The 57,671-nt window shown below is 44.4% G+C and carries 56 protein-coding genes and 3 pseudogenes; 16 read left to right on the forward strand and 43 right to left on the reverse strand.

Going from position 1 to position 57,671, the window contains the following annotated elements; all coding sequences use genetic code 11:
• The 18 genes and pseudogenes from MUB50_RS15660 to MUB50_RS15745 all read right to left on the reverse strand — a co-directional run.
• Nucleotides 1-90, reverse strand: a pseudogene (locus MUB50_RS15660) (transposase); the annotation flags it as partial.
• A gap of 164 nt (nucleotides 91-254) precedes the next feature.
• The gene (locus MUB50_RS15665) at nucleotides 255-545 is read right to left on the reverse strand and encodes a hypothetical protein (RefSeq protein ID WP_118626263.1); all 291 of its coding nucleotides are present in this window, start codon (nucleotides 543-545) and stop codon (nucleotides 255-257) included.
• 88 nt (nucleotides 546-633) lie between these two features.
• Entirely contained in the window at nucleotides 634-774 is a 141-nt protein-coding gene (locus MUB50_RS15670; RefSeq protein ID WP_182434027.1) for a hypothetical protein, read from the reverse strand.
• 700 nt (nucleotides 775-1,474) lie between these two features.
• Nucleotides 1,475-2,101 (reverse strand): helix-turn-helix domain-containing protein, encoded by a 627-nt coding sequence (locus tag MUB50_RS15675; RefSeq protein ID WP_244791526.1) that lies wholly within the window; start codon nucleotides 2,099-2,101, stop codon nucleotides 1,475-1,477.
• Nucleotides 2,102-2,221: 120 nt separating this feature from the next.
• A complete protein-coding gene (locus MUB50_RS15680) occupies nucleotides 2,222-2,584 on the reverse strand; it encodes a DUF3221 domain-containing protein (protein WP_118515186.1) in 363 nt (120 codons plus the stop codon).
• Nucleotides 2,585-2,935: 351 nt separating this feature from the next.
• Nucleotides 2,936-4,129: an elongation factor Tu gene (tuf, locus tag MUB50_RS15685; RefSeq protein ID WP_118515188.1), complete on the reverse strand. Its 1,194-nt coding sequence runs from the start codon at nucleotides 4,127-4,129 to the stop codon at nucleotides 2,936-2,938.
• A 125-nt stretch (nucleotides 4,130-4,254) separates the two neighbouring features.
• Entirely contained in the window at nucleotides 4,255-6,378 is a 2,124-nt protein-coding gene (gene fusA, locus MUB50_RS15690; protein WP_227752351.1) for an elongation factor G, read from the reverse strand.
• Nucleotides 6,379-6,396: 18 nt separating this feature from the next.
• A complete protein-coding gene (gene rpsG, locus MUB50_RS15695; RefSeq protein ID WP_207660371.1) occupies nucleotides 6,397-6,867 on the reverse strand; it encodes a 30S ribosomal protein S7 in 471 nt (156 codons plus the stop codon).
• Nucleotides 6,868-7,096: 229 nt separating this feature from the next.
• Nucleotides 7,097-7,516, reverse strand: a complete 420-nt coding sequence (gene rpsL / locus MUB50_RS15700) for a 30S ribosomal protein S12 (RefSeq protein WP_015526360.1) — start codon at nucleotides 7,514-7,516, stop codon at nucleotides 7,097-7,099.
• A 228-nt stretch (nucleotides 7,517-7,744) separates the two neighbouring features.
• Nucleotides 7,745-8,434 carry a flavodoxin family protein gene (locus tag MUB50_RS15705; protein WP_244791493.1) on the reverse strand — a complete coding sequence of 230 codons (690 nt, stop codon included), beginning with the start codon at nucleotides 8,432-8,434 and terminating at the stop codon, nucleotides 7,745-7,747.
• An 81-nt stretch (nucleotides 8,435-8,515) separates the two neighbouring features.
• Entirely contained in the window at nucleotides 8,516-9,115 is a 600-nt protein-coding gene (locus MUB50_RS15710; protein ID WP_118626273.1) for a hypothetical protein, read from the reverse strand.
• An 83-nt stretch (nucleotides 9,116-9,198) separates the two neighbouring features.
• Nucleotides 9,199-11,739, reverse strand: coding sequence for a YfhO family protein (locus MUB50_RS15715; protein WP_244791495.1), 2,541 nt, complete (start codon nucleotides 11,737-11,739; stop codon nucleotides 9,199-9,201).
• Nucleotides 11,740-12,263: 524 nt separating this feature from the next.
• Nucleotides 12,264-12,668, reverse strand: a complete 405-nt coding sequence (locus MUB50_RS15720; RefSeq protein WP_021653044.1) for an ACT domain protein — start codon at nucleotides 12,666-12,668, stop codon at nucleotides 12,264-12,266.
• Between the two features lie 152 nt (nucleotides 12,669-12,820).
• Nucleotides 12,821-13,078: a sporulation transcriptional regulator SpoIIID gene (gene spoIIID / locus MUB50_RS15725; RefSeq protein WP_118626277.1), complete on the reverse strand. Its 258-nt coding sequence runs from the start codon at nucleotides 13,076-13,078 to the stop codon at nucleotides 12,821-12,823.
• A gap of 89 nt (nucleotides 13,079-13,167) precedes the next feature.
• Nucleotides 13,168-13,842, reverse strand: coding sequence for a TMEM165/GDT1 family protein (locus MUB50_RS15730; RefSeq protein ID WP_244791497.1), 675 nt, complete (start codon nucleotides 13,840-13,842; stop codon nucleotides 13,168-13,170).
• A gap of 220 nt (nucleotides 13,843-14,062) precedes the next feature.
• On the reverse strand, nucleotides 14,063-15,010 hold the full coding sequence (locus MUB50_RS15735) for a TPM domain-containing protein (RefSeq protein WP_244791499.1): 948 nt from the start codon (nucleotides 15,008-15,010) through the stop codon (nucleotides 14,063-14,065).
• Between the two features lie 56 nt (nucleotides 15,011-15,066).
• On the reverse strand, nucleotides 15,067-15,633 hold the full coding sequence (locus tag MUB50_RS15740) for a LemA family protein (protein WP_173753022.1): 567 nt from the start codon (nucleotides 15,631-15,633) through the stop codon (nucleotides 15,067-15,069).
• Nucleotides 15,634-15,749: 116 nt separating this feature from the next.
• Nucleotides 15,750-16,694 (reverse strand): ketopantoate reductase family protein, encoded by a 945-nt coding sequence (locus MUB50_RS15745; protein ID WP_138276944.1) that lies wholly within the window; start codon nucleotides 16,692-16,694, stop codon nucleotides 15,750-15,752.
• 285 nt (nucleotides 16,695-16,979) lie between these two features.
• Between MUB50_RS15745 and MUB50_RS15750 the strand changes: the two genes are divergently transcribed.
• On the forward strand, nucleotides 16,980-18,068 hold the full coding sequence (locus tag MUB50_RS15750; protein WP_244791501.1) for a pyridoxal phosphate-dependent aminotransferase: 1,089 nt from the start codon (nucleotides 16,980-16,982) through the stop codon (nucleotides 18,066-18,068).
• 77 nt (nucleotides 18,069-18,145) lie between these two features.
• Nucleotides 18,146-19,174 (forward strand): acyltransferase family protein, encoded by a 1,029-nt coding sequence (locus MUB50_RS15755; RefSeq protein WP_173753024.1) that lies wholly within the window; start codon nucleotides 18,146-18,148, stop codon nucleotides 19,172-19,174.
• A 162-nt stretch (nucleotides 19,175-19,336) separates the two neighbouring features.
• Here the strand turns inward: MUB50_RS15755 and MUB50_RS16990 are convergent, their stop codons facing one another.
• Nucleotides 19,337-19,465: a hypothetical protein gene (locus MUB50_RS16990; RefSeq protein WP_255639164.1), complete on the reverse strand. Its 129-nt coding sequence runs from the start codon at nucleotides 19,463-19,465 to the stop codon at nucleotides 19,337-19,339.
• A 199-nt stretch (nucleotides 19,466-19,664) separates the two neighbouring features.
• Between MUB50_RS16990 and MUB50_RS15760 the strand changes: the two are divergent.
• Nucleotides 19,665-19,868: pseudogene (locus MUB50_RS15760) on the forward strand (3-deoxy-7-phosphoheptulonate synthase); the annotation flags it as partial.
• 107 nt (nucleotides 19,869-19,975) lie between these two features.
• Here the strand turns inward: MUB50_RS15760 and MUB50_RS15765 are convergent.
• From MUB50_RS15765 to MUB50_RS15800, 8 genes are all read right to left on the reverse strand, one after another.
• Entirely contained in the window at nucleotides 19,976-21,148 is a 1,173-nt protein-coding gene (locus MUB50_RS15765; protein ID WP_118515209.1) for a DVU_1553 family AMP-dependent CoA ligase, read from the reverse strand.
• Between the two features lie 20 nt (nucleotides 21,149-21,168).
• The gene (gene trsS / locus MUB50_RS15770; RefSeq protein WP_118515211.1) at nucleotides 21,169-22,494 is read right to left on the reverse strand and encodes a radical SAM (seleno)protein TrsS; all 1,326 of its coding nucleotides are present in this window, start codon (nucleotides 22,492-22,494) and stop codon (nucleotides 21,169-21,171) included.
• Entirely contained in the window at nucleotides 22,491-22,922 is a 432-nt protein-coding gene (locus MUB50_RS15775; RefSeq protein WP_118515213.1) for a DVU_1555 family C-GCAxxG-C-C protein, read from the reverse strand. The genes trsS and MUB50_RS15775 overlap by 4 nt, the downstream gene beginning before the upstream one ends.
• A 3-nt stretch (nucleotides 22,923-22,925) precedes the next feature.
• Nucleotides 22,926-23,459, reverse strand: coding sequence for a class I SAM-dependent methyltransferase (locus MUB50_RS15780; RefSeq protein WP_118515215.1), 534 nt, complete (start codon nucleotides 23,457-23,459; stop codon nucleotides 22,926-22,928).
• Complete coding sequence (locus MUB50_RS15785; protein WP_019160623.1) at nucleotides 23,460-23,681, reverse strand: DVU_1557 family redox protein; 222 nt, start codon at nucleotides 23,679-23,681, stop codon at nucleotides 23,460-23,462. It lies immediately after the preceding gene.
• Nucleotides 23,681-25,975 (reverse strand): pyridine nucleotide-disulfide oxidoreductase/dicluster-binding protein, encoded by a 2,295-nt coding sequence (locus MUB50_RS15790; protein ID WP_173753025.1) that lies wholly within the window; start codon nucleotides 25,973-25,975, stop codon nucleotides 23,681-23,683. The genes MUB50_RS15785 and MUB50_RS15790 overlap by 1 nt, the downstream gene beginning before the upstream one ends.
• Before the next feature lie 83 nt (nucleotides 25,976-26,058).
• Nucleotides 26,059-28,821 (reverse strand): molybdopterin-dependent aldehyde oxidoreductase, encoded by a 2,763-nt coding sequence (locus tag MUB50_RS15795; RefSeq protein ID WP_244791503.1) that lies wholly within the window; start codon nucleotides 28,819-28,821, stop codon nucleotides 26,059-26,061.
• Between the two features lie 36 nt (nucleotides 28,822-28,857).
• Nucleotides 28,858-29,118, reverse strand: a complete 261-nt coding sequence (locus MUB50_RS15800; protein WP_117676729.1) for a hypothetical protein — start codon at nucleotides 29,116-29,118, stop codon at nucleotides 28,858-28,860.
• Between the two features lie 210 nt (nucleotides 29,119-29,328).
• On the opposite strand from MUB50_RS15800, the gene MUB50_RS15805 reads away from it, so the two are divergent.
• The 4 genes from MUB50_RS15805 (at nucleotide 29,329) to MUB50_RS15820 (ending at nucleotide 33,272) form a co-directional block, all read left to right on the forward strand.
• The gene (locus MUB50_RS15805) at nucleotides 29,329-30,258 is read left to right on the forward strand and encodes an NTP transferase domain-containing protein (RefSeq protein ID WP_117676728.1); all 930 of its coding nucleotides are present in this window, start codon (nucleotides 29,329-29,331) and stop codon (nucleotides 30,256-30,258) included.
• Entirely contained in the window at nucleotides 30,251-31,324 is a 1,074-nt protein-coding gene (locus MUB50_RS15810; RefSeq protein WP_118515219.1) for a histidine phosphatase family protein, read from the forward strand. Before MUB50_RS15805 ends, MUB50_RS15810 begins: the two co-directional genes overlap by 8 nt.
• Before the next feature lie 65 nt (nucleotides 31,325-31,389).
• Nucleotides 31,390-32,415 (forward strand): XdhC family protein, encoded by a 1,026-nt coding sequence (locus tag MUB50_RS15815; protein ID WP_118515221.1) that lies wholly within the window; start codon nucleotides 31,390-31,392, stop codon nucleotides 32,413-32,415.
• Nucleotides 32,416-32,468: 53 nt separating this feature from the next.
• Nucleotides 32,469-33,272, forward strand: coding sequence for a TylF/MycF/NovP-related O-methyltransferase (locus tag MUB50_RS15820; RefSeq protein ID WP_227752354.1), 804 nt, complete (start codon nucleotides 32,469-32,471; stop codon nucleotides 33,270-33,272).
• A 90-nt stretch (nucleotides 33,273-33,362) separates the two neighbouring features.
• Here MUB50_RS15820 and MUB50_RS15825 read toward each other — a convergent pair whose 3' ends face one another.
• Entirely contained in the window at nucleotides 33,363-34,487 is a 1,125-nt protein-coding gene (locus MUB50_RS15825; protein ID WP_138276938.1) for an ABC transporter substrate-binding protein, read from the reverse strand.
• A gap of 169 nt (nucleotides 34,488-34,656) precedes the next feature.
• Between MUB50_RS15825 and MUB50_RS15830 the strand changes: the two genes are divergently transcribed.
• The 4 genes from MUB50_RS15830 to MUB50_RS15845 are packed head-to-tail and all read left to right on the forward strand — an operon-like array spanning nucleotide 34,657 to nucleotide 37,932.
• Nucleotides 34,657-35,700 carry a FecCD family ABC transporter permease gene (locus MUB50_RS15830; RefSeq protein WP_118515225.1) on the forward strand — a complete coding sequence of 348 codons (1,044 nt, stop codon included), beginning with the start codon at nucleotides 34,657-34,659 and terminating at the stop codon, nucleotides 35,698-35,700.
• 4 nt (nucleotides 35,701-35,704) lie between these two features.
• Nucleotides 35,705-36,502: an ABC transporter ATP-binding protein gene (locus MUB50_RS15835; RefSeq protein WP_118626301.1), complete on the forward strand. Its 798-nt coding sequence runs from the start codon at nucleotides 35,705-35,707 to the stop codon at nucleotides 36,500-36,502.
• Between the two features lie 12 nt (nucleotides 36,503-36,514).
• Entirely contained in the window at nucleotides 36,515-37,399 is an 885-nt protein-coding gene (locus tag MUB50_RS15840) for a class I SAM-dependent methyltransferase (protein ID WP_244791505.1), read from the forward strand.
• Nucleotides 37,396-37,932, forward strand: a complete 537-nt coding sequence (locus tag MUB50_RS15845) for a nucleoside-triphosphatase (protein WP_015542408.1) — start codon at nucleotides 37,396-37,398, stop codon at nucleotides 37,930-37,932. Before MUB50_RS15840 ends, MUB50_RS15845 begins: the two co-directional genes overlap by 4 nt.
• Before the next feature lie 90 nt (nucleotides 37,933-38,022).
• Here the strand turns inward: MUB50_RS15845 and MUB50_RS17290 are convergent, their stop codons facing one another.
• The 11 genes and pseudogenes from MUB50_RS17290 to MUB50_RS15900 all read right to left on the reverse strand — a co-directional run bounded on the left by MUB50_RS17290 (nucleotide 38,023) and on the right by MUB50_RS15900 (nucleotide 46,910).
• Nucleotides 38,023-38,799: a TatD family hydrolase gene (locus MUB50_RS17290; protein WP_244791528.1), complete on the reverse strand. Its 777-nt coding sequence runs from the start codon at nucleotides 38,797-38,799 to the stop codon at nucleotides 38,023-38,025.
• A 24-nt stretch (nucleotides 38,800-38,823) separates the two neighbouring features.
• Nucleotides 38,824-39,231 (reverse strand): annotated as a pseudogene (locus MUB50_RS17295) (MOSC domain-containing protein); the annotation flags it as partial.
• Between the two features lie 487 nt (nucleotides 39,232-39,718).
• Nucleotides 39,719-40,207, reverse strand: coding sequence for a MogA/MoaB family molybdenum cofactor biosynthesis protein (locus tag MUB50_RS15860; RefSeq protein ID WP_118626305.1), 489 nt, complete (start codon nucleotides 40,205-40,207; stop codon nucleotides 39,719-39,721).
• 3 nt (nucleotides 40,208-40,210) lie between these two features.
• Complete coding sequence (gene moaA, locus MUB50_RS15865; RefSeq protein ID WP_244791507.1) at nucleotides 40,211-41,200, reverse strand: GTP 3',8-cyclase MoaA; 990 nt, start codon at nucleotides 41,198-41,200, stop codon at nucleotides 40,211-40,213.
• Entirely contained in the window at nucleotides 41,200-41,679 is a 480-nt protein-coding gene (gene moaC, locus MUB50_RS15870) for a cyclic pyranopterin monophosphate synthase MoaC (RefSeq protein ID WP_059086610.1), read from the reverse strand. The genes moaA and moaC overlap by 1 nt, the downstream gene beginning before the upstream one ends.
• A gap of 12 nt (nucleotides 41,680-41,691) precedes the next feature.
• Nucleotides 41,692-43,659 (reverse strand): methionine--tRNA ligase, encoded by a 1,968-nt coding sequence (gene metG / locus MUB50_RS15875; protein WP_244791509.1) that lies wholly within the window; start codon nucleotides 43,657-43,659, stop codon nucleotides 41,692-41,694.
• Nucleotides 43,660-44,077: 418 nt separating this feature from the next.
• Nucleotides 44,078-44,287 carry a hypothetical protein gene (locus tag MUB50_RS15880; protein WP_138276935.1) on the reverse strand — a complete coding sequence of 70 codons (210 nt, stop codon included), beginning with the start codon at nucleotides 44,285-44,287 and terminating at the stop codon, nucleotides 44,078-44,080.
• Nucleotides 44,260-44,763, reverse strand: coding sequence for a threonine/serine exporter family protein (locus MUB50_RS15885; RefSeq protein WP_015526384.1), 504 nt, complete (start codon nucleotides 44,761-44,763; stop codon nucleotides 44,260-44,262). Before MUB50_RS15885 ends, MUB50_RS15880 begins: the two co-directional genes overlap by 28 nt.
• An 89-nt stretch (nucleotides 44,764-44,852) precedes the next feature.
• The gene (locus MUB50_RS15890) at nucleotides 44,853-45,608 is read right to left on the reverse strand and encodes a threonine/serine exporter family protein (protein WP_021653091.1); all 756 of its coding nucleotides are present in this window, start codon (nucleotides 45,606-45,608) and stop codon (nucleotides 44,853-44,855) included.
• A gap of 252 nt (nucleotides 45,609-45,860) precedes the next feature.
• Nucleotides 45,861-46,286, reverse strand: coding sequence for a flavodoxin (locus tag MUB50_RS15895; protein ID WP_244791511.1), 426 nt, complete (start codon nucleotides 46,284-46,286; stop codon nucleotides 45,861-45,863).
• Between the two features lie 30 nt (nucleotides 46,287-46,316).
• Nucleotides 46,317-46,910: a DUF3793 family protein gene (locus MUB50_RS15900; RefSeq protein ID WP_244791513.1), complete on the reverse strand. Its 594-nt coding sequence runs from the start codon at nucleotides 46,908-46,910 to the stop codon at nucleotides 46,317-46,319.
• A gap of 382 nt (nucleotides 46,911-47,292) precedes the next feature.
• Here MUB50_RS15900 and MUB50_RS15905 point away from each other — a divergent pair, with 382 nt between their 5' ends.
• The 4 genes from MUB50_RS15905 to MUB50_RS15920 all read left to right on the forward strand — a co-directional run bounded on the left by MUB50_RS15905 (nucleotide 47,293) and on the right by MUB50_RS15920 (nucleotide 49,353).
• Nucleotides 47,293-47,697: a Fur family transcriptional regulator gene (locus tag MUB50_RS15905; RefSeq protein WP_244791515.1), complete on the forward strand. Its 405-nt coding sequence runs from the start codon at nucleotides 47,293-47,295 to the stop codon at nucleotides 47,695-47,697.
• 107 nt (nucleotides 47,698-47,804) lie between these two features.
• Nucleotides 47,805-48,350 (forward strand): NADH peroxidase, encoded by a 546-nt coding sequence (locus tag MUB50_RS15910; protein WP_015526390.1) that lies wholly within the window; start codon nucleotides 47,805-47,807, stop codon nucleotides 48,348-48,350.
• A gap of 273 nt (nucleotides 48,351-48,623) precedes the next feature.
• Complete coding sequence (locus MUB50_RS15915) at nucleotides 48,624-49,184, forward strand: hypothetical protein (protein ID WP_118515247.1); 561 nt, start codon at nucleotides 48,624-48,626, stop codon at nucleotides 49,182-49,184.
• The gene (locus tag MUB50_RS15920) at nucleotides 49,165-49,353 is read left to right on the forward strand and encodes a hypothetical protein (RefSeq protein ID WP_118062206.1); all 189 of its coding nucleotides are present in this window, start codon (nucleotides 49,165-49,167) and stop codon (nucleotides 49,351-49,353) included. The genes MUB50_RS15915 and MUB50_RS15920 overlap by 20 nt, the downstream gene beginning before the upstream one ends.
• Before the next feature lie 52 nt (nucleotides 49,354-49,405).
• Here the strand turns inward: MUB50_RS15920 and MUB50_RS15925 are convergent, their stop codons facing one another.
• Both MUB50_RS15925 and MUB50_RS15930 read right to left on the reverse strand, forming a co-directional pair.
• On the reverse strand, nucleotides 49,406-50,065 hold the full coding sequence (locus MUB50_RS15925; RefSeq protein WP_118515249.1) for a hypothetical protein: 660 nt from the start codon (nucleotides 50,063-50,065) through the stop codon (nucleotides 49,406-49,408).
• 73 nt (nucleotides 50,066-50,138) lie between these two features.
• Nucleotides 50,139-50,702 (reverse strand): HD domain-containing protein, encoded by a 564-nt coding sequence (locus MUB50_RS15930; protein ID WP_244791517.1) that lies wholly within the window; start codon nucleotides 50,700-50,702, stop codon nucleotides 50,139-50,141.
• Nucleotides 50,703-50,989: 287 nt separating this feature from the next.
• On the opposite strand from MUB50_RS15930, the gene MUB50_RS15935 reads away from it, so the two are divergent.
• Nucleotides 50,990-51,484 carry an HD domain-containing protein gene (locus MUB50_RS15935; RefSeq protein ID WP_227574236.1) on the forward strand — a complete coding sequence of 165 codons (495 nt, stop codon included), beginning with the start codon at nucleotides 50,990-50,992 and terminating at the stop codon, nucleotides 51,482-51,484.
• A gap of 99 nt (nucleotides 51,485-51,583) precedes the next feature.
• Here the strand turns inward: MUB50_RS15935 and MUB50_RS15940 are convergent, their stop codons facing one another.
• A complete protein-coding gene (locus MUB50_RS15940; protein ID WP_021650270.1) occupies nucleotides 51,584-54,046 on the reverse strand; it encodes a glycogen/starch/alpha-glucan phosphorylase in 2,463 nt (820 codons plus the stop codon).
• Nucleotides 54,046-57,210 carry an isoleucine--tRNA ligase gene (gene ileS / locus MUB50_RS15945; protein ID WP_227574260.1) on the reverse strand — a complete coding sequence of 1,055 codons (3,165 nt, stop codon included), beginning with the start codon at nucleotides 57,208-57,210 and terminating at the stop codon, nucleotides 54,046-54,048. Before ileS ends, MUB50_RS15940 begins: the two co-directional genes overlap by 1 nt.
• Between the last annotated feature and the right edge of the window lie 461 nt (nucleotides 57,211-57,671).

Genomic DNA, 57,671 nt, shown 5'->3' on the forward strand with positions numbered 1-57,671 from the left:
ACCCTGGCTTTCTATATACTGCCGTATCGTTTCAATCGTTGCTCCGCCTGCACTGAGCAGACAGAAGATCTGACTCCAGAATGCATCTTTCATGGTCTAACTCCATTATATTTATCATCCTTTTTCTTATACCGACAGATATGTATTTATGAACTAATTGTTCTTTTTTCAGTATACTACATCAGGGAAGGGAGAACAAGTGTTTCTTTTATACTATAGAGATTTTTTTGAGCAGATATGATCAGATGTGCAATTCATCTCACCACCTGAAGAGGTGGGAGAATTCTTGCTACATTTGTTAAAACGAATACGAGAAAACTCGAAATCCGAACCATCACACTGCCCGGAACTCCGGGATATCCGCTGAAAATATGCGCCATAGCATCCATCAGCAATAACAGAGAAGCAAAACTCTCCATCAGGATAAGATACCGACGCTTTTCCCTGTCATAATTACTGCTCAGAAATATACATAATGTAGCTATGGCACAAAATGCACATCCCCATATAAGTATCGCTACCTGCAGTACTTTATCATCCGGCATAAAAAACACTCCTCACATTCGTCACTTACAATAAGTATTGCACTTTACCGTGTAAAAGTCAACCTTTCAAAAAAATCCCAAAGTATTTCTACTCCGGGATTTTTTTCAGTTCTGATAAAATTTTAATTTCCACATCCTTTTCATTTCGCACTCCACGGCCTGCTACTACCAGAACATTCTCTTCCTCAAGGCTCTTTACCTTATCAATGACCCTGGATGATAGAATCATGATCCTGGAATCTGCCATTTTTTCGTTTACTGGAATAAGGTTGTCCTAAATTCTTTATTGCCAACGCCTACTACTTCCTCTGCCATTTTCTTATTGCGCCCGTAATTTTTTATTATTATAATCTGAACATGGGTGCTACCATAACGGTAGGCGGTTAGTTCTTCTCCAGAGGGACTATGGTCTACACTCCGTTACGGTCGGTGCTAAACGAGTGCCACCGGCACTCAGCACCCCTCTGATTACATAGAAACCCGAAAGGGAATCCACTGGAAAGGAGGGCTAAGCCATGAGTATTATTGACTTCATAGCTGTGGTTAGCTTCGGCTTAACCTGCTTTGGTCTTGGATATACCTTTGGCAAAGATAATAATAAATCACAAAAATAACCGCCCCAGCCTGCAAACTAAGCGGTTATCTTTGATATCTTAATAGTAAAACGGACTAACCGTCTATCGGTAGCACTCTACTTCTATAATCATATTATCACGCATCTGTGAAAATATCAAAAAGTTCTTTTTCCATAGTATGTAATACGAATTTAAAAAGTTACTGTTCACTCCGTTCTCAGTAACACGCTTCGCGATGCACAGAATTTATGCTGATCGCATAAATTCGCGCAGTATGTCTCTGGTTTTCTGTGACCTTCGCTCACAAAAAACACCTCGCGGAACATTACCAGTGAACAGTAACTTTGAAAATACTTATAAGCCGAAAAAATGCACCAGTACCAGCTTGAGCACAGAAGCTCCACCAAAAGCAACAACTGCAGTTACAACTAATTGCATAGGTTTTGAGAAATTTTCGAACATAAAAACTTTCCTACTCTTGCTCCGCACCTTGCTTAAAGATCCTGTCGTAAATGCTGCCATCATTATGACTGACACAGATACCAAGGTCTCACAATAGCCGGCAAGCTTTCCTAATACATCATTATACATATATGCACCTGTTTCATGCAGAATCCAGTATAGAACCAATGCACAAACTCCCATGACACTTTGGAGCTTCATTTCCTTAAAAATCTTCTCTTTCTCTGTAGTTGCATAATCTGACATTGTTTTAGCAATTTTTCTTTCTTCTTCGTTCATCATCTCGCTTTTCCTTTCCCCACTGATAATCTCAGGAATGCTGATATCATAATAATCTGCAATATCCACAAGAATACTGATATCCGGCATATTGTTTCCGTTTTCCCATCTGGATACGGTCCTTCCAGAGACATTTAATATTTCTGCCAACTGCTCCTGTGTAATGCCTTTTTCTTTGCGAAGTTTTTTTAAAAAATTCCCGATTTTTACTTGGTCCACCTCAACTCCTCCTTTCATCATCAAATATAGAATCTGTTATCTGCAAATAACACGACACAAAGCGAGAAATGTCGTATTTTCACTAATAGACACAGTTGTCTATGCGTTTTTTATTTTTTCAATTATACAAACTGAAATTAGTCAGCCTTTGTTGTTCTCTGTTCTGTCAGCAGGAGTTTTCAATGTAATGGCATAAACTGTCCCCACTTTTAATGGGTCTGTCTCCATAACCTTTCCGTCGTGATATACAACAATTTCGTCACCAACAGAAAGGTTGGTATAACTGTCCTTGTTTTCTACACTCAAAGATATTGACCACCTTGACCCATTCGGATACCCATCTGCTGTATCAGAGTACATTATGATATAATCGTTATGCACCTCTTCTACAATACCCGTTACACTTGGTTTGTTCTCAATAATATAATTCATACTCTTGGTGTTGCAACCGCCCAGACCAAACACACAAACCAATGCTAGAACCAATGCTATCAACTTTTTCATAAAATCACACTCCTTTAGACTTCACAGTTGAAGAAGTCTTACATTTTTTGTGCGGAGACCTTCTTCCTGCGGTATGTATCCGCATATCCTATTCCTTTATTCTCGCCTGGATATATTCCAGATCTCCACAGTACGGTGTTCCTGCCAGATACCATTCCCTTGCCAATATGCGAAGAAAAAAATTCTTCACATACCTGCCTGTTTTAATTAGTTCGCTATTCCTTATAGCCGTATTCAAATCTTTCACATAACAGAAAAACCCCGGAAACCTTGCGGTTCCGGGGTATCTTACGTTTGGACACAATGTACCTTGCGGTACTCTATTTATAAAATTAAGATGTTATGCTAAAATTACTCGATGATTGTAGCAACACGTCCTGATCCTACAGTACGTCCACCCTCGCGGATAGCGAATGTAAGACCCTGGCTCATAGCGATCGGATGAATCAGCTCGATTGTCATCTCGATGTTATCTCCAGGCATGCACATCTCTGTTCCCTCTGGAAGGTTGCAAACACCTGTTACGTCTGTTGTTCTGAAGTAGAACTGCGGACGATAGTTGTTGAAGAATGGTGTATGACGGCCACCCTCGTCTTTAGTCAGAACGTAAACCTGAGCTGTGAATTTTGTATGGCATGTAAGTGTTCCTGGTTTAGCAAGAACCTGTCCACGCTCGATCTCGTTTCTCTGAACACCACGAAGAAGTGCTCCGATGTTATCACCAGCCTGAGCCTCATCAAGAAGTTTACGGAACATCTCGATACCAGTTACAACAACTTTACGAGTCTCCTCTTTGATACCAACGATCTCAACCTCATCAGATACGTGAAGAACACCAGCCTCAACTCTACCAGTTGCAACTGTACCACGTCCTGTGATAGAGAATACATCCTCTACAGGCATAACGAATGGCTTATCTGTGTCACGCTGTGGGTCTGGAATGTAGCTGTCAACAGCATCCATAAGCTCCATGATCTTGTCGCCCCACTCGCTGCTCGGATCCTCAAGTGCTTTAAGAGCAGAACCCTGGATAACCGGGATGTCATCTCCTGGGAAGTCATACTCGGAAAGAAGCTCACGGATCTCCATCTCTACGAGCTCAAGAAGCTCCTCATCGTCTACCATATCACATTTGTTCATGAATACAACGATGTAAGGAACACCTACCTGACGGGAAAGAAGGATATGCTCTTTAGTCTGAGCCATAACACCATCTGTAGCAGCAACAACAAGGATAGCACCATCCATCTGAGCTGCACCTGTGATCATGTTCTTAACGTAGTCAGCATGTCCTGGGCAGTCAACGTGTGCATAGTGTCTATGCTCTGTCTCATACTCAACGTGTGCTGTAGAAATTGTGATACCACGCTCTCTTTCCTCTGGAGCTTTATCGATATTAGCGAAATCTGTAGCTGTGTTACCTGCTACTCTCTCAGACAGAACTTTTGTGATAGCTGCTGTTAAAGTTGTTTTACCATGGTCAACGTGTCCGATGGTACCAATGTTACAATGCGGTTTTGTTCTCTCAAACTTAGCCTTTGCCATTTTAAAATGTCCTCCTTAAAAAACTTGACTCTGTAATCAGAGCATTTTTTCAGATTTAAACTTGCTAACCTTGATTATATTGCAAACCAAGGTTATTTGCAAGCATTTTATTATTTTATAGCGGATCAGTCCTTCTTAGAAAGAATCTTCTCCTGTACAGACTTCGGAACCTGCTCATATTTCTCGAAGAACATAGAGTAGTTACCACGTCCCTGTGTTCTGGAACGAAGGTCTGTAGCATATCCGAACATCTCGGAAAGCGGAACATATCCACGGATCATCTTACCGCCACCGATATCTTCCATACCCTCGATACGTCCACGACGGGAGTTGATATCACCGATAACGTCACCCATGTAATCCTCTGGTGTAGTAACTTCGACCTTCATGATTGGCTCAAGAAGTACCGGAGCTGCTTTCTGCATAGCATCCTTAAATGCAAGAGAACCTGCAATGTGGAATGCCATCTCAGAAGAATCGACTTCATGGTAAGAACCATCGTATACATTAGCATGTACACCAACTACCGGGAATCCTCCGAGGATACCAGCTTTCATAGCTTCCTCGATACCTTCGCCAACTGCCGGGATGTATTCCTTCGGAATAGCACCACCAACAACTGTGGACTCGAACTTGTACAGCTCTTCTCCGTTGGCATCCATAGGCTCGAATTTAACTTTACAGTGACCATACTGTCCACGACCACCAGACTGTTTTGCATACTTGCTGTCTACATCAACAGGTTTGGTGATTGTCTCTTTGTAAGCAACCTGAGGTGCACCTACGTTAGCCTCAACCTTGAACTCACGAAGAAGACGGTCAACGATGATATCCAGGTGAAGCTCACCCATACCAGCGATGATGGTCTGTCCTGTTTCCTGATCTGTATGAGCACGGAATGTTGGGTCCTCCTCAGCAAGCTTAGCAAGTGCCTCACCAAGTTTGCCCTGTCCAGCTTTTGTCTTAGGCTCGATAGCGAGCTCGATAACCGGCTCCGGGAACTCCATGGACTCAAGGATTACCGGATGCTGCTCGTCGCAGATTGTATCACCTGTTGTAGTGAATTTGAATCCGATCGCTGCAGCGATATCTCCGGAGTAAACTTTGTCCAGCTCCATACGTTTGTTAGCGTGCATCTGAAGGATACGTCCAACACGCTCTTTTTTATCTTTTGTGGCATTCAGTACATAAGAACCGGAGTTCATTGTTCCTGAATAAACACGGAAATAAGCAAGTTTTCCTACGAATGGGTCAGTCATGATCTTGAATGCAAGAGCGGAGAACGGCTCATCATCAGATGAATGTCTCTCAACTTCGTTGCCGTCAAGGTCAACGCCCTTGATAGCCGGGATATCTGTAGGAGCCGGCATGTACTCAAGGATTGCATCCAGAAGTTTCTGAACACCCTTGTTTCTGTAAGCGGAACCGCAGCAAACCGGTACTGCTGTACACTCACATGTAGCTTTTCTGAGGACAGCTTTCAGTCTGTCTACAGAAGGCTCATCTCCCTCAAGATACTCCATCATGAGGTCATCATCCAGCTCGCAGATCTTCTCGACCAGCTCTGTATGATAAAGTTCTGCGTCTTCCTGCATATCCTCCGGGATATCAACGATAGAGATATCGTCGCCCTTGTCATCATTGTAGATGTATGCTTTCATCTCGAAAAGGTCGATGATTCCTTTGAAGTCATCCTCTTTTCCGATTGGAAGCTGAAGGCAGATAGCATTTTTACCAAGACGAGTCTTGATCTGCTCTACTGCACCGTAGAAGTTTGCACCAAGGATATCCATCTTGTTGATGAATGCCATACGAGGTACATTGTAGGTATCAGCCTGACGCCATACGTTCTCTGACTGCGGCTCAACACCACCCTTAGCACAGAAAACGCCGACAGCACCATCAAGTACACGAAGGGAACGCTCAACCTCAACAGTGAAGTCTACGTGTCCTGGTGTATCAATGATGTTGATACGATGCTCAAGAGCACCTGGCTTTGGTTTGCAGTTCTCCTCAAGAGTCCAGTGACATGTTGTAGCAGCGGATGTGATTGTGATACCACGCTCCTGCTCCTGCTCCATCCAGTCCATTGTTGCTGTACCTTCATGAGTATCACCGATCTTGTAGTTAACACCTGTATAATAAAGAATACGCTCTGTAAGAGTTGTTTTACCAGCATCGATATGCGCCATGATACCGATATTTCTGGTTCTCTCTAACGGATATTCTCTTCCTTCTTTTCCAGCCAATGAATTTTCCTCCTCGAATTAGAAGCGATAGTGAGCAAATGCTTTATTTGCCTCAGCCATCTTATGCATGTCTTCTTTTCTCTTAACGGATGCACCTGTGTTGTTCATTGCGTCCAGAAGCTCATTAGCCAGTCTTTCTTCCATTGTCTTCTCGCCTCTCTTACGTGAGAACATTGTAAGCCAACGAAGAGCAAGTGCCTGACGTCTGTCTGCTCTTACCTCGATCGGAACCTGATAAGTAGCACCACCGATACGTCTTGCTTTTACCTCGAGAACTGGCATGATGTTGTTCATAGCCTCTTCAAATACTTCAATTGCTGGTTTACCAGCTTTTTCCTCTACTCTGGCGAATGCACCGTATACAATTTTCTGAGCAACACCTTTCTTACCGTCTAACATGATGTTATTGATAAGTTTGGTAACCACTTTGTTATTGTACATCGGGTCAGCCAGAACGTCTCTTTTCTGAGTATGTCCTTTACGTGGCACGTTACTTCCCTCCTTAATCATATTGATTATATCATCGGTACTCACGCAGTAAAACTATTGCATGTTCGCACTGGTAAGGTCCTATATTTAACCCGCAACCGACAGGGTATATGGAATACCGTACAAATCCTTATAGTCTTCCGCTGTAATACATTAGATGAATAATATCTTTGTAATCCTCCTGATTATCTGCAATCAGGAAGCGGTGTAGATTTCTGATCTACTTAAATTATTTTTTAACTTTAGGTCTCTTAGCTCCGTATTTGGAACGAGCCTGTTTTCTGTTAGCGACACCTGCTGTATCAAGAGTACCTCTGATGATGTGGTATCTTGTACCAGGTAAGTCCTTAACTCTTCCTCCACGGATAAGAACAACGCTATGCTCCTGAAGGTTGTGACCCTCTCCTGGAATATAACTTGTTACCTCGATACCGTTGGAAAGACGAACTCTGGCGATCTTTCTAAGAGCTGAGTTAGGCTTTTTAGGAGTAGCTGTTTTAACAGCAGTACAAACACCACGTTTCTGTGGAGCAGCCTGATCAACTGCTTTCTTTCTTAAAGAGTTGTATGTTTTCTGCAGAGCCGGTGCTGTAGATTTCTTAACAGCTGTCTGACGGCCCTTTCTTACTAACTGGTTGAATGTTGGCATTCCATTTCACCTCCCGATTTATTTCTCCATGGGCTTTCCCATGGGGCCTTGCGGTTGCTATTTACAAATTACGGCATGCGGAAATATAACGTTTCATTCGCACGCTTGCTCATTATAGACCGTAAATACAGAGCTTGTCAAGGTGTTTTATAAAGAATTTTTGCTGATTTTACAGGGGTTTTACACGGTTTTCTCCATAGATGTCACAACCCTGCGAAAATGACGGTTTTACCTCCAGGGTCTGGCCTTTTCTGTCCACCCGTGTTCCTTCCAGTAAGCCACATCCACTTCATTCCATCCACTTTTTACAAGCTTACGCATCACCTCGAAATATGTTTTGGTCTTCAACACCGGTTTTACATGGCCATAGTTCTTACGGATTTTTTCTGCCAGCTTATCGGTCGCTTTCTCAATCTCCGCCATCTTTTCCGGAGAAATTGATTTATAATTTATGGCATGAACGGCAGTACCGTACCTGTATATCTTTCCCATTCCCCAGAAAAACATACTGTCTGCCATATCTTTGTTGGTCCATTTCGTTCCGTCACCTGCTGCGGTAGAAATACAGACTCCCTGTTTGGAAAACATATCCGGGGTTGGCCTGTGCAGCATCCATCGGTAGCCATAGTGATCCAGCCATGCTTTCATGGAACCGGTACAGTGATAAACATATACCGGACTTGTAAGAATGATCACATCTGCGCTGTCAATGGCATCTGTCAGCGGTTTCAGTTCTTTATAATATGGGCAAAGCTTCTCATCCTTCACAATACACTGGTTACATCCAATGCAGAAATGCCCGAAATCTTTTGGCAGAAAAAACTCTGTCACTTCTCCACCCAGCTTGTCTGCCAGCATTTTTCCTATATGATAAGTAGAACCTTTATGGTTCTGCCCATGCACCATTGTGATCTTCATAAATCCCATCCCCCATTTTTACAGCTCCGTCATCTCTATCCTGCCTGATCACGATCTCTTTACAACGATCCTCTGTAACTTTCAGTTTCTCTCCACGGATATATTCCCGGAAACTGTCCTTAAAAGAGACGCCGCTCCGAAAATCTCCGCATTCTCTTCCGTATATCCTTCTTCTTTTTCCATCCAGCGGTCCACGATCTTCTGGGCTTCCTTCAGCCTTCCTCCTGCGATCCAGGTATAGATCAGCGCCGTTGCAGCTGTAGGATCATCTTCATCCTGCAGGTACCATTCCCGGCAGAAATCACCGGCCTCTTCTTTTTTGTCCAGGGACAGCATCGATGACGCCAGACGAAATCTCAGATCCGCCGGAGCTTCCTCTTTCCACGCAAAAAGATCCAGAAGCTTTCTGCAGACTTTTTCCATCTGAGCCTGGTCCTCTTCCTGTTCCAGTGTTTCCAGATAATCATTGATCCATATTTTCAGATCAAAAGAAAACCCTTCCATGCCGCTGAGGCAAAAAAGCTCCGGTGCAAAATTGTGCTTTTCCCTGCGTCCGCTCTCAACGATTTTCATCAAAGTATCAAACGCCTGATTCCACGCCGTCACATCTCCATCATCCCGCACCATACTTTCGTAAGACTGTATCATCTGCGCTTCCAGTTTTTTCCACAGTTTTTCCATGGCCTTTCCTTTCTGTACTGCAGCATCTCCTGCAGGTTCAAAGCCGCCGGCTCCCGCAAGCCGGAAACGGCCTTTTTATCCGGTTATGGCCTCCGCTCCTTCCTGGAAGTATAGCACGTCTTTTTCCGCCTTTCCACTACAATCTGGGAAATTCCCAGGATCATAACCATTAATATAGAAAGAACTGCTCCCTGTTTTAATCCCGGGGTGCTATATCTCATAACGATCTCATGACTGCCTTTGGAAAGCTTTATGCCTGTAAGTCCCTGAATACTTACTGCCTGTACTTTTTTTCCATCCACAAATATCTGCATATCCGGATCATAAAAGCTTCGTATCAGCAATATCCCATCCTGTTTCACAGATATACTGCCTTTCCCGTCGGAAAGATCTGTCTGCTGGGACGAAAGCTTCCGGTAGATCTCATCCAGATCCGATTCCTGATAGGTTCCCAGAACTGCCTCTTCCATGCCACAGTCTGCCGTTACCCGCACTGTGGTATCCGACTGACAGGTTCCAAGATCCAGAAAATTATTGTTCCAGTAATCCGATGTCTGGCTCTGCCCGTTAATGGTCACATTCTCCGGCTCCGTCCCCGGAATATAGAGATATCCATGCTCTCCTTTTTTCAACCGCACTGTAAAAACCGCTCTTCCGGCCAGCAGGGAATCTGAATTTATCGTCTGCATTTTGTACAGTCTTTTTCCCACGATCCCGCTGAGAAGCCGGTTTTGCACTTCCAGCGGATCCGTTCCTTCCATGGCATAATCCGCTACAGAATTGTTTATCATATATGCCCCTTTCAATGCCCGGGGATTCTCATACAGATCAAAGGATGCACTTTCGCCGATCTTTTCATATGCCGTATGCAGCGTTCTTGTATTTCTACAAAGAAGATACCGGATTCCCAGCAACATGTCCATCACCTCGGTAGCTCCCGCATACTGATAACGATTTTCCAGATTTTCAAATCCCATGTTTCGGACAAAATCCCACATTTCTTCTGTATTCGTGGAAGAATACATGGAGATTCCGTTCAGCTGGTACAGCATTTCCTCATTTCGAACAAGGGGATTTACAATGGCCGACCGGTAGTTTACCTGATCCGCCCCTGTCTTTTTCATAAGACTGGTCACTTCCCTGTCACTTTCCGCATAAACATCACGGTTGGCAGTTCCGTTGTCTGTGATACTGAAAACACCATGGATTCCGGTTTCCGCAAGTATCATTACGGCCAGGACCAGAGATACGATCTTCCTGATTTCCACACGTCCCAACGGATGTGACGGAAGTTTTCCACAAAGAAAACTGCCCGTCCACACCGGAAGAAAAAATGCCGCGATCACTCCGTCTGTAAGAAGGGTTCCCAGCCCTTTTCCGCTTTTCAGCTCTACAACAGTACAAAATATCTCTGCCAGGATAAATCCTGCCAAAATCCTCTTCCCGCTTTCCTTCTCCAGTTTTCCCCAGGCATCACAGCTTATTTTCAAAAGCAGAAAGATGAGAATAAACGCAAAACGATTGGGAATCCCCACCGGTTTGTGCATTCCGTGAAACAACAGATTCAGCGCTGTGATATGAAAGCCTGCAAAATACAGAAGAGCCATTGCCCCTAACATGATCTTTGCTGTCCTGCGGATCTCTTTGTTCAGGAAATAGATTCCTGCAAAAAGAAGCACCGCACATCCGCAGTAAAGGTTTACATCTCCCTGCTCCCCGGATTTTACAAAAGACATGGAATCTTCCATCAATGCGCCAAGCTGTTTCCAGATATCTCCGTAGACACCCTGAAGGCCGGTTCCCGCTTCTGCCGCAGCCGGTGTCCGGGATACTGCAACGATTCCCGGGATCAGCGTGATTCCTGCAAGGCCGGCTCCGCCAATGGAGGCTCCGGCAAATTTCAGCAGAGAATGTGGGATCTTCTCCGGGCGTTTCTCCTTTTCCAGAATAATCATTTGTACCACATAATACAGAGCCGCAAAGGTGCACAGCATAAATCCCATGTAATAGCTTGTCAGGATACCATACCCCAGAACAAGGCAGTACCCTTTCCACTTTCCGGTATTTACCAGCCGTTCAATAAGATATGCCAGAACCGGCAGGAGCATGATACAGTCCAGCCACATCACATTGCTGTAATATCCCATCAGAAAATTGGACAGTGCATACATACACCCCACAGAAACTGCCATGCAGTCTTTACCCGGATATTTTTTCCCGGAATACCATGCCATGGATACGCTGCAAATCCCTACCTTGATCAGGATCACCGCAGTGACAGCCTCGTTTACATACATGAATTTCATAAACAGCAGTACCAGGAAGCTGAACGGACTGCAGAGATAATAGCAAAACAATCCATAAAAATTATATCCCATGGCATGTGCGGACCAGGTCCAGCCCGCTCCCTTTCCAAGCTGCTCTGAAAGTTCCCTGTAAAAGACTGTATACTGATGGACTCCATCTACTACCAGCGCCGAATTTTCTCCAAAAGGATAAACACCCTTCAGTGCAAAGCCCAGCGTAAAGATCAGCACCGGAAATAGAAATGCCAGGAGATAGATTCCCCCTCTGTTTCCCCTTTTTTTATTTTTTTCCGCTTTCTGTATTCTTATTGGTCTCATTTCATTTCCTCGTCTGTCTGCAGCAGCTTCAGGCATTTCTTTTCCGTCGTTTTTTCTGATCCTCTGTATTCTGTAAATCGAACATCTGCGTCTTACTTTATCACATGCTCATAAACCTGAGCATTTTTACAAAACAGATCATAACATGTTTCCTACTGTATCATGTTTTTGTGAAATTACTGCGAATTTTTTCAGAGTAAAAGAAAAAAGCTGCCACATCCTTGGAGACACAGAAACTCCGCCGATGTAACAGCTTCTTTCTGAAGGAATCTGTGTACGCTGATCCACAGATTTCTTCATGGGTGTAATTATTAACTTTATGTGATGAGTTTTTTAGTTCCCGGCCTGTATGATACGGATATTCACATATCCTGAGGTGGCTGTTTACAGGTTAAGAACTATTATGGGTATATGATAGCATGGTCATATACATTTGTAAAATTAATATTTCGTGTTTATAATATAGGACTTTTTAATATTTACCAGATGGATAAAAGTATCTGCCACACAGTGAAATCCTGTTTTTATAAAACGGTATAGCCTCTGGATTTCAGGCAGGCTCTCACTTCCATAATATCCTCGGTATGGAATACCATGATCGGCTTGCCGGAATCACGGTTAAAGGAGAGGTACAGATAATCCACGCTCACATTACTGTCCTTCAGTGTAAGAAGCAGATCGTTCAGATTTCCGGTCTTATCCTCAACCTCCACTCCGATCACCTCGATCACGTGGCAGAGATATCCGGCAGCGATCAGAGCCTCCATTGCCTTATCCGGCTCCGAAACTACCATTCGTACGATTCCGTACTCTGCGCTGTCATTGGTTACAGAGCCCAGAATGTTGATATCCTCGTCCTTCAGGATACCGGTAATGTTCTGCATAACACCCTTTTTATTTTCTGCATAGATGGATAACTGTTTCAGCATGATAAAATCCTCTCTTTCCTATGTGCTGTATTTTGCTATTTCTATCGTATGATAAATCTTCGCACATCTTATCAGGTATGTCAACCAAAGCAAGCCGGATAATAACACAGACATTCATATTTTATGATCAGCATTTAATCCGGACCGCCTGTTCATCGGATATGAGCATGGAGATATTTTTCCCGGGTAGCGATACCTCCCCGGATATGTCGCTCCTGCTTGTTTACATCCAGTACCTTGCGAACTTCTATGGCCAGAGCCGGATTGATCACTTTCAGGCGTTCTGCGCAATCCTTATGTACCGTACTCTTACTGATCCCGAATTTCTTCGCCGCCTGCCGCACCGTAGCCTTTGTTTCAACAATATATCCTGCGATCTCAACTGCACGTTCTTCAATATAATCCTTCACTGCCAAGCCCCCGAAGACGCTTTTTTACAGTGTATGCGAAGGCTTTTTCCGGTATGAGCCTTATTCTGTGCAAAGCTCCTTATAATAATTTAATTCTTTTTCGCCTGCTTATAAAGCATAAGACAGACGATCACAAACACAACCGTAACCGCTAAGGTAAGCGGAAGGATCATAGAAGATCCCGCTCCGAGCAGAAGGCCAAATCCCTGTCTCAGCGTCAGGATTCCAAAGATGGAAAAAATAACAAATGCAACTGTATTGAGGATTCCCTCCGGTGCCTTGCTTTTCAGAAGATACCCGATCAGAAGTCCGATCACATCCGCCGCAAAAAGCCCCAGTGAACAGGCAAACCATACCACAACTGCTGAACTCAGCCCCTCATTGGCACCAAATGTAATTGCAGTAAGCTGTGTCTTATCCCCCAGCTCCGCAACAAAAAATGTGCAGAATACAGACAGCGGTGCAAATTTGATCTTACGATCCTTAACATTCTCTTCCTCATCATCGTCACCCTTCAGCGTTGTCGCCGCAAAAAACAGGAACGCTGCACCTGCGATCAGACGGATCAGCCAGGTAGGGACCACGGTACTGATAATACCTCCTGCAAGCACTGCCAGTCCGTTGAGCACTAGGATCGCAACACCGGTTCCAAGCAGAATATCCTTCAGCTTGAATCTGGAAGTCATTGCCACCAGCATCAACTGTGTTTTGTCACCCATTTCCGCAATAAACTGGGTAAAAAGCACTTTCATAAATAACAGCATTTTTCTTCTCCTTTGCATATTCATCCGCTCCGGAGCCATAAAAAAAGACCCACGTATATTCTATCTCTGTAACAGAAATAAAATATACATGAGTCTCATTCTTTAAGATTTGCCAGGTGCATGCACCAGTATGTTGACAAACCACGTCTACACGCGAATTACTCCCTCACGGAATTGATTTTCGTCATTGTAGCAAAGTTGAGAAATTTTGTCAAGAGCATCAGAAATCCCTGCCGGCGCCGCCACCGCCGAAGCTTCCTCCGTCTCCGGAGCTTCCGCTGTCGTAGCTGTCATAATCATCGTCTCTGTCATCGTCATTGCCGGAACTTCCACCGCTGCTTTTTCCTCCTCTTCCCAGAATCCAGCTCAGCGGAAACAGGGAATTAAAGAGCCGGTGCAGTACACTCATACGGTTAAAATTCTTTTTCCAGTAGTCTGCGGTATCCTTTCCCGACAATTTCATTATCAGGCCCTTCAGAACCAGAACCATAGTTACGATAAGAAATACAGGAAGCATCACGCACAGTAGATATGCGCCCACCATGATCAAAACGATCATCACAAGCCCCAGCGCGATCTCCCAGACAGTTCCATCATCCTCATCCTCATCATCGTCCACATCCGGCTGCACCTTCTCATATCTGGGAGCTGTTATCTTCTCCAGACCGTATTCCTCACGGATCTCATTTAACATTGCATAATAAAGCTCCACGGTACCTTTTTCAAACTGATTGTCTTTATAGGAAGGAACTGCATATTCATCCAGAAGTCGTCCGGTCTTCGAATCAGGCAGCTTTCCCTCAAGACCGTAGCCGACAGATACCCAGACTTTACGGTCCGAAACCGAAAGGACGATCAGGACACCATTATTTTTCTTCTTTGAACCAATTCCCCATTTGCGACCGGTTTCCACTGCATAATCACTGATGTCTTCCCCATCGGTGGTATCCACGGTAAGGACAACCAGCTGCGCTGTGGTATCATCATACAGCTGCTCACCAGCCTTGCAAAGCTCTTCCTTCCAGGCATCGCTGAAAACCCCTGCATAATCATTAACATAGAATTCTTTTGTGGCAGACGGGATCTCCCCTAAAACTGCCAGCGTACTTCCGGACAGCGTCAATACAAAAGCCAGCAACACAGCCATCCGTCCGATCCATTTTTTCATAGGATATTCTCCCTCTATCCGTTCTTTCATTTCATCAGAACAATGGTCTGATCTTATCACTCTGCCAGCATATCCCCTACATCCGGCGTATCTGCTGCTGAATCATCGGCCTCAAAATATGACGCCTTCTCAAAGCCAAGCATGGAACCAAATACATTCCCGGGGAATTTCACAAGCCTTGTGTTATAAGCTTTCACAGCCTCATTATAATCTTTTCTCGCTACAGAGATCCGGTTTTCGCTTCCGGACAGTTCATCCATCAGGCCCACATAAGTAGTATCACTTTTCAGTTCCGGATAATTTTCCACTACAACCTTCAGACCGGAAAGTGCACTGTCCATCTGTTGATCTGCCTCAGATTTCTCTTCTACAGTATCCGCATTCATCAGCTGGTCCCTCGCCGCCAGAACCTTGTCAATAATCTCCGTCTCATGCTTCGTGTAACTTTTTACCGTGCTGACGAGATTCGGGATCAGATCTGCCCGTCTCTGCAGCATGGTATCCACATCAGCCTCTGCAGTTTCCACAGCTTCTTTACCTCCGGCAAGCCCGTTGTAACTGAGTATAAGTCCTCCGGCAAGGATCACGATCACTGCAATAACAGCAAAAAATACTTTCTTCATCTCTTTTCCTCCCTTCCGGTATCACAGATAATCTTTCAATATGCGATACAGGATTTTTTATATCCCCATTGTACCAGAGCATACGGGATTCCACCAGAAAAACTCACCTTTTTCAGTCAGAATTTTTCTGCCATTTCCATAAGTCCCTGATATATTTTTTCGGAAAGCGGAATGGAAACACCCAGTTTCTTCGCTTCTTTCACAATATAGCCGCTGAAGGTTTCCAGCTCCGTCTGTTTTCTCCGGATGCGAAAATCCCTCTGCAGGGAACTGGTTGCATTATCCGCATGTACATGGCGGAATTTATGGATCACCGCATTGATATGCTCATCCGTCAGCGCAACACCCTTTGCCCGACCTACACTGGCAGCTTCCCATACAAGCTTCTCATATTGCTGCGCTTTCACCGGATCTCTGCGGAGCTCCCCGATCGTGTTATCATAAAAAGCAGTCATCACATTAAAGGCACAGTTGAGGATGTACTTTCTCCATATCTCCACCTCGATATCCCCCTGATCCTTATAGTCAATATCCGCACCTTTCAGGATCTCTGCCACTTCTGTAACTTTCTTCTGCTGCCGTTCATCCGCATCTTTGATTCCAATACAAAGCCACGTAAACGTATCCTGCTGGGCAATGGAAAAATCCTCATTGGCAAAAGCCACCGTATAGATCAGCGAATCCACAACAGTTCCCTTACCAACCAGACGGCGGATGTTTTCTCCCGGGTCCACACCATTCATCACCGGAATGATCACTGTGTCATCCGTGACCATGTCCCGGATACTTTCGCACACCTCAGCCAGTGAATAGTTTTTTACACAGATAAAAATATAATCCTGCTGTCCCATATCTTGAATTGGTACTACCCGCTCTGGCTCTGCCACGATCTCACCCTTATAATCACTGTGGAGCACCAGGCCTTTTTTCCGGATGCTCTCTGCTCTGGCGCCACGTGCAACCATCGTCACATGCGGATACGCCTTCGCCAGCAACCCTGCTATGTAACCACCAACACCACCAATTCCGATCACTGCGATTTTTTTCTCTTCTATATTCATATTTTCTGTTTCCTTTCCTGCTGTTTTCCCCTGAGAACTTACCCTCCCCGGAAAAAATGTGGATATTCACGATCCACATTGGCAAACAGCATGGATATTCGCAATCCATATTCGCTATCTGCTCATTGTATCAAATATTCCCATACATTTCCAGAAAGCAATTTTCAGTAATATCCTGTTCAAAAAAATACAGAAACTTTTTATCCCGTCTTTTTTTGTCCCGTATTCTGGTGTATACTGGATATAAATTTTTTACGAAAAAAATAAAAATGTGAGGTGACAAAAATGGATACCAAACCCGTTTTTCACGGAAGTGATATAGAAAAGATCTGCAGCTACTACAATCTGAAAAAAGAAAACATCGTCAAATTCGGTGCAAATGTCAATCCTCTGGGCCTTTCCCCAAAAGCCGGCAGAGCCATTGCAGAACACGTAGATATTCTTTCCTCCTACCCGGACAGAGAATACACATCCCTTCGGAATACGATTTCCAGCTACTGCAATATTCCCGCTGATTTCATTCTTCCGGGAAACGGCTCCAGCGAATTGATCTCCCTTCTGATCCAGGAGCGTGCCCCGAAGCACACTCTGATCCTTGGGCCTACCTATTCTGAATACTCCAGAGAGCTCTCTTTCTCCGGAAGTACCCAGGAATATTACCACCTTCAGGAAAGCAATGATTTCGAGCCAGACATTCCGGATCTCTGCCGGAAGCTGGAGCAGGGCTATGATTTTCTCATTCTCTGCAACCCCAACAATCCAACCTCCTCCGCCATCACCCAGGAAGAGCTTCGCAGACTCATCGGTTTCTGTGCTGAAAAAAATATCTTCGTGATGATCGACGAAACCTATGCAGAATTTGCCCCGGATATCAACGCCATCACCGCAGTTCCGCTGACACGGGAATTCACCAATCTCATGGTACTCCGCGGCGTATCCAAATTCTTCGCCGCTCCCGGAATGCGCCTGGGCTACGGCATCACCGGAAATATGGAATTTCTTGCAAAAATGCGCGAAAAACAGACACCATGGTCACTTAACAGCCTTGGTGCCTTTGCAGGAGAGATCATGCTGCAGGATGAAGATTATATTAAAGAAACCAGAAATCTGATCCTTTCCGAACGCGACCGGATGATCCGGGAACTGAAGGATACAGACACCTACAAAATCTATCCCGCCTATGCAAACTTTATCCTGCTCAGGATCCTAAAAAACGGACTGACCTCCTATGACGTATTTGAAGCCTGCATCAGACAAGGCATGATGATCCGTGACTGTTCTTCCTTCCAGTGCCTGGACGGGGAATTTGTGCGATTCTGTATTATGATGCCGGAGGATAATTCACGGCTTGTTAAAGTGCTGAAATCGCTGTAGTCCTCAAAGTTTTTCTGTATAACCTGCGTATACAAACGGGGCAGCACTCCAAAAACACCTCAAGGAGAATTTATTTTATGGACTTTTTCATTCTGGCAGCGATCCTTCTGCTGCTCATTCCATCCAGGCCTGTGGAATTCAATCCGAAATATATCTCGATGAAACAGACCAACATCATCCGCGGATTTTTTCTGCTGCTGGTATTCATGATCCACTTCTGCCAGTACATCCAGATGAACGGCCCCACAGACCGAATCTTCCAGTTCTGGCGCACCCACTCCGGCCAGCTGGTAGTCACCCTGTTCCTGCTTTATTCCGGATACGGTGTCTTCGTCTCCATCATGAAAAAAGGCACGCCCTACGTCCGCCGCATCCCAGTTCACCGAGTTCTGCGGACACTGGTGCATTTTGATCTGGCCGTACTGCTTTATCTGGCAGCCTATTCTTTCATGGGAAGAACCTTTTCCATGCAAAAAATTTTCCTGGCACTGCTGGGCTGGGAAAGCCTCGGCAACAGCAACTGGTACATTTTTGTCATGTTGATCCTGTACCTCATCACCTGGTTCGCATTCCGGATCTTAAAAAACAGCCCTGTACCCTCTCTGCTTTTCATCACAGTTCTGACCGTGATAAGCATGTACATCCTGTTCCTCCACAAAACCGACTACTGGTACAACACCATGCTCTGCTACCCCGCCGGCATGTGGTACGGATTCTTTAAGGAAAAAATTGATGTAAAATTAAAGGCCACAAAGAATTACATCCTTGCAGCCCTTATACTCCTGGCCCTGCTCCTCGTAGTTTACAAAACCCGCCAGCAGATCTGTATGTATGCCATCGGCGCTGTTGTATTCGCACTGGTGGTTGTGATGTTTACCATGAAAATGCAGCTTGGAAATTCACTCCTGGAATTCACCGGAAAGCATCTGTTCGGATTGTATATTATGCAGAGACTGCCTATGGCCCTGCTGCAGCATACCACCATTGGAGCAAATGCTTATGTTTATGCAGTGGTCTGTTTTCTGCTTATGTATTTGGTGGGGATTGGGTTTAGCTGGGTTTGCGAGATGGTGGATGAGAAAGTACTGGGGAAGATTTTTTCATAGACTTTGTAGGTTGCAGAGCCAGAAAGCTCTGTAACTGTCAGGATATTTTTGTTTGGTGCTGTCAGCTCTAAAGAGAAAACGCATACCGCTAAATCAGAATGAATGTACCGCCGATTTCAGAATAGGCGTACCGTTCAAGCAGAATTTGCAGCTGATCAATCCTTATAATTTGCCTTTTATTTCAACCACAACTTTTCCATGTGCTCCCAATGCTCCATATGGACCAAAACATACAACGACTTTTTTTCCGGGTTTAATATAAAACTGAAAGTCTGAATACTTCATTTTCATAACATAAGAATACCCCTGGCCGGAAAGTTTTTTCGAATATGCTGTTGCTATATTTTTCTTTACATTACTTTTTTTCCAGACGCAACATCTTGAACCGCCAACTTCTTTCCGTCTTTAAGACGATATGTTAAGCCATATTCTCTGCTTTCTCCAACTCCCCCTGCATACCACTCAGAGGCAAATCTAAAGCTTATGTAGCCGAATTGTCTCAGAAGTACTTCACAGTCGTAATTATAATCCGGAACTTAAAAAGCTGGTGAAGGGTGTTATGATTGAAAGCTATCTTCTGGAGGGCCGTCAGGATATCAGTGATCATATGACTCCTGGCTGTTCCATCACAGATCCTTGCCTCGGATGGGAAGATACAGAACGGCTGATTTATGATATTGCTGAGAAATGCTGATTTTTATGGATAATACAAATGTGAACAAATAACTATTCATAAAACAATAAACAGAACGAAATCCGGCTGACAGTCTGTGGATTTCGTTCTGTTTTCTAATAGTTTCTCTATAAAATAATACGTTTCGCAGGATACAATGCCCTATCGCTCCATTCTGCTTTTCTGCAGTCCAAAGAAATAATATTTTTCTCTGCACAGACATTTCTGATCAGTTCTTCTCCGTTGTCTGATGTAAAAAGTGCTGTGATTTCTTTCGTCTCTCCAACACTCCTTACACAGCAATCTACCAGTTCCGGAATCTGAAACAGTAATTCATCCATTTCTCTCATACTTTTTGACTGGTCGATGCGCCTTACAAAATCCAGACGCTTTATCTCACTTCCACAGATACATTTTCCGGGGATAATACGTGTATGGTCGCCGGTCCTGTATCTGATCAAAGGCTGTGCCTCCATCCCAATGGTTGTGATCACCAGTTCTCCCCATTGACCGTCAGGCAGAACATTTCCCTCTTTATCTATGATCTCTATGATACAGTGATTCTCTCGCATGTGCATGCCCTCATGAGCCTGACAGCAGATCGCGCCCCCAAGTCCCATCTCTCTGGAACCATAATGAGGCCAGAGAGGTGTTCCCAGAATTTTTTCTATTTCTTTCATTACTGTTTCCGAATAGGCATCCCCTGATATCAGTGCTCTCTTTATACTTCCTTTTCCACACATTCTAAGCATGGAAAGCAGTGCTGTCGGCATACCTACATAAGTGTCCGACTGTTCCTCTTCCAGAATTGTTTTTAACTCACCATAGGTTTTATTGTTCCCGGTTAAAAGGGGGTGTGCACCTATACGTCTGATTGCCTCTGCGATCAGCTCTCCCAGTCCAAAAGGACCGGAAAACGGCATAGCAACCATAGTCCGGCTTCCCGGATAAATAAACTCACCAAGTCCGGCCATAAAAAGTTCTATGGTATGTTCACAATCTCCTTCTGTATAAAATACACGTTTACCTGCACCGGTTGTTCCACTTGTCTGTTCTGAAATGATCCTCTGTATTTCTCCCTGGGAGCACAGTAACATCCTGCCCCCTTTCTGAGCAAGGTCGGATTCCGTTGTAAAGGGAAGGTTTTTCAGATCAGCAAGGCTTTCCAGCCTTTCTGGCAGATCTCTGTAAAACCCCTGCCTTTCTTTTTCTTTTTTCAAAACAGCATTCAGTTTATCCAGCTGTATTTTGTTTATTGCTTCCCTTGTAATATCTGTAATTTCTTCCTGCTTACAGATCATTGCATCTATATTGGATCGTTTCACTTTCTGTATAAATAGGTTCCTTTCAGATTAGTCAGATTATATGCACAGAACGGCACCATTCCATAATCAGGATCCACTTCACAGATATAACAGCGTTTCAGACGGTCAAGATCCAGATTCCAGGCATCCTGAAAGATCATGCCTGATACTGCAAAGGTTTCATTATGTATCCGGATCAGAAACTCATCCAACGCATCTGTCTGTGTCATTTCTCCTTCATCATAGTTTTTTGTACTGTAGCTCCACTGATTTTCCACATACTGTCTGGAATCATCACTGGTAGTACAGCAGCATCCTTTTCCTGATTTTTTTTCAAGAAGCTTCAGTTCCCGCTCCCCTTTTCTCAGATAACTTGCATGGAAGGAGCAGTAGGGATTCTCTGCTCCGCCGCCTGCAAAATCCTCAATTTTCATCAGTCCCTCTGTCTGTTCTTCCATAAGTCTCAGCATCTTTGGTATGGTGATGGGATTTGTGGGGCGCTTCTGGGAACATCTGCCAAAATAACTGATAGGCTGAAAATGTACGCCACGGACAAAGGGCATATGATTCAGACCAAATTTCAGGATATCCCCTATCTGCATATCATTTACTCCCGGCGCTATGACCGGCACAAGAGCAATACCAAGCTCTGCTTCTGAACAGTTTAAGATCGCCTTTTTCTTCAGTTCCATCATAGCCTGCCCACGCAAAGTCTCATAAACCTGATCTGTCACACCGTCAAACTGAAGAAATACTGTATTCAGTCCTGCTTTTTTCAGCTTTCTGGCATATCCATCCTCCCTGGCAAGCCGGATCCCATTGGTATTTAACTGAAAAAATGTAAATCCTTTTTTTCTTCCCATATGTATGATCTCAGGCAGATCATCTCTCATGGTTGGCTCTCCTCCTGAGAGCTGTATATTAAAAGGACCTCCGTGAGCCATCAGAAAATCATACTGTTTTTCTATTTCACTGATAGGAATATCTCCGTTTTCCCCGCCTTCTCCTGCTGAAGCAAAGCAGACAGGGCAATGCATATTACAGCGTTTTGTGACTTCCAGGATCATACAGCACCCTTTTCTTTCATGTTCCTCACAGAGTCCGCAATTATCCGGACAGGATTTTTCTTTAACCTTCGGATTTACAGGAGTTTCCGCTGAGAGATTTTCTCTTCCCCAGGAAAGATAATCTGTTACATTTCCCTCCCAGATCAGAGTCTGAAATTTCCCATGCGCATTACATTCTTTTACCAGATAAATCCCGTCTTCACCAATACACTTTTTGGCAGGAACTACCTTCATACATTCCGGACAGACACTTTTTGTTTTGCCAATGGTGATCAAAGCTCCAGCACCTCCCGTTCTGTCAGTATTTCCATAACTTTTGTATAAGTATCTGCAATAAGTCCGGGACATTTCTCCATAATTATGCCCCAGTCCAGATGAGTGATATCCTTACAGTAAAAAGCTCCAAATTCTTCTTCTGTCTTTTGGCGGAACCACTGATATAATTCCTGTACAGCCGGCTTCATCTGTGTATCTTCCTTCTCTTCAGGAGCCAGATTGCCGAGAAAATATCCGATGGCACAGGCACTTCCTGTCAAACACCCACAGGTATCTCCACAGTAACCAATTCCTCCTCCAAGGCCTCCCATTGCCTTTACAAGCTGTGGATTTTCCTCTCCTATGGTTTCCAGAGTCATGATCATAATGATCTGTGAACAATGATATCCCATGCTGCCTAATTCCATTATTCTTTCGTAAAGATCCATACATTACTCCTTTCTGCCAACCACCATGGTATAGCCTATTTTTCTGCCTTTATATTCATTCTGCAAAAGCTTATGATCCTCGCAGCAGAATGAATCATTCCAGATTGCTTCCAGATAATATTCTCTCCAGAGAGCAGTCTGATCCTCCTGACAGAGAATCGTAAACCCTGTTTCTTTCACAATTTCCAAAAGATTGCCCGGATCCAGATCTGACAGTAAAAGAAATCCTCCCTTTTTCAGTACACGCCAGCATTCAGAAACTGCCTTTTTCTGATCTCTGCTGACAAAAAATGCACACTGGCTGATACAGAGATCCATACTGTCAGCTGCATACTGAAGGTTCAGAAAATCTCCCCTCTGCACCTCACTGCTTCGCGGAGCAAGATCCACCCCCTGCACATTCAGACCAAATGCTTTCATGATCCGCACTGTCTCTCCCTCTCCTGCTCCCAGATCCAGAGCTTTCATTCCTTTTTTCAGTTCTATGCTTTTCAGAAGATGAAGTGTCTGCTCTTCCCCTCCGGGATGTCTGTTCATCTATTTATCCTCCAGTGCACGTTCCACTGCCAGAACCTTTCCAAGAGCCAGTTCTTCCGGAACATAGACAAAACCACATTTGGGACAAACCGGCATCTCAACAGGAAAACCGTTCTCCAGATACATAAATTTTGCTTTTCCTTTTACAAGAGGAACCTTGCATTTCATGCAGGTCAGCTTTCCCTCAGGATCAATGGTATAATATGTTCTCTCTGCTGCCATTACTGTCCCACCCTTTTCATAATATTCATTCTGTGACTGTATGCTCTGCGTACCAGATACCCATCTTCTGTTTCCACAAATCGCACCCAGAATGTCACATTTCCAAGTCTGCTCCTTGTCACCAGTTCTTTTGTCTCTTCATCAAAAATCGCTTCCTGGTTTTCTCTGTAATCTGATAATACACGCTCCACATCACTTTTCAGTATCATGCGTTCATCCATCATACTGATAGCATCTTCTGTATATGCAACGGTATAATCTTTTTTCTCCATCATCAGTTCCTCATTCCATATATTTTTTAAAAGCTTCTCTTTTAGCCCAAGCCGGTTGTAGCGTTTTTCACTGATATCCGGCATATTGACGGCATTTGTGCCATACAGAAGTTCAAGGATATGTCTGGATTCCCTGCCTTCCCTGACAAATCGGTCCCTGCATGCCATGCAGTACGTTATATATGGGGCATCGGATCGTTCCAGACACTTTTCTGTCATTTTATCTGCCATCTCTTTATTAGCGTAGGAAGTCAGTCCGCCGTATCCGCAACAGGGAGACAGATCTCTGGAATATTCTGTGTTTACAACAGTGCACCCCATATCTGCAAGAAGCTCTCTTATTATGTCCTGTGTCTGCGCATCACCCCTGGCTCCGCAGGCATCATGTATTGCAACAGGTATCTCCAGCCCTTTTGCCTGTGCGGGAAGTCCGATTTCCTTTAAGATCTCCCAGATTCCTGTGACTCTGACGCCAAGACTCTCTTTTAACTGTTTCATACAGCTTGGACAGCCTGCTATGATCATGGGATCTCCCAGCTTTGCAAGCTCCTGCTTCAGCTGTTCATTTACCTTTTCTGTCATTTCATAGCGTCCTGCCCATTCACTGATAGCACCACAGCATCCCAGCATCAGGGCAACACCGCCCTCTGTCCTCCTGCAAAGATCCTCATATGCCTCTGTGACAACATCCGGCGCTATGGCTCCTGCCTGACATCCCGGAAAAAATACATATCTGCAGGTTTCATATCCCGGCTGAGGTCTGCATAAGAAAGCCTCCGAATTGGAGAACAGCATATCCATCAGTGCAAATTCATGAGGTGCCAGAGGCATCTTGTCTGTAGATACCATATTTTCTCTTGCAGATTTGCAGACCTGGCTCATATCAAACCCATTTGGACAGGTTACAGTGCACTGTCCGCAGAGCGAACAGGAATTCATCGGTTTATTCATCTGGTGATCTCCCATAATGATCTGGGTATTATTATAAATCTCACGTGCAAGAAGACCAGGGTGCTTTTTATATTCACTTAAATAGACACAGCTTTTCATACACTCATCACAGTGGCACTGAATGCATCGCTTTGCTTCCTCCATAGCTTCTTCTTTTGAATATCCATCTATGCTGCAGGGAATCTTTTTGGAACCTTTCATCCCTTCCATATTTGTATAGAGCCTGGTAGTAACTGCTCCTTCACTGCCTCTGTTGCTGTGGGGCGAAAGATTCTGTACAAGGAGATCTACAGTCAGGGCAGCTCTCTTTGCAGCAAAAGCCGCATCCATCACAGACTGGGCCAGACCGCTGACAATTCCCGCCTGTTCTCTCAGCATGATCTCTGCATCTGCTGTTTCTTCAGGAGCCAGCTTTTTGGCCACCTCCTCTGAAGCACAGACCACATCTGCCTCCTTCATTTTCTCTCTGATAAACGGAAGGTCAAGACTGCATCCGAATTCAAAGGAAAGATCCATGGAACTGAGACGTTTTGCTTCATTCCTACAATCTGATTCCGAAAGCTTTGGTGCTGCTGCTGCAATATAGGCTTCATAATCTTTCTCCTGACAGTAAATGGTTGCAGGATACATCTTCTTTTCCAGCTCCCCTGCAAGAAACAGCGGGAATAATCCTGAGCCAAAAATCACAGCCTTTTTTTTCTTTCTGATACGAAATACACTGCTCCGTTTTCCAGGTTCCCCATATCGGACAATGGCACGCTCTACTTCACGTATGGATATGCCATCACCCAGCTCACAAAGCCTGCATTTCTCCTCACAGGGTGCAGTACAGCCGCTACAGAGGATCATGGGAAATGGTGTGATCTTCTCATAGATCCCCAGAGCTTTCTTAAAATTTCCTTTTGCAGCATAAAACAGCATTTCTTTTGTATCTGCTTTGAAAGGACAGGCTGCAACACAGTACGCCGGCTGTTCATGAACACAGAGGCTGATCATATGATCCATCTCTTCCTTTGACATTCGATTTACGTGATAAACATGAGTGGAACCTCTCTCCTGTATATATGTCATAACCCGATACTCCTTTCATTTCCAAAGGGGAGACAGTCTCCCGTCTCCCCTTATTATATCATATGATAAAATTATACTGAGAATTATTTCTCAAGTTCCTTTAATGCTGCAAGAACCTTTTCCGGACGGGCAGGAACACGTGTGATACGTGCGCCTGTAGCATTGTAGATTGCATTCAGGATCGCAGGATGAGGAGCATCCAGCGGAGCCTCACCACAGCCGGCAGCACCGTAAGGACCGCTTGGGCGATATGTTTCATTGAAATGAAGTTCAATATCATCCGGCGCATCATTTGGATACGGAATACCACAGTTCTTCAGAGAAGTATCATGGTTCAGATCCTCGAAATCTTCTGTAAGAGCAAGACCGATACCCTGTACAAGACCACCGTAGAAGTTGCCTTCTACAAGAAGTCTGTTCATGATCGTACCTACGTCAGCCACACAGGTGAATTTTTCAACTTTAACTTTACCTGTTTCTGTATTAACAGCAACTTCCGGAAGGAAGATCGTGTACATGTAGGTTGCAAACGGATCACCCTGTGCTGTATCCTGATCGATCGGATGATCTGCACAGAAGGTTGTCACCCAGTTACCTTCATATTTTGTTGCAAGACCTTCAGCCACCATCTCATCATAAGTACGGAAGGTTCCGTCTTCTTTCTTCATAGCTGCCACAAGGTTTTCTGCTGCCAGACGACATGCATTACCTGACATAACCTGTGAACGTGATCCACCTGCAGGACCTGCATTAGGACATGTCTTGGTGTCATTCATAACAAGTTTGATCTGTTCCGGTCTGATTCCTGCCTGACGAAGTGTTTCATGAGATGATACAAGAACACCCATATCAGCGCCCTGTCCGTGATCTTCCCATGCAGCATACATTGTAACTGTTCCATCCGGATTCAGCTCTGCGAATGCGTTTGATGTATCAACACCGTCAAGGCCACAGCCATATACACCGAGAGATACACCGATGCCATATTTGATCTTGCCATCAGAAGCTGCATTCTTTTCAGCCACACGTTTCTTAGCTGCTTCATACAGTGGACGTGCTGTCTTGAACAAATCTTCTTCACAGTATACTTCAGGCGGATAACCTGTAGGGATTGTACTGCCTTCGGATTCTTTGTAACAGTTCATTTCACGGATATCGAACGGGTCGATTCCCATCTTTGCTGCCAGAACATCTATCGCGATCTCAGATCCCATGTAAGACTGCGGAGAACCGTAAGCACGGAATGCGGAACCCCATGCGTGGTTTGTAAATACTGTTGTAGATTTATTGCGGATAGAATTGATTCCATAACCTGCACCTGTAAACTGGGAAAGTCTCATTGTAAGCAGGTCACCGAATTCTGAGTATGGACCATGATCCACATAGTTATTGCCCCAGAGTGCAAGAAGCTTACCGTTTTCATCTGCTGCAAGCTTGATATTCATAAATGCAGGAGATCTCTTTCCCGTATATGTAATATTCTGGAACTGATTAAATACCAGAGATACCGGACGTTCAAGAATCTTAACAGCAGCACCGATCAAAGCCTCATTTGTAGGAGAGAACTTATAACCAAAGGTTCCTCCTGCATGGTTCTGAACAATTCGTAAGTTCTCCATTGGCACACCGATACCATCAGCGATCATAGGCATATGCAGATGGATACCAATGGATTTGGAATGAACAGTTATCATACCGTCTTCGTCAATATAACCATAACCGCAGTCCGGCTCAAGATGAAGATGAGGCTGACGTGAACAGTAAGATTCTATCTCAACCTGCTGTGAATCCGAAATGCTGTCCCAGTCAAAATCAGGACCCTTGATACAGTTTGTCTCAAAGAATGCGTTCGGAGTACCGGGATGAATCTCCGCTGCATCCGGTGCGATGGCATCCATTGCATTCATGTATGCAGGAAGCTCTTCAATCTCAACTTTAACTGCTTCTGCTGCTGCCCGTGCATGCTCTTCTGTATCAGCAGCTACAATGGCAATCGCATCACCAAACTGGAAGATTTTTTCATCGCAGAGTACAGGACGTTCGAATCCGTCTGTTTTGTTGTGTTTTGGAAGCATTACAAGACCATTGATCTTATTGGTTCCGCCTGCTGCCTTAATATCTTTTGCTGTGATAACACGGACAACACCAGGCATGCTCTCTGCTTCTGTTGTGTCAATGCTGAGGATATTTGCATGAGAAACCTTTGCCTGTGTAAGAGCAAGACGAAGTGTTCCTGATGGCATCTTTAACGCATCATCTGCACCAAAGTCCCAGGTACCTGTTACCTTCTGTGCTGCTGACGGACGGATATAATTTGTTCCAACAATAGAATCCCCTGTCTGTTTGAACACAAGGTCTTCCTTTGTCATCTCACCGCGCATAACTGCTGCTGCTGCCATAGTAGCATCAATCAGCGGCTTATAACCTGTACAACGGCAGAGATTACGCTGTTTATTAAACCAGTCTCTTACCTCCTCACGGGTAGGACTTGGATTATTATCCAGAAGTACTTTTGCGGAAATAATAAATCCCGGTGAACAGAAACCGCACTGTGCACATCCATATGCCATCCACGCAACTTGGATCGGGTGCATATCAGAAATTGTTCCCACACCTTCAATGGTTGTGATCTCTGCATGATCGGGAACACGACTCATCTTATAGATACAGGATCTTGTAACTTTTCCGTTCATAATAACATTACAGGCTCCACAGTGACCTTCACCGCAGCCGATCTTACATCCTGTAAGAAGAAGGTGATTACGGAGTACCTGCGCCAGTGTCTCATCCTTATCAAGAATAAGTATTCTCTCAACACCATTAATCTTCAATGTCTTTTTAATCATGTCCCATTCCTCCTTTTAAAAATATTCGTTTCCATCTTACTGATCTTCAGGCTTATGCGTTCCGCACGGATCATGGTCAGCTCCTCTGCCTGTCAGATCTTTCAGTCTCTCTATTCCTCTGGCGGAATAGAAAACAATGGAAGAACTGCTTCCGTCCAGATTCTCACCGCTGAGCTTTAAAACATTTGCATTCTCATAATAATCGATGGGAAGCGTCCGGCTGTATACAACCCCTGTACGCTCATCTTTTACCTGTACAGTAACTTCTTTTGCGGTAATCTCAAAAATCTTATCCATAAAAAAGTTCTCCTGTCCACGTTATTTTATATATCCATACTACCATGATTTTGCACAATTATACAAATTACAAATAATTAATAGTTGGCTATTTTATATATTCCAGACAATTTTATTTTGTTGTATTTAAAATTTTAACTATTTTTATTCTTTTATATGTTATAATAATATCAAATTTGTATAATGTCATTGAAAGAAGGAGGTATCTGAATGCAGACAGGCGCCCTCATCGTGGCTGCGGGGAAATCATCACGAATGGGAGACTTTAAACCCATGCTTCAGCTTGGCTCCATTTCCATCGCACAGCGCGTGATCAATAATTTCCGGCAGGCCGGAATCTCCAAAGTAGTAGTGGTAACCGGATATCATGCAGATGTTCTGGAATGCCACCTGGCTTCCAATAATGTAGTCTTTCTTCGAAATGAGAACTATGCAAACACTCATATGTTTGATTCTGTTAGGATTGGACTTGAGTATCTGAAAGACAAAGTGGATACGGTACTCTTTACACCTGTTGATGTTCCGCTGTTCACAGCCCAGACAGTCACGCAAATGCTCTCTCTGGGGCGTCCCCTTGTAACTCCGGTCTGTAATGGCAATCCCGGTCATCCCATTCTGATTCGTTCCACACTGATTGATTCCATTCTAAGTGATGACGGAAAATCAGGACTTAAAGGTGCTGTGGATAATTGCGGGGAACCCATGTATTATCTTAATGTAGAGGATCCCGGTATTATTCATGATGCTGATACACCAGAGGATTACGATGAACTCCTCCGTATACACAACCAGAGCCTGATCCGTTCTGAAATCCATATTCAGCTAGCCCGGGAAAAAGTTTTTTTTGATGAAAAGCTCTATTCGCTGCTTACACTGATCCATGAAACAGGATCTGTCCGTGATGCCTGTGAGCGCATGCACATTTCCTATTCTACCAGCTGGAACCTGATCCATACCCTGGAATCACAGCTTCATGAACCTCTGATCATCAGAAGCCAGGGCGGTACAAGGGGAAGCCATAGCGAACTGACACCATACGGCGAAGAATTTCTGAAACGATATGCCCGTTTTTCAGAAGAAACACGTTCCTGTTCAAAAAAAATATTTGAAGAATGTTTCGGAGGATTTTTAAATGCGTAGCCTTTATCTGGTCCGGCATGGAAAACCACAGTATCCGGATGAACATTCTTACTGTGTGGGACAGACAGATTTCTCTCTATCCATGCTTGGACACTTGCAGGCAGTCCTTCTTAATGAAGAATTGTCCGATAAAATATCAAGGATATACTGCAGTCCTTTGTTAAGAGCTGTTGAGACAGCAGGCCATATGGCACCTGAGCTTCCACATATAATTGTTTCTGATCTGTCAGAACGAAATCTGGGAGAATGGGATGGCCTTTCTTTTGATAAAATACGCCAGAGATGGCCGGACATTTATAAAGCCCGTGAAAATAACCCTGATCATCCGATCCCGGGAGCAGAAACTCCTGCTGCATCTGGTTTTCGCTTTTCGCAGGCAGTTCATAAGATTCTTTGCGCTTCTGAAGGTGATATTGCAGTGGTAGCTCATACAGATGTAATCTCTTCTTATATATATGCATTACATTCCGGTATGTACAGCAGGCAGCGGTTTCGTCTTCCCTGTGGCTCTTACTATCATCTGGAAGTGAATGAAAGAAATAATATTTCTTTCTCTGATCCCAGTTATATACTGCCTCATCCTGAATTAAATGACGGGCTATGCTTCAGGCTTCGCAATGCGGTTTCTCTGCCCCGTCATGTACAGGCTCACAGTGATGCTGTTACTGAACTTGCCTGTTGTTTATGCAATATGTTGGAATCCAATGGTTATATCTTTGATCAGAAGCTTGTTCGCTCCGGTGCACTTCTGCATGATATTGCCAGACTTCAGAGGCATCACACCAAAACAGGCGGTGAACTTTTCTTACAGTTAGGTTATCCTGAGATCAGCCAGATTATTTCACAGCACCATGGTCTGCTGGAAACCAAGCTGGATGAAGCAGCTATTGTATTTCTGGCTGATAAACTGATTCAGGAAACACAACGTGTAACCATAGAAAAAAGATTTGCCGACAGCATGAGTAAATGCAAAAGTCCGGAAGCTTGCAAAGCTCATGAGCAGCAGTTAGAACAAGCCCGCAAACTGCAGGACATGATACAGTCGCTCTGCCATATCACGCTTTAGTCCAGGCAGACATACACAACTGGAGCAAAAAAATCACTTAATTTAGTTAGGAGGTATTTTATTATATGAGAACATTATTTCAGACAATAAAACAACAATTCCTAGAGGAAAACGATCTTGTACTTGTTTCCGTTACAGCATCCTCAGGGTCTACACCAAGAGGTGCCGGTTCCCGCATGCTGGTCGGAAAAAGCGGCAGAATTTCCGGAACCATCGGAGGTGGAGCTGTAGAATATCGTGCTGAATGTATGGCATTGGATATTCTTGAAAAAAAGGAATCCTGCCAGCATGAATTCCGGCTGAATCATAAAGATGTTGAAAATATTGGTATGATCTGTGGTGGTGATGTTACGGCCTTTTTCCAGTATCTTGATCATAACGATCCGATTATTATGGAAATCACGGAAACTGCGGAAAAATTCTATGAAGAGCGAAAAGATTTCTGGCTGATCTGCGATCTTCTCACCACCTCCGGTGTGAGCCTCTACAGTCCTGCATGCGGTCTCATCGGAACTGCCAATGTTCCTTCTTCTGTATTATCTTCTTTATCTGCAAAGCCACACCGATATCATAGTGAAGATTATGATCTGTTTTCTGAACAGATTGGAACCTCAGGAACTGTCTATGTATTCGGCGGCGGACATGTCTCACAAAAGCTTGTCCCAATCCTTGCAAGCGTTGATTTTCGCTGTGTTGTCCTGGATGACCGGCCGGAATTTACAGATCCTGCTCTTTTCCCGGGAGCAGTTGAAACAATACTTTGTGATTTCAACCATCTAAAGCAGTATGTTTCTATCACAGCTGCTGATTATTGCTGCGTCATGACACGCGGACATTCCTATGATACCATTGTACAGGCACAGCTTCTTGCTACACCTGCATGCTATATAGGCGTCATTGGAAGCCGCGCAAAAAAAGCTGCTGTATTTCGCCGTCTGATTGAAGAATACAACATTAATGAACAAGATTTAAACCGTATCATCTCACCTATAGGACTGGAGATCAAAGCAGAAACACCGGCTGAAATCGCCATTTCCATCACAGGACAGATGATCCAGGTTCGTGCTGACAGAAAGGCTACATCAAAATGATGGCAAAATCCGTATATAAAGCTGTAATATTTGGTGCCGGACAAATTGGACAAATGACAGCAAGACTTCTCAACAGTCCCTGTCAGCTCCTGTGCTTTGCTGATAATGACCCCCATAAACACGGATCCTATATTGGGAATATTCCAGTCTGTTCTCCGGATGCTGCAGTAGCACTTCTCCCGGATCTGGTCATCCTGGGAGTTCTGGATGAAGAACGGCGTAATTCTATGATAAAACAGATGGAAAACCTGGGTTATCACGGACCTTTTCGTGATCCCTCCGTCCTTCGCATGTTTGACGCACGGGTTGCTGTTATGCGTCTTTTATCTGAGCAGATCTATCAATTGGATATTCCGGGAAATGTTGCAGAACTGGGTGTTTTCCGAGGTGAATTTTCTTCCCTGATCAGTGCAGCCTTTCCAGACCGAAAAATCCATCTTTTTGATACTTTTGAGGGCTTTTCAGAAAAGGATATCACAATAGAAGCCTCCGGTAATCTGTCCCGCGCCAAAACAGGTGATTTTTCTTCTACTGATATTGACTCTGTTCTTCATGTTATGCCAGATCCTACACGTACTGTGATCCACAAAGGATGGTTTCCAGATACCTTTTCCGATGTTAGAGATGAAACTTTTTGTTTTGTATCTCTGGACGCGGATCTTTATGCTCCAACTGCTGCTGCACTTCCTCTGTTCTATGAACGCCTGGCCACCGGAGGAGTTCTCTTGGTTCACGATGTGTACAGTACACAGTTTTCCGGATGCCGAAAAGCGGTTGGGGAATTCTGTCTGAAAAACCATCTGTTTGCAGATCCTGTATGCGATCTGCATGGAAGCGCAATAATCCGAAAATTATAAAAAGAAACGCCGGAACCGGTATTTACCGGAACCAGCGTTTCTTTTTCGTTTATTTATTGTATAGCCCTTTTTCACGTCCATGCCTAACCTTTATAAAGTTCCTTTCAGAACATTTTCCAACTGTTCATCGGACAGATCAACATGATAAAAAAGATCGAAAAATTTATGTATTTCTTCATTGATATCACATTTAATATATTCCGGATAAATCAATGCTGAGAACCATCGCATACCGATCAGACGATTTGGTCCTGCCGGACGATCCACCCAGCTAAACGGTGCATTCGGAGTTCCATAAACCTTTTGGTCCTGTACTGCTTTTAATGAAGCATAATCAGGATTGCTCAGGATATCTTCTGCTGCAGAACTTCCGCTTTTATCTGCCTTTGGTTCACCATTTACAACAATCACATCCGGATCCCATGCAAGAAGCTGTTCTGCTGAAATCTGAACACGAGATCCATCTCCCAATTCCAGATCTGCAACATTGACTGCATTGATGACATCAAAAATCTGTGCATGCTGGGATCCCCTGGGTGCAGTTTCCAGTGAATCCTCTCCATTACCGAAGTATACACTGACTTTCTTTTCTTCTGGAATATCTGAAAGTGCATTAATATCAGTAAATACCTGCTCCGCATACTGGGCAAGCTCTTCTGCATGATCTTCTACACCAAGAAGTTCGCCCATAAAACGAAAAGCTTCCGCAGAATTATTAAGCTCGTTGTCTACTGCAACAACCGGAATTCCAAGGCTTTCTGATAACGCATCGCAATCAGAAACCATTGCATCATTAATCTTTCCACTATTAATAGCAATTGTAGGATTGGCAGCAATTACTGCTTCATAATTGACAGCATCACCCATTCCAAAATTAGGAAGATCCTGATATTTGTCCAGAATAATAGATTTCTCAACATCATTCAGTTCATAATTCCACCCAAGAAGCTTATCCGGTGCAACCATATACAGAAAAATTGCAGCTACAGGACCCGCTGAAAAAACAGATTCAATATTTTCTGCTGTTGGGACAGTTACTTTTCTTCCTGCCATGTCTGTGATCTCACGGGTTTCAGCAGTTTCCTGCGTGGCATCCTGCTCCGCACTCTGCGTCGGCTCTTCAGTAGCAGCTTTCGTCTCAGAATATCCTGTTAAAAGACTGACTGACATCACCAGACATATAAACAGAGCCAAAAGTTGTCTGTGCTTTTTCATAGAATCTCTCCTTTCTTTTCTCCGCATTACTCATAATTGACGCTTATTGAAATTGACTATACAATTTTTAAGTATTATAATATATATGCGAATAGTTTTTAAAAACAATTCGGTTTTTCTGAGTATAACACCGTAAATTTGATTAGTCAAGTTACAAGGATGAAGGATTATGAATCTGACAGATAATGAAAAAAATGCCGCCGCTGCCCGACAAAGACGATATGTTCTGCTGTTGGCGGTTATGCTGGTACTTTTGTTTATCATTATAGTACTCTCATTCTGGGTGGGATATTATCCGCTTACACCAGTGCAGGTACTAAATGCATTTTTATCAAAATTTGGTTTTAAAGGAGATATTTTACCCCAGGCAGTTACCATATTCTGGAATATCCGTCTGCCCCGTATTCTGTCTGCTTTATTTATTGGTGCTTCCCTCTCGGTAGCAGGTGCAACCTATCAGGGAATGTTTCGCAATCCACTGGTATCTCCGGATATCCTTGGAGTTTCTTCCGGTGCAAGTCTCGGAGCTGCTTTTGCAATTTTAAACGGAGCTTCCAACTGGATGATTCAGCTTTCTGCTTTTGCAGGTGGTGTGGCCGCAGTAGCCGCATCCTATCTTATCAGCCGAAAATCCGCACATTCCCAGACCCTCAGTCTTGTTCTGACCGGAACTATGATCATGTCACTCTGCAATGCCGGTGTCACAATGATCAAATATGTGGCAGACCCCAATGATGTTCTCCAGCAAATTACTTTCTGGCTTATGGGCAGCTTAACCAAAACCACAACCAAATCCTTTTGCTGGAGTGTTCTTCCAATGATCATTGGATTAAGTCTGATTTTTATTTTTCGATGGCAGATCAATCTGCTGACTTTGGATGAAGAAGAAGCCAAAAGTTTAGGAATCAATGTGCGTAAATATCGTCTGATTTTTATAGTCGCTTCCACATTACTCAGCGCCGCTGCAGTCTGTCTTGGAGGATTGATCGGATGGGTCGGGCTGATGATCCCCCATCTGGCACGTGCACTGGTTGGCGTTGATTACAGAAGGCTGATACCTGCAAGTGCGATCCTTGGCGGCGGATACCTGATACTTGTTGATGATATTTCCCGTTCCCTTTTGTCCATGGAACTTCCACTTGGCGTTGTCACAAGTATCATGGGCGCCCCCTTCTTTATCTATCTTATCATCAAACGAAAGGAGCGCGCGTAATTATATGCTTCTGGAAATTGAAAATGTTTTTGGCGGTTACGGCAATGGTGATATTTTAAAGGGTATCAGCTGCAGCGCAGACTATGGTGATGTGCTTTGTCTGCTTGGCCCTAATGGTTGCGGAAAGACCACTCTGTTCCGCATGATATTAGGTTCCCTTCCTGTTTCTAATGGAAAAATAAAGATAGCCGGAAAAAATATTAGTGACTTTACAACCAAAACACTGGCAAATATGATTGCATATATTCCCCAATATCATTCCCCTGTATTTGCCTATACAGTTCTTGATATGGTAATTATGGGGCGTGCTTCTCATTTCTCCGCATTTGAAACCCCAAAAGAGCCTGATCAGGAAGCAGCTTTTGCTGCCTTGGAGAAAGTAAATGCCCTGCCTCTTGCCAACAGGAAATATACTTCCTTAAGCGGAGGACAAAGGCAATTGGTTTTAATTGCCCGTGCAATCTGTCAGTCTGCAAAAATCTTCATCATGGACGAGCCAGCCGCCAATCTGGATTATGCCAATCATCAGCTTCTCATGGAAGTAATTTCAGGGCTGGCCAATCAGGGCTATTGCATTATTATGTCAACACATAGTCCTGAGCATCCCTTTTCCGTGGGAAACAAAGTTCTTCTCATGAAATCCGGAAAGGTTATGGGATTCGGCTCTCCCAAAGAAATCATTACATCTGAAACCTTACAATCTGTTTACGATATTGAAATGGATGTGATAACTACACACGACCGCTATGGCCGTGAACGAACTATCTGTTTACCGGTAAATAGCTCAACAAAAGCATTTTAGGAGAAATGATACATGGACTCTATATTGGATTATTTTATTTCTCTGCAGGAATCTGAGCCTGCAGAATTACCTGAGCGGGCTATAGAAAGATGGAATAAACGTGCAGACTTTTGGGAAGACGCACGCAAAAAGAAAGAAAAAGGTGATGAACGTGTCATCAGCGCAATAAACTACCTGGATTCCAAAGGACTTCTTGAAAAAAATTATGATGTCGCAGATATTGGATGCGGTCCCGGACGGTTTGCTGCTGCATTTGCCAAATATGTACACAAAGTAGTGGGGCTGGATATTTCTGATAAAATGGTTAAACACGGAATGGAACATATCCAAAATGAAGGCTTAAATAACGCTATACTCTATACATGTAATTTTCAGACATTAGATATTGATAAATCGGGGTATACGCATGCATTTGATTTGGTATTCAGTTCCATGACACCTGCAATCCACAATATGGACGGACTGATAAAATCTATGGAAATGAGCAGGGCATGGTGCTGTAATATCACGCATCTTGACAGACGAAATTCACTCAGGGAACAGATCTTACAGGAAGTATTTGGCAAACAAACAGCACCCCAATGGAATGGGCGATGGTTTTTCTCTCTTTTCAATATATTATTTCTGCTTGGATATAATCCTGAAACAAGCTATGAAAAACTCCATCGTGAAACCTGGGTAACTCCGGATGAACAATATATTGATTCCCTCATGGAGCACATGCTTCCTTCTGAAGAATATACACAGGAAAACGCAAATAAAATCATGCAATGGATTCAATCTCACTTAAACAAAGATGGGCAGATCAAGGAAATAACTGATTCCACTTATGGAAGAATTCTCTGGGATGTTCGAAACAAAACAATACGACCTGACTATGGAACTATTATAAAATGAAATGGGACTTTACTATGACTCAACATATATTTTTAACTGGTAAAAAACACATTGGAAAATCTACATTGATCCAAAAGATATTAGATGATTATAAGAAAACCTCTGATGGATTCCTGACTGTCCGCACAAAAAACTATCTGAAGGATCAGTATTCAGTTCATATGTACCATCTAAAAGAGAAGGAGCTCCCAAACGAATCTAATCTTTTGTTTTTATGCGGAAAAACAGATGAACACACTGCCGATACCTTTGATCGCCTTGGATGCAATATTCTTTCCATGTGTTCTGACTGCTCTTTAATTGTTATGGATGAGCTTGGTCCACATGAAGCAGACGCAGCTTTATTTCGGAGAAAAATCCTAAACCTTTTGGATGGGCAGACTCCCATTTTAGGGGTATTACAAGAACCTGCAGAATCTTTCTGGCCTGAAATCGTAAATCACCCAAAGGTAGAAATCATTATAATTTCTGAAGACAATCGAAATGATTGCTCTTTACTTAATCACATTCAATATAAAATCTCATCTCCTTAATAATTACTCCCGGGGCTATGCGCTCGGAACTAACCAAAGGGTCAAGTAGCTTTTGAGAAGTCTCTTTGTGTATTTTCAATATTTTTATTCTCAAATCACCCCAAACACCTTCACCGCATTACTCTCCGTCACAGCCACAACCTCCTCGCAGCTGACACCCTTAATCTCCGCAATCGTCTTCACAACCTCCGGCAGATACAGGGAGCTGTTTCTTTTTCCACGGTTCGGCACAGGTGCCATGTACGGGCAGTCGGTTTCCAGCAGAATCTGATTCAGCGGTGCATACTCTGCCACTTCCTTCAGCTTCCGGGAATTCTTAAAAGTAACCACTCCGCCGATTCCGAGATAAAGTCCCATATTCAGATACTCTCTTGCAATTTCTTTGCTATAGGAAAAGCAATGGATAACTCCACCATACATCCCGTCCTTCATATATTCTTTCACGATATTCAGCGTATCCTCCGCAGCGTCTCGGCTATGAATGATAAACGGAAGCTTTTTCTCACGGGCAATGTCCATTTGCTGGCGGAATACCTTCTGCTGGAGAAGGTGCTCTTCCTTCTCCTTATGCCAGTAATAATCCAGGCCGATCTCACCCACGGCTACTGTCTTTTCCTTATCACAATACCTGCGGATCTCATCCAGAACTGCCGCATCCACTTTATCCGCATCATCCGGATGAACACCCACTGCGCCATAAATAAAAGGATACTTCTCCACCAAATCATAAACCCGGTCAAAATGTCCCACAGAAGCACACACATCCACAATATGCCCGATCCCGTTCTCCTGCATACTATCCAGTATGTCAGAACGATCCTCATCAAAAGCCTCATCATCGTAATGTGCATGGGTATCAAAAATCATAGCTTTATCCACAGTCATCTCGTCACCGACGGAAACTTTTCCACCTTTCAGCACTCTTGTAAACACACCTTCCCGTGGCATGATGCATTCACCCATCTTCTGAAAAATGGCACAGCCATTGTGGCACTCCTTTCCGATCTGAGTCAGCTCCAGCACAACCTCACCACAACGGAATCTGGTGCCAACCGGAAGCTTTGCAAAATCAATCCCTTCCACAACCAGGTTCTCACCAAAAGCACCATCCTCGACCTCTGCGCCCTTCGCACGAAACGCATCGATCTTTTCACCGGAAAGAAGACTCACCTGTCGATGCCACTTTCCGGCATGAGCATCCCCCTCAAGCCCCCAGTCCTCCACAAAAACCGCCGAACCAACATTCTTCTTCTGTGTTCCTTTCTTCTCACTGATACAAACCGCAAGTACTTTTCCCATAATAATAACTCCTATTAATTACACATCATTACCAAATTTATTTCTCTCTATCTCTCACACCATTTAACCATCATCACCAGCAGAGCTCAACACCCGTAAAAAAACAAGCCGCGTAGCGTGTCATCGAACTGGCCCTGCCTCCGTTGAGCGTCCGTTAGTATACCCGCCCACACCTCTCTCATTTCTCTCCATGTCCGCTAAAACCTACTATCCTCAAACACCAGGCCCGCGCAGCCACACTTCTCTCTATGTCCGGTAGAACCTAACATCCCCAAACGTCAGGCCCGCGCAGCCGGGGCCGTCCTGCAGACGTCAGCGAAGTGCCCGTCGAGAGGCGAGGATAGCTGCTGCCACCAAGCGCCCTGTTTGAGCCGCAGGCGAGTTGGCGCGACTGGCAGCAAACCGGCGCCGCAGCCGAACAGGGCACGAAGCGTGTCTGCAGGACGGCCCCGGCTGCGCGGACCGTCCGTTCGTTAACACCCCCGTTCTACCGACCACACTCCCCCACATCTCCAGTCAAAATCTCAATCCCATGCCCCAACGCCTCAATAATAACCTCCAGGCATTCCCTGACAGCCTTAGGACTCCCCGGCAGATTAACGATCAACGTTCCCTTCCGGATCCCAGCCGTAGCCCGGCTCAGCATCGCCCGCTTCGTGATCGTCATGCTAAACGCCCTCATCGCCTCCGGAATCCCCGGCACACGCCGCTCGATCACATCCTCCGTAGCCTCCGGTGTCACATCCCTCTGAGAAAACCCGGTACCACCCGTAGTCAAAATCAGCTCCGCAAGCCCCAGATCTGCGATCTCAGCCATCCGGCTTCCAAGCATCCCACGGTCATCCGGCAAAACATCCACAGAAACAACCTCATACCCGGCCGCCTCCATAATCTCCTTCACAGCAGGACCACTAAGATCCTCACGCTCCCCTCTGTAACCCTTATCACTAGAAGTGATCACAGCAACTCTCTTCATCACTCAACCTCCGATCTGTGCCATACAAAGCTTCTCCGTCTTATCATCCTTCTGTTTCTCCAGACTTCCGCCAAAAGCATGCCCGTCCGGTTTCTCCGCCAGAGCCTCCAGGATCACAGCCTTCAGCATCTCATCCGAACCACCACCGCGGATCACCTCCCGAAGATCCCTTCCCGCCGCATACTGCAGACAGGTCTTCAAAAAGCCCTGTGAAGTCAGCCGTATCCGGTTACACTCCCCACAGAACTTATGACTCACCGCGCTGATAAACCCGATCTTTCCGGAAAACCCATCCACATCATAATAATGACACGGTCCATTCCCAAGGGGCTCCCCAACATACGGCGAAAACCGCGGAAGCTTTTCCCCAAGGATCCCAAGCAGTTCCTTTTCCGACACCCCATGAAATTCTTTTCCCATCCCAATGGGCATCATCTCAATAAACCGCACATGCACCCTATGATCCCTGGCAAAAAGCGCCACCCGGCAAAGATCCTGCTCCGGGATCCCAAGAGGCACACAATTGATCTTCAGTGAAATCTCCGGATACTTCATTGCCTCCGAAATCCCTTCCAGCGTCCGCCCAAGTTCATCCCGCCGCGTGATCCTCCTGCTACAGGCTTCATCCAGTGTATCCAGGCTGATATTCAATCCGTCCAGCCCCGCCCGGGCAAAATCACTCATCTGATCTTTCAGAAGCACACCATTTGTAGTCAGAGTCACCTTCTCGATCCCCGGCATATTTTTCAGTTTTTCCACCAGCTGAGGCATCCGCGGCCGCACAAGCGGTTCCCCGCCGGTCAGCTTGATCTTCCGGATACCCAGCTCTGCCATCACCCGGCAGATCCTCAAAATTTCCTCTTCCTGCAAAATGAGGGAGCGCTCCACATGCTGCACTCCCTCCTCCGGCATACAATAAATACACCGCAAATTACATCTGTCAGTTACGGAAATCCTGAGATAATCAATATTTCTTCCGCACCTGTCTATCATTATTTTTCCTCAAAACGGAAATCTCCGCTTTTGCCTCCTGTTTTTTCTTCCAGATGGATATCAGACATGACCATGTGCTTGTCAATTGCCTTGCACATATCATAAATAGTCAGAAGCGTCACCTGAACACCTGTCAGGGCCTCCATCTCCACGCCTGTTTTTCCCTCTGTTTTTACCGTGCAGAATACACGGATCACTCCCGCATCCTCATCGGTCTCAAAATCCACGGAACATTTCTGGATGGGAAGTGGATGGCACATGGGAATCAGCTCAGAAGTACGCTTCACACCCATGATACCTGCCACACGAGCCACACCAAGTACATCACCCTTTTTCACATTTCCGCTTTTTACCGCGGCCATGATCTCCGGGCTTACCTGAATGGAACCCGTGGCTGTTGCCGTACGGTGAGTGACCGGTTTGTCGGACACATCCACCATAACAGCATTTCCATTTTTATCAAAATGATTCAATTCCATATCTGTCTATACTTAGCAGATCTCAGCGCCTGCAGGCATCTCTTTCTCCGGTACCATCAGGGAAAGATTTCCGTCTGCATCCTCTGCACAGAGGATCATACCCTCGCTGAGGATTCCGGCAAGCTTGGCAGGTTTCAGGTTTGTAACGACCATAACCTTTTTGCCCACCATTTCCTCTGCAGAGTAATGAGCCTTGATTCCGGATACGATCTGACGAACCTGACTTCCGATCTTAACCTGAGAGCAGAGAAGTTTTCTGGATTTTTTAACCTCCTCACAGGCGATGATCTCACCAACCTGGAACTGCAGCTTCTCAAAATCATCGAAAGTGATCTCCGGCTTTGCCTCGATATCGATCACGTTCTCTGTTTTCTCCTCTTCTGCCTCTTCCTTCGGCTCTTCTTTCTTCGGATGAAGCTTCTCAACCTTCTCAAGAACCTCTTTCAGATCAAGTCTCGCAAAAAGGATCTCCGGTTTGTCGGTTACGCGGTTTCCTGAAGGATAAAGACCGAACTGCTCCATCTCCTCAAGAGTTCTCTCGTTTACGTTGAGCTGTACAAGAATACGCTCTGTTGTACGCGGCATAAAGGATTTCAGAAGAGATGCGCCGATGCAGATACCCTCAACCAGGTTGTAGAGAACTGTTGCAAGACGATCCTGCTTTGTCTCATCCTTTGCAAGTGCCCATGGCATTGTCTCGTCGATATATTTGTTGCAGCGTTTGAACAGAGAGAATACCTCTGTGATAGCATCTGCAACACGAAGCTTGTCCATTTTTGCGGAAACGTTCTTCGGAACCTGAAGGATGAAGTTCTTAAGATCCTCATCAACCGGCTCAGTAACATTCTTGTTCTCAACGACTCCGTTAAAATATTTGTTGGACATGGAAATTGTACGGTTTACAAGATTTCCAAGTGTGTTTGCAAGGTCGGAATTCAGTCTCTCAACCATCAGCTCCCATGTGATCACACCGTCATTCTCAAATGGCATCTCGTGGAGTACGAAATAACGGACAGCATCTACACCGAAGAACTCAACCAGCTCATCTGCATAGATTACATTTCCTTTTGATTTACTCATTTTTCCATCACCCTGAAGCAGCCATGGATGTCCGAATACCTGTTTCGGAAGCGGAAGATCCAGAGACATCAGGAAAATCGGCCAGTAAATGGTATGGAAACGGATGATATCTTTTCCGATCAGGTGAAGATCTGCCGGCCAGTATTTGTTGAATGTATCACTGCTGTTTCCGTCACAGTCATAACCAATACCTGTGATATAGTTTGTCAGAGCATCCAGCCATACATATACAACATGCTTCGGATCAAAATCTACCGGGATTCCCCATTTAAAGGATGTTCTGGATACACAAAGATCCTGAAGTCCCGGAAGAAGGAAGTTATTCATCATCTCGTTTTTACGAGACTCCGGCTGGATGAAATCCGGATGTGTGTTGATGTAGTCAATAAGCTTGTCTGCATACTTACTCATTTTGAAGAAATATGCCTCTTCCTTAGCAGGTACGCATGGGCGTCCGCAGTCCGGACATTTGCCGTCTACAAGCTGGGACTCTGTAAAGAAGGACTCACATGGTGTACAGTACATTCCTTCATAATGACCCTTGTAGATATCTCCTTTTGCATACATTTTTTTGAAGATTTTTTTGACCTGCTCTTCATGGTCTTTATCTGTTGTACGGATGAATTTATCATAGGATGTATTCATCAGATCCCAGATACGTTTGATCTCGCCGGAAACGTTATCTACGAATTCCTTCGGTGTAACACCAGCCTCTTCAGCCTTCAGCTCGATCTTCTGACCATGCTCGTCAGTACCTGTCTGAAAATATACGTCATAACCCTGCTGTCTTTTAAAACGTGCGATCGCATCCGCAAGAACGACCTCATAGGTATTTCCGATATGCGGTTTACCGGATGTGTACGCAATGGCAGTGCTGATATAATATCTCTGCTTTTCCATCTTTTCTTTCCTCCATAAATATAAAAATAAATTGTGTACTTACTCATAACGGACTGAAAATATATTCCGTCAGAACAGGAAAATTCCTGTCCGGGGACATTGGAAGATTACCAAGTAATTCTCAGCGACATAAAAAAACGCCTTCTCATACCATAACGATATGAGAAGACGAGTTATTACCCGTGTTACCACTTCTTTTCGTTCCTGCCTCGCGGCAAAAACCTCATCAGGTACAGCAAGCTCTATACCCTTCCGCTATAACAGGCGGTCCTGTCACTGCCTGCCGGTGTCCGTTAAATCGGACATTCACACTTCGCTTATCGCGTTTAAACCGGTTCAGCAATGCCTCTCCGAAGCCATCTTCCATCTGCGCCTGCACATCCCTCTCAGTCTCGGAACTCCTGCATAAAGTGAACCTTCACCATTCACCCTGCTGCAGATCTATGACCTCAACTACATCACAGCCTGCATCTAAAAAGTCCTCCGGGGATTTCCCTGTAGTACGGTGTACACATGTACTCTCTTCTTCCATGAGTTTTCCATATGGGAAAATCGTAACACATTTCCGATGGTTTGTAAACGGGGAATTTCGATACTGTATTACATTCTCCTCTGCCTGTACATCCACCGCCACGCCATCCGGAACGCAATGGTTGTCAGCGTCATTCCTGCTGCCATGCTCACCGCAAAAAGGATCGTATAGATTCCGTCTTTCTGGAATTTTGCCCAGTCCTTCATCAACATCCAGTTCATTGTCCGGTAAAGTGCTGCTCCCGGAATCAACGGAATTGTCGCAGAAACCAGAAATACAGTTACCGGCGTTTTATGAATTCTTGCCATACATTCTGCATACAAAGTAATAGCTACTGTTGACCAGAAACCGCACACATACGGACTTGGCGTTATGAACTCTACTGCCAGATATACAGCCCAGGACAGACATCCACCCAATGCCGCAAACCAGAGTTTTTTTCCATGGATATTAAATAATGCCGCAAAGCCGAGGGATCCTGTGAAGGATACGACCAGCTGTATGATTTCCCGCATGTTTTCCTCCTGAATAAAATCATAACTACTCTCAAATACTCCCATCATCTGCTGCATTTCGCTACTCCGCAATTGATGCAGTATCTAAACTCCTCATTCACTGCTTATTGCTTTTCGCAACCTTCAAGAGAACTTCCCTGATTCGGTTAAAACAACAGATTCGCCACCGTAAAACCAAGGCCCACGACCAATGCCAGCAAAAGTGCCTCCATACATCGGATCAAACCTGTAATGGTATCTCCTGAAAACATATCGCGCAATGAATTGGTAAATGCAATTCCCGGTATCAGAAGCATGATATTTCCGATACTGATCAGATCCGCATGATGTCCAAGCCCGATCAGAACTGTAAGATTGGAAAGTACTCCGCCGGCTCCGCAGCAAAGAAGCACTGTCAGCAGCGAGTTTAATGCACCTTTTTTTACAAAAGCCTCAAACAGCTTCAGGGCGATACCAATCAGCGCAGAAGCAATCATATCGTTGACATCTCCTCCGAAAAACACTGAAAAAGAACCTGAAATTACAGCATAGATCAAAATCTGCGTTTTAAAAGAATATCCTTGTTTATCCCGGATCTTTTCCAGCCCCTTCTGGATCTCCTCCGGCTTCGGCCGATACTCACAGATGTATCTGGAAAGCTGGTTCAGGTCATCCAGCCGTCCCAGATCATTGGACATTCCCGGCACACGCCGCGTCTGGGTGCAAATACCGAAATCCTCTCCATAAATAGTCGTCACAATACTGGATGTGATAGAAAAAACATCTGCCCGGGTGGCTCCATATGCCAGGCAGATCCGCCGTATGGTATCTTCCACACGTCCAACCTCTGCTCCGCAGCAAAGAAGCTGTTCACCAATTGTCATCGCATAATATAAATACTGTTCCGCTTCCTCCCGCGTCATCCGGCATCCCTCACTTTCCTGCTTTATTTCATTTTTATCTATTTTAGGACACGTAAATATTAAAATCAACAAGGATTTTTTGTCTTAATATTCATTTCTTCTATATTTCCTCAAAGTAATAAGCAGATATTTTTGTTCAAAATAAAACACCACCCGGACAAAAAAGATGTCTATCTCTTCTGTCCGGATGGTGTTGGTGTTTGAAAATCCAATGCTCTGCTCAGTTTTTATTTATCTGAAATCTAACAAATCTTATGCGAGTTTTCCGCCAAGTTCACGGCAAGCTGCAAGTCCTTCATCATCAGGAGTGTTGTTTACAATGAGACCCTCATCCTCAACAAGCTCTGCGCCTGCGTCTTTTGCTCTGCCGCACCATGTTCTCATCCACTCTCCGTCGCCCCAGTCATAGGAACCGAAAAGTGCAACTTTTTTACCGGAAAGTTTGCCTTCCAGCTCAGAAAAGAACGGCTCAAACTCACCCTCCTCAAGCTCCTCATCCCCCATAGCCGGACAACCAAGAGCCAGAACATCAAAAGAAAGCGCTTTATCCACATCCGCATCAGCCACTTCCATAATCTCAACATCCGCACCGGCAGCCTTGGCACCTTCCTCAACAGCCTGCGCCATAGCCTCTGTGTTACCTGTAGAAGACCAGTAAATAATTCCTACCTTGCTCATCTCAAAAACCTCCTGTTTTTAAACTTTATATTATACGCACATCTGAGATGTACAGAGATGCTTCATACCAACAACCTGCAAAATCGAATACCCCGCACGGATATGCGCCGCAGTAAACTCCCGGCACTTATCATAGCTGTCAAAAATCCTGCGAGCCTGCTCCACATCATCATAAACCTTCCAGTAACCACACATCTTGCAGCCACTGCCTCCGAATTTCCGGAAACCCTTCACGTCTTCAATGGGATACCCCAGGAAAAGTCCGATCTCATGAGGAAACTCCGTCTTATAAAAAAATCTCTCCTTCAGACGGGCGATCATCTCATCCAAAGAACCATCTATATTATACCCATCCTGGAGCAAAAGTTTCCTGGCTTCATCCTGCTTAAGATATTCCTGCAGCATATCCGGACGGTACACCAGAAGAAGATAATGCTTCCTGCATCCACAGATGATCTCCATACGGATACCTTCCCGTTCAAGACTCTCCTCATAATCCGAAATGATCTCCGGCAGTTCCGGAATTTTTTCCTTGGAAAAGGAAACAAGATTCGCCGGTTTCATTCCCATTAATACAGGGGAACAATGATAACCCATGACAGATTCAAATTTTTCACAAGTCATTTGCATTCTCCTTTACATGTTAGTTAGATTTGTCTAACTATTGTAAATATACTACCATAGTTAGCCTCTGTCAACTTATTTTTTAAAAATTTTCATTAGGAATTTTTATTGATAAAATACCATCATTAAAGGCACAATATTCCTTATAACAAACACTCTATCAGACATCCGACTGCCAGTTCTCACCATTTAACCGAATCAGGTAAGTCCCCTGCATGGTTGCAAATATCCACTACACCTGCAGCGTAAAAATACTTATTTACATCCAGCTCATAAAATGAAAATATTTCAGGATAATCAGATCAAAACCTCTTGACAAACCTCCCTCTGTCATGTATTATAATATCAGTAATAATTACTATTACTGAAAGGAGAGGACATTATGGCAGCACTTAAATACAGCCGTCAGCGAGAATCCATCAAGGAATTTCTGAGATCCAGAACAGATCATCCAACGGCAGATACAGTATACGAGAATCTTCGACAGATCTACCCGAACATCAGCCTCGGAACTGTCTACCGTAATCTTTCTCTTCTCAGTGACATCGGTGAGATCCGGAAGCTGACCAATTTCGGAAGCGCGGATCGCTACGATGGAAGGATCGCACCACACTCACATTTCATGTGTACCAGATGCAACCGGGTGATCGATATGCAGTCAGACAGCCTTAACGGAATTCTTGAACAGGCAGCTGCAGAATTTATCCACGGAAAAGTCTTTGACGTAGACGCAAGCTTCTATGGAATCTGCAAGGAATGCCTGAAAAAAGAAGAAAAACAAGCTTGACAAAATAAAGATCACATGGTATCATGAAATAGTAATAATTACTATTATCATTTCAATAGAAACAAAAATAAACAATATATTTCAAAAAAGAAAAGGAGATCATTACTATGGCTAAATGGGTATGTACAGTATGTGGATATGTTTATGAAGGCGAGCAGGCACCGGAAGCCTGTCCAGTATGTAAAGCACCAGCTTCTAAATTCCAGAAACAGGAAGGCGAGCTCTCATGGGCAGCTGAGCATGTTGTAGGCGTTGCTAAAGGCGTCAGCGAGGACATCCTTGCAGATCTGAGAGCTAACTTCGAGGGCGAGTGCTCTGAGGTTGGTATGTATCTTGCAATGGCTAGAGTAGCTCACAGAGAGGGATATCCGGAAGTTGGAATGTACTATGAGAAAGCAGCTTACGAGGAAGCAGAGCATGCAGCTAAATTCGCAGAGCTCCTTGGTGAGGTTGTAACAGACAGCACAGAGAAGAACCTTCAGATGCGTGTAGAGGCTGAAAACGGCGCTACAGCAGGTAAATTCGACCTTGCAAAACGTGCGAAAGCAGCTGACCTTGACGCAATCCATGACACAGTTCATGAGATGGCTAAGGATGAGGCGAGACACGGCAAAGCATTCGCTGGTCTTCTTAAGAGATACTTCGGCAAATAATAAAGCCGCATAAAATAAGGATCTTTGCGAGAGGGAATCATTCAAAATGGTTCCCTCTTTTTTGATGAATATGTGCAAATTAGTGTGCAACTTTGCAAGTGATCTTAACTAATATGTCATAAATTGTCGAAATATTTTAATTGAAAAATCGTGCCCAAAATAGTATACTTATATAAATAAATTCTTAAGTATTACAAATTCTTCTCGATTTCCAACGTATGGAAATTTCTTTATTTATTTCACATCACTACATTTCTTTATTGGGAGGATTCCATGATCTTATTAGAACAAGGCTGTATTAACATATGGATAGATGAAATTGTTCCTTGTTTAAAGAACACAAAAACTGGAGAAATTAAAGAAACGGTTGTTTTTAAAATCCAAAGTCGTGCATACCTGAAGGAATTTCAGAAATCTAATGGCTGGCACATTAATTGGAATGAACTCCCCAGAAATGTTGATGTTTACGCTCTTGCACTAAAAGAAGATAATTCTATTCAAGGGCTCATAGGCATAAAAAATGATAAAGATTCCAATGCAGCTTATATCCATTGGGCCTGTACTGCTCCACATAACAATAAACATGAATACGATAAGCAGAAATATGTTGGTGTAGGCGGACATCTTTTTGCTATAGCTGCAGATAAATCTATGGAATGGGGATATGAAGGTGCTGTTCATGGATTTGCTGCTAATGAAGAACTGTTACAACATTATATAAATGTATTCCATGCAGAATATTTGGGAATGCTTCATCAATATCAGTTTTTCATTGATGAAGAACAGGCAAAGAATCTATTGGAGGTGTATCATTATGAATGGAACGAAACCTAAATTTTTAAAAAAATCAGCCCTCAATCCAGAATACTTTAAAAAACCTAACCCCTACATGAATGCCCCATCCTGCCATGTAAATTTACTCGAATTATCAAGATATGCAAAAAAACATAGAAAAAAACTTATCGATCTTACACAGGATGAAATTAAAAAGTTTTCAATTTAGCAGGAAATCACCAAAAAAGGAACCGGTCTCCCGGTTCCTTTTTTCGTCATCTCTACATACTATATCCATCCAGATATACCGATGATACATAATTTTTGCTGGTATTCTTATACAATATCTGCAGATAATGTGATCCATCCATAGTGACTGTACTTCCGTTTTTGATCTTTCTCTGTCTTCCGGTTCCGTGTTCACTGTAATATATTGCAACTATCTTGTAGCCCTTCTTTGCAGTGATACATACTTTTGCCTTTCTGGGATAACCTTTTGCAACCGGGACCATGGTCTTTTTATCAAAGGATTTTTTATAATCTTTTCTTCCGAATTTGCACACATTTAACGGATTTTTATAATTATGTACCGTAACTTTAGATTTAAAAGAATATGTTTTTCCATTCTTTCTTTTTACTTTGAAGGATACAATAGAAGTTCCTGTTTTTTTTGCCTTCAGCGTAATGGTATAATCACCCAGAAACGGCATCTTTCTTACTGATACCACATTGGTATTACTGGATTTCAGTCCCAGAACTTTGTCGGATCTGACGGAGTTTATGATTCCATATCCGATTTCCTCACCTTTCATAAGAGCAATAGTCTTATGAAATTTGAGCGTACCCGCCGCCTGTGCTGTGACCGGTGCTACTGCAAGATCTGTCACGATAAATGTAAGTGCCAGAAATAACACCAATAATCTCTTTACTGCTTTTTTCATTACTTTTTCCCCCTTTTATAAGCCTTTTGGACTTATTCTATACATATTAGTATACAGGAGTTTTTCATCTTCATCAATGTTTTTTCTGAATTTTCTGTACACTATCTTCCCGAACCTTTGCGCGAAGCTCTGTCAGATATTCTGAGAATTTCACCTGCTCATTTCCGTAAGTCATCTGCAGATCATACTCCAACGGAATCCAGGTTTTAATATCGGATTCATTGTGCTGGATCAGGGCTTCCAGCTTGTCCAACGCTTTATAGATCCTGGCCTCCAGAGTCTGCTGCGCTTCCATCTCCTGATATAGTTCCGCCATCTCTTTATCGAACGGCTCCGGCAGAGTCTTCACCCATTCTCCCAGCACATCGGCTTCTTTCTCCGAATCCTTATCCGTTTTTTCAAAGGCCGGGATATCACCGGTAAAAGCTTCTCCCAGATCATGGATCAGGCACATTTTCATAATTTTCAGAAGATCTGCCTCAGGAAACTCATCACTGACAAAATATGCCATCAGCGTGATCCTCCAGGAATGCTCTGCAACGCTCTCCCGCCTGCCACCGGAAGTATAACTATGACGCACCGCATCCTTTAACCGTTCTGCAACGGAAAGTAATTCGATCAGTTTTTCTGGTTTCATATATATTACGCTCCTCTTCTTTTTATTATGTCAACCATTTAAATCAGCTATTTTCAGCCTATCTTATATAGCTGTCCATAAAACCGTTATAGCATTTTCACTTTACTATACCATAATTTCCCAAAGAACAGACCCCCAAAAACATTCTCCTTACTTCTGCGCGCTGACATTTCCCATCCCAAATAAATTTGTCCAAGCTAATTTCTAAAAAAACTATAAACCATATTGCATTTTTCTCCATAATCGTCATAATGAAGTTATAAACAAAAGAAAGAAGGTGATTGCCGATGGATATCACGGTGTCGGATGAGGTCTCACAGGAATATCATGAGCTTGTGAAGAACATCCTCTGTAACAGAGAGTTCCTGAAGCTGAGCCTGTACACCCACCACCAGTGGACCACACGGCTCATGCACAGTATCAATGTTTCTTACCTCTCCTGGTTCATTGCCAGGAAGCTGGGATGTGACGAGAAAGCTGCCGCAAGGGCAGGGCTTCTCCACGATTTCTGTCCCTATGACTTCAAGGCGGAGACTCCGACCGGTGAGCATCAGGCGTTTTATCACCCGAAGGCTGCCGCAGACAACAGTGCCGCACACTTTGATGTCACAGACAGAGAGCTGGATGCGATACTCTCACATATGTTCCCTCTGGGACCTCTTCCACGCAACAAGGAAGCCTGGATCATCAGCTTTGCCGATAAAGCCTGCGCCATCGCGGAAGGCTGCCATATCGCCATTGCACTGGCCAGGCGGAACCGGATCGTCATCAATCCGGCATAATTTACACACAAAAAACAGGGCCGTCGCCACTTCTGACGAGCCCTGTTTTTGTGTGTAAATTTATTTTATGGTAATACTTTGCAGATCACTTTATATATCTTAGTTCTCTTTCACAACAACCTTATCCAGATGCCAGATATCATCTACATACTCCTGGATAGTTCTGTCGGATGTGAACTTACCGCTGCATGCTGTATTGAGAAGTGCCATCTTAGCCCAGCGTTTCTCATCTTTGTATGCTTCCTCAACACGTTTCTGTGCTTCTGCATAGGAACGGAAGTCGCCAAGGATAAAGTACTGGTCAGGTCTCGGCATATTGCGTTTGTCGAGAAGTGAATTATAGATGTCACGGAACATCTCTGTATCGCTGGAGAAGGTTCCGTTGATCAGCTGCATCAGTACCTGACGGATCTCCGGATCTGTGTTGTAGATGAAGTCCGGATCGTAACCGCCGTTATTCTCATAGTTGATGATCTGGTCAGAGCTCATACCGAAGATAAATGCGTTCTCCTCGCCAACCTCCTGTACGATCTCGACGTTGGCACCATCCATGGTTCCAAGTGTCGGAGCACCGTTCAGCATGAATTTCATGTTACCTGTACCGGAAGCCTCTTTACTTGCTGTGGAGATCTGCTCTGAAACATCTGCTGCCGCAAAAATGATCTCGGCGTTGGATACACGGTAGTTCTCGATGAATACAACCTTCAGCTTACCGTTGATGGATGCATCATTGTTTACAACATCTGCCACACAGTTGATCAGCTTGATGATCTTCTTTGCACGTGCATAAGCTGCGGAAGCTTTTGCACCAAAGATAAATGTTCTCGGATAGAAATCCATCTCCGGATGTGCCTTGATCTGGTTGTACAGATAGATCACATGCAGGATGTTGAGAAGCTGACGTTTGTACTCATGAAGTCTCTTAACCTGGATATCGAAGATGGAGTGCGGGTCAACCTCAACACCATTGTGCTCCAGGATATATTTTGCAAGACGCTCTTTGTTCTTGAACTTGATGGTCATGAACTCCTGAAGAGCCTTCTCATCGTCTGCATAAACCTTAAGCTTGGAAAGCTGGGAAAGATCTGTGATCCAGTCCGGTCCGATCTTGTCCGTTACCCAGTCAGCCAGAAGCGGGTTTCCATGAGCAAGGAAACGTCTCTGTGTGATACCGTTTGTTTTGTTGTTGAACTTCTCAGGCATCATCTCATAGAAATCCTTCAGCTCCTGATTCTTGAGAATCTCAGTATGAAGGCGTGCAACACCGTTTACAGAGTAGCCTGCAACGATCGCGAGGTGAGCCATCTTAACCTGTCCGTCATAGATGATCGCCATCTTCTTGATCTTCTCGAAATTTCCAGGATATTTCTGCTGGATCTCAAGAATGAAACGACGGTTGATCTCCTCGATGATCTGGTATACACGCGGAAGCAGTCTGGAAAACAGCTCGATCGGCCATTTCTCAAGTGCCTCGGACATGATGGTGTGGTTAGTGTAAGCACAGCATTTTGTTGTGATATCCCATGCCTGATCCCAGCCAAGACCTTCCTCATCAATGAGGATACGCATCAGCTCTGCTACTGCAACAGTCGGATGAGTATCGTTCATCTGGAATACAACCTTCTCATGAAGTTTTGTGATATCATCATGAGTTTTCTTATATTTGGCAATGGCTGCCTGAAGGCTGGCAGATACAAAGAAGTACTGCTGTTTCAGACGAAGCTCTTTACCTGCCATATGGTTATCATTCGGATAAAGCACCTCTACGATAGTACGTGCAAGGTTCTCCTGCTCTACTGCGTTGTGATAATCACCCTTGTCGAAAGAGTCAAGGTTGAAGTCTACGATCGGCTCTGCATCCCAGATACGAAGTGTGTTTACAACATCGTTGTTATAACCTGTGATCGGCATATCGTAAGGAACAGCCTTAACTGCCTGATATCCTTCATGGATGAATTTATTCTCGTTCTTCACCGGATCCCACTCAACGCGTACATATCCGCCGAAATGAACCTCTTTTGCATACTCCGGACGACGGAGTTCGAAAGGATAGCCGTTCTTCAGCCAGTTATCCGGTGCCTCTACCTGATAACCGTCACGGATTTCCTGCTTGAACATACCGTAACGGTAACGGATTCCGCATCCGTATGCACAGTAATTCAGAGTTGCAAGGGAATCCAGGAAGCATGCTGCCAGTCTTCCGAGTCCACCGTTTCCAAGAGCCGGATCCGGCTCCTGGTCTTCGATGCAGTTAATGTCAAGTCCAAGCTCCTCAAGAGCCTCCTTAACCTCGCCGTATGCGCCAAGGTTGATCAGGTTGTTTCCAAGGGCACGGCCCATAAGGAACTCCATGGACATATAATATACGATCTTCGGGTCCTGTTTTTCATACGCCTTCTGGCTCTTAAGCCAGTTGTCAATGATCACGTCTTTCACAGTGTAGCTTACAGCCTGAAAAATCTGCTCCTGTGTAGCCTCTTCCAGTGTTTTTCGATAAAGGAATTTTACGTTTTCTTTTACGCTTTTTTTGAACTCCTCTTTCTCAAACTGCTTGTCAATCATTAGTTTTCCTCCTGTACTTTGGATACTCCCAGTGTTACAGCCTCTTTGTTGATGTTCCATTCTTTGGTGTAACCCTCTGCTTCTCCCAGAACAATGTTTTCTGCCAGTACTTCTCGTTTGATCTCATCCTGGTTTGCTTTCATGATATCCATGATCTTATCGTTATCTTTTGCATAGACAATGATCTTGTCCATGACTTCGAAACCAGCCTCTTTACGCATGGTCTGAACCTTGCTGATGATCTCGCGGACAAAGCCCTCCTGGATCAGTTCAGGTGTAAGGTTTGTATCAAGGACAACGGATGTCTCACCGTCTGTCTCTGTCACATAGCCCTCGCTCTGGGCTGTTTCGATCAATAAGTCTTCCTCTGCAAGCTCGACTCTGTTTCCGGCAATGTCAAGAACGAGAACACCATTGTCTCTCAGCTCTTTCATTGCTGCGGTTCCGTCGATCTCGGAGAGTGCGGTACGGATGCCGTTCAGAAGCTTGCCGTATTTCGGTCCTACGGTACGAAGCTGCGGCTTGAAGCTGTAGGAAATAAAGGACTCTACATCATCTGCGAATTTCACTTCTTTTACGTTAAGCTCATCTGCGATGATATCTGTGTAGAATTTATCCATAGCTTTCTCAGCTTTTACATACATGGTTCCGATCGGCTGACGGTTCTTGATGTTTGCGGTATTTCTGCATGCACGTCCGAGAACAACGATCTCAAGAAGCTCTTCCATGTTTGCCTCGAGATCCTTGTCGATCCATGCCTCGTTTACCTCCGGGTAATCGCAGAGATGGATACTCTCCGGAGCGTCTGCATCAATGCTTCTTACAAGGTTCTGGTAGATATCCTCAGTCATAAACGGGATCATCGGAGCTGCAGCCTTGGCAACTGTTACCAGTGCTGTGTAAAGTGTCATGTAAGCATTGATCTTATCCTGCTCCATGCCCTTAGCCCAGAAACGTTCACGGCTTCTTCTTACATACCAGTTACTCATATCGTCAACAAATTCCTGAAGTGCTCTTGCAGCCTCCGGAATCTTGTAGGAATCAAGATCTGCATCGACAGTCTTCACCATGGTATTCAGCTTGCTGAGCAGCCATTTATCCATAACCGGAAGCTTATCGTAATTTAAAGTATATTTAGTCGCATCAAAATTGTCAATGTTCGCATACAATACGAAGAATGCGTAAGTGTTCCACAGAGTGCTCATGAACTTTCTCTGTCCCTCTACAACTGCTTTGCCGTGGAAACGGTTCGGAAGCCATGGAGCACTGTTGATGTAGAAGTACCAGCGGATAGCATCTGCGCCGTATTTGTTCAGTGCGTCAAACGGATCTACGGCATTTCCCTTGGACTTACTCATCTTCTGTCCGTTCTCATCCTGTACATGTCCCAGAACGATTACATTCTTATACGGAGCCTTATTGAAAAGCAGTGTGGACTCAGCAAGAAGGGAGTAGAACCATCCTCTTGTCTGGTCAACAGCCTCGGAGATGAAGTCTGCCGGGAACTGCTGCTCAAACAGGTCTTTATTCTCAAACGGATAATGATGCTGTGCAAAAGGCATTGCTCCGGAATCAAACCAGCAGTCGATAACCTCCGGTACACGATGCATGGTCTTGCCGCAATCCGGACACTTCATAGTGATGTCGTCAATGTATGGGCGGTGAAGCTCGATGGTCTTCGCACGCTCGTCACCACTCTTCTCATAGAGATCCTGGCGGCTTCCCACGGATTCCATATGTCCGCACTCACACTGCCAGATGTTCAGTGGTGTTCCCCAGTAACGGTTTCTGGAAATACCCCAGTCCTGAACGTTCTCAAGCCAGTCACCGAAACGTCCCTTACCGATGCTCTCCGGAATCCAGTTGATAGTATTATTGTTACGGATCAGATCATCCTTTACTGCTGTCATCTTGATGAACCAGGACTCACGTGCATAGTAGATAAGCGGTGTGTCACATCTCCAGCAGTGCGGATAATCATGCTCGAATTTCGGTGCGTCAAAAAGCTTGCCCTCTTTGTCAAGGTCTGTGAGAACCATAGGGTCCGCTTTCTTTACGAATACACCGGCATATGGTGTCTCTTTGGTCATGTTACCCTGTCCGTCTACGAACTGTACGAACGGAAGGTCATACTCACGTCCGACACGGCTGTCATCCTCACCAAATGCAGGTGCGATATGAACGATACCGGTACCATCGCTCATGGTAACGTAGTTGTCACAGGTTACGAAATGAGCTTTTTTGCGCTGTTTTGCTGCTGCCTCGCCTGTGCATGCAAAAAGCGGCTCATATTCCTTACGCTCAAGGTCTGTTCCTTTATATTTCTCAAGGATCTCATATGCAGGCTCATCATCCTTTGCAAGCTTGCCGAGAACCTTGTCCAGAAGTGCTTCTGCCATGTAGTAGGTATAGCCGTCTGCTGCTTTTACCTTACAGTAGATCTCATCCGGGTTTACACAAAGTGCAACGTTGGACGGAAGTGTCCACGGTGTTGTTGTCCATGCCAGGAAGTATGCATCCTCACCGACAACCTTGAAACGTACAATGGCAGAACGCTCTTTAACAGTCTTGTAGCCCTGGGAAACCTCCTGTGCGGAAAGCGGAGTTCCACAACGCGGGCAGTAAGGAACGATCTTGAAGCCTTTGTAAAGAAGACCTTTGTTCCAGATTTCTTTCAGTGCCCACCACTCGGACTCGATGAAATTGTTGTCATATGTTACATAAGGATGCTCCATGTCAGCCCAGAAACCAACTGTAGAGGAAAAATCCTCCCACATTCCTTTATATTTCCATACGCTCTCTTTGCACTGCTGGATGAACGGCTCCATTCCGTACTCCTCGATCTGCTCCTTGCCGTCAAGACCAAGCTTCTTCTCAACCTCAAGCTCAACCGGAAGTCCGTGAGTATCCCATCCTGCTTTTCTCGGAACCATGTAGCCCTTCATTGTACGGTATCTTGGGATCATATCCTTGATAACTCGTGTCAGAACATGTCCGATATGTGGCTTACCGTTAGCGGTAGGCGGTCCGTCATAGAATGTGTATGTCTCGCCCTCTTTACGGCTGTCCATACTCTTTTCGAAAATCTTGTTGTCTTTCCAGAATTTCTCAACTTCTTTTTCACGGTCAACAAAATTCAGATTCGTGTCAACTTTACGATACACAATATTTACCTCCTGTGTCTGATTACTGGCTGCTGCCTCATCTGTAAGGCCACAGCGGATTCTTTCCTCACAGATACCTGTTCGTGCCAATGCCTCGGGCACTTATAAAAAAAGACCCCATCCTGTAAAAGGACGAAGTCTGATTCGCTGTACCACCTGTTACATTATACGGGCCTGTGTCCGGATTCCTGCGTCTTCTGCTATGTTCTTATGCTCTGTGTTATGGCGCGGGCCGTTGTTCCATGTCTGTTCATAGCGGACAATTCTTTGTATCTGCCGATATATGTTCCCTGTAACGGAGGAAATCCGTCAGCTCTTACTTGATCATCATCTGTATATCAGATATTCTTCCCGGCTGCTGCCGGACAACTTCGGAACTGAAGCTCAGGAGTGATATTCCGCCATATTTACTCGTCCCGGGCTCCCACCATCCCCGGTTCGCTGCAAGCTTTCCATATGGC

It is taken from the genome of Blautia sp. NSJ-140, from assembly GCF_022868965.1.
In the GTDB taxonomy this organism is placed as follows: Bacteria; Bacillota; Clostridia; order Lachnospirales; family Lachnospiraceae; genus Blautia_A.

Excerpts from the sequence above, each read along its gene's own strand:
- MUB50_RS15665 (WP_118626263.1), bottom strand. The coding sequence starts at position 545 with ATGCCGGATGATAAAGTACTGCAGGTAGCGATACTTATATGGGGATGT.
- MUB50_RS15670 (WP_182434027.1), bottom strand. The coding sequence starts at position 774 with ATGATTCTATCATCCAGGGTCATTGATAAGGTAAAGAGCCTTGAGGAA.
- MUB50_RS15675 (WP_244791526.1), bottom strand. The coding sequence starts at position 2,101 with ATGATGAAAGGAGGAGTTGAGGTGGACCAAGTAAAAATCGGGAATTTT.
- MUB50_RS15680 (WP_118515186.1), bottom strand. The coding sequence starts at position 2,584 with ATGAAAAAGTTGATAGCATTGGTTCTAGCATTGGTTTGTGTGTTTGGT.
- tuf (WP_118515188.1), bottom strand. The coding sequence starts at position 4,129 with ATGGCAAAGGCTAAGTTTGAGAGAACAAAACCGCATTGTAACATTGGT.
- rpsL (WP_015526360.1), bottom strand. The coding sequence starts at position 7,516 with ATGCCAACATTCAACCAGTTAGTAAGAAAGGGCCGTCAGACAGCTGTT.
- MUB50_RS15705 (WP_244791493.1), bottom strand. The coding sequence starts at position 8,434 with ATGAAGATCACAATGGTGCATGGGCAGAACCATAAAGGTTCTACTTAT.
- MUB50_RS15710 (WP_118626273.1), bottom strand. The coding sequence starts at position 9,115 with ATGGAAAAACTGTGGAAAAAACTGGAAGCGCAGATGATACAGTCTTAC.
- MUB50_RS15715 (WP_244791495.1), bottom strand. The coding sequence starts at position 11,739 with ATGAGACCAATAAGAATACAGAAAGCGGAAAAAAATAAAAAAAGGGGA.
- MUB50_RS15720 (WP_021653044.1), bottom strand. The coding sequence starts at position 12,668 with ATGCTGAAACAGTTATCCATCTATGCAGAAAATAAAAAGGGTGTTATG.
- MUB50_RS15730 (WP_244791497.1), bottom strand. The coding sequence starts at position 13,842 with ATGCTGTTATTTATGAAAGTGCTTTTTACCCAGTTTATTGCGGAAATG.
- MUB50_RS15735 (WP_244791499.1), bottom strand. The coding sequence starts at position 15,010 with ATGAAAAAATGGATCGGACGGATGGCTGTGTTGCTGGCTTTTGTATTG.
- MUB50_RS15740 (WP_173753022.1), bottom strand. The coding sequence starts at position 15,633 with ATGAAGAAAGTATTTTTTGCTGTTATTGCAGTGATCGTGATCCTTGCC.
- MUB50_RS15745 (WP_138276944.1), bottom strand. The coding sequence starts at position 16,694 with ATGAATATAGAAGAGAAAAAAATCGCAGTGATCGGAATTGGTGGTGTT.
- MUB50_RS15750 (WP_244791501.1), top strand. The coding sequence starts at position 16,980 with ATGGATACCAAACCCGTTTTTCACGGAAGTGATATAGAAAAGATCTGC.
- MUB50_RS15755 (WP_173753024.1), top strand. The coding sequence starts at position 18,146 with ATGGACTTTTTCATTCTGGCAGCGATCCTTCTGCTGCTCATTCCATCC.
- MUB50_RS16990 (WP_255639164.1), bottom strand. The coding sequence starts at position 19,465 with ATGAAAATGAAGTATTCAGACTTTCAGTTTTATATTAAACCCGGAAAA.
- MUB50_RS15765 (WP_118515209.1), bottom strand. The coding sequence starts at position 21,148 with ATGATCTGTAAGCAGGAAGAAATTACAGATATTACAAGGGAAGCAATA.
- MUB50_RS15775 (WP_118515213.1), bottom strand. The coding sequence starts at position 22,922 with ATGGATCTTTACGAAAGAATAATGGAATTAGGCAGCATGGGATATCAT.
- MUB50_RS15780 (WP_118515215.1), bottom strand. The coding sequence starts at position 23,459 with ATGAACAGACATCCCGGAGGGGAAGAGCAGACACTTCATCTTCTGAAA.
- MUB50_RS15785 (WP_019160623.1), bottom strand. The coding sequence starts at position 23,681 with ATGGCAGCAGAGAGAACATATTATACCATTGATCCTGAGGGAAAGCTG.
- MUB50_RS15790 (WP_173753025.1), bottom strand. The coding sequence starts at position 25,975 with ATGACATATATACAGGAGAGAGGTTCCACTCATGTTTATCACGTAAAT.
- MUB50_RS15795 (WP_244791503.1), bottom strand. The coding sequence starts at position 28,821 with ATGATTAAAAAGACATTGAAGATTAATGGTGTTGAGAGAATACTTATT.
- MUB50_RS15800 (WP_117676729.1), bottom strand. The coding sequence starts at position 29,118 with ATGGATAAGATTTTTGAGATTACCGCAAAAGAAGTTACTGTACAGGTA.
- MUB50_RS15805 (WP_117676728.1), top strand. The coding sequence starts at position 29,329 with ATGCAGACAGGCGCCCTCATCGTGGCTGCGGGGAAATCATCACGAATG.
- MUB50_RS15810 (WP_118515219.1), top strand. The coding sequence starts at position 30,251 with ATGCGTAGCCTTTATCTGGTCCGGCATGGAAAACCACAGTATCCGGAT.
- MUB50_RS15815 (WP_118515221.1), top strand. The coding sequence starts at position 31,390 with ATGAGAACATTATTTCAGACAATAAAACAACAATTCCTAGAGGAAAAC.
- MUB50_RS15820 (WP_227752354.1), top strand. The coding sequence starts at position 32,469 with ATGACAGCAAGACTTCTCAACAGTCCCTGTCAGCTCCTGTGCTTTGCT.
- MUB50_RS15825 (WP_138276938.1), bottom strand. The coding sequence starts at position 34,487 with ATGAAAAAGCACAGACAACTTTTGGCTCTGTTTATATGTCTGGTGATG.
- MUB50_RS15830 (WP_118515225.1), top strand. The coding sequence starts at position 34,657 with ATGAATCTGACAGATAATGAAAAAAATGCCGCCGCTGCCCGACAAAGA.
- MUB50_RS15835 (WP_118626301.1), top strand. The coding sequence starts at position 35,705 with ATGCTTCTGGAAATTGAAAATGTTTTTGGCGGTTACGGCAATGGTGAT.
- MUB50_RS15840 (WP_244791505.1), top strand. The coding sequence starts at position 36,515 with ATGGACTCTATATTGGATTATTTTATTTCTCTGCAGGAATCTGAGCCT.
- MUB50_RS15845 (WP_015542408.1), top strand. The coding sequence starts at position 37,396 with ATGAAATGGGACTTTACTATGACTCAACATATATTTTTAACTGGTAAA.
- MUB50_RS17290 (WP_244791528.1), bottom strand. The coding sequence starts at position 38,799 with ATGATTTTTGATACCCATGCACATTACGATGATGAGGCTTTTGATGAG.
- MUB50_RS15860 (WP_118626305.1), bottom strand. The coding sequence starts at position 40,207 with ATGAAGAGAGTTGCTGTGATCACTTCTAGTGATAAGGGTTACAGAGGG.
- moaA (WP_244791507.1), bottom strand. The coding sequence starts at position 41,200 with ATGATAGACAGGTGCGGAAGAAATATTGATTATCTCAGGATTTCCGTA.
- moaC (WP_059086610.1), bottom strand. The coding sequence starts at position 41,679 with ATGGAATTGAATCATTTTGATAAAAATGGAAATGCTGTTATGGTGGAT.
- metG (WP_244791509.1), bottom strand. The coding sequence starts at position 43,659 with ATGGAAAAGCAGAGATATTATATCAGCACTGCCATTGCGTACACATCC.
- MUB50_RS15885 (WP_015526384.1), bottom strand. The coding sequence starts at position 44,763 with ATGCAGCAGATGATGGGAGTATTTGAGAGTAGTTATGATTTTATTCAG.
- MUB50_RS15890 (WP_021653091.1), bottom strand. The coding sequence starts at position 45,608 with ATGACGCGGGAGGAAGCGGAACAGTATTTATATTATGCGATGACAATT.
- MUB50_RS15895 (WP_244791511.1), bottom strand. The coding sequence starts at position 46,286 with ATGAGCAAGGTAGGAATTATTTACTGGTCTTCTACAGGTAACACAGAG.
- MUB50_RS15900 (WP_244791513.1), bottom strand. The coding sequence starts at position 46,910 with ATGACTTGTGAAAAATTTGAATCTGTCATGGGTTATCATTGTTCCCCT.
- MUB50_RS15905 (WP_244791515.1), top strand. The coding sequence starts at position 47,293 with ATGGCAGCACTTAAATACAGCCGTCAGCGAGAATCCATCAAGGAATTT.
- MUB50_RS15910 (WP_015526390.1), top strand. The coding sequence starts at position 47,805 with ATGGCTAAATGGGTATGTACAGTATGTGGATATGTTTATGAAGGCGAG.
- MUB50_RS15915 (WP_118515247.1), top strand. The coding sequence starts at position 48,624 with ATGATCTTATTAGAACAAGGCTGTATTAACATATGGATAGATGAAATT.
- MUB50_RS15920 (WP_118062206.1), top strand. The coding sequence starts at position 49,165 with ATGAATGGAACGAAACCTAAATTTTTAAAAAAATCAGCCCTCAATCCA.
- MUB50_RS15925 (WP_118515249.1), bottom strand. The coding sequence starts at position 50,065 with ATGAAAAAAGCAGTAAAGAGATTATTGGTGTTATTTCTGGCACTTACA.
- MUB50_RS15930 (WP_244791517.1), bottom strand. The coding sequence starts at position 50,702 with ATGAAACCAGAAAAACTGATCGAATTACTTTCCGTTGCAGAACGGTTA.
- MUB50_RS15935 (WP_227574236.1), top strand. The coding sequence starts at position 50,990 with ATGGATATCACGGTGTCGGATGAGGTCTCACAGGAATATCATGAGCTT.
- MUB50_RS15940 (WP_021650270.1), bottom strand. The coding sequence starts at position 54,046 with ATGATTGACAAGCAGTTTGAGAAAGAGGAGTTCAAAAAAAGCGTAAAA.